This window comes from Armatimonas sp., from assembly GCF_043757465.1.
Classification (GTDB): domain Bacteria; phylum Armatimonadota; class Armatimonadia; order Armatimonadales; family Armatimonadaceae; genus Armatimonas.
Window position 1 is genome coordinate 1 of the sequence record NZ_JAYVPL010000121.1, and the last position, 49985, is coordinate 49985.

The window sequence follows — 49985 nt, forward strand, 5'->3', positions numbered from 1 at the left end:
GTCGAACACGGGGCAATGTAACTTGCCCTATAGACGGGACGTCAGGCTTGCCTCTCGTTACTGTCAAAGCCCTCGACTTTAGTCGTGGGATCAGTTACAGGGTTACTTACTGGAGAAGCGGCTCTAAAACGCCCGGCACGAAGTTCCCGGAGAGCTGCTCCTGCTCCTCCCAGGCGGAGCGCAGCTTGTCTTCCCACTGGCGCAGAAAGATCTGGCGACACCAGGCTTTACTCACACGCCAGGCTTTGTAGTAGGAGTTGTTCTCGGTATCGCCCGCCACAGCGGCGCGAGCACCGTCTTGGAAGCGCCGCTTGATCGAGACCGGCATCTCGATCCCCGTGACGTCCTTCACTCCGGAGGCAACCAATTCACCTTTTAGGCTGTAGAGCCGCTCCAGAGAGCCATTGAGAATTGCAGGAAAGGGAATGGCGACGGCGCGTGCCATCACGGAGCGCACCGTGAACGGGGAGAACGCCGTGAAGCCGTAGCGCTGGGCGGGTGCGAACGTACGAATGTAGGCGCGGGAGAGGCCACCGGAGTAGGTCGCGCTGTGCTTAATCGCATCTATCCCCCAGCCTTCCTGGTAGAGCAGTGGATTACGCAAAATAGAGCTCAGCGTGAGGTCGGAATCCTCCAGAGGGTAACTTTTCGCATTCTCATCGCCGCCGTCGCCATCCATGAAGTACAGAAGCTCCGGGTAGCGCTCGCGGACGGCCTTCAGCAAGGCGATTCCTGCGGCGGCACACTCCACATCGAGGGGATGGTAGTCCTCGATACACGTGATGGCCTCGCGGAGATTGTACTCAGAAGCCGCAACCGTGATGCGCTCCCACGTGTGCGCAATGCCCAGATCCGTGACGATCTTCTCGGCCTGCGCCGCGTCCGCGCCCTTGCCTTCGTGCAAATCCAGCGTAAAGGCGCGAAGAGTATCCGGGTTGCGGCCAAGATCCGTCAGGGCCTTGCGGGCGAGCAACAAAACGCTCGTGCTGTCAATGCCTCCGGAGAATGCGATCCCAATCTGCGCCTCGTGGGGTAGTGTCGCCAGCCAGCTTTTTGTTGCTTCAAAGGCCGCCCTCAGATACGCGCCCCCAAGCGCCTCGATATCTTCGCCGCCCTGCGCGACTTGCGGCTCCCAGAAGCGGGTGTAGAGCGGGGCCGGGTCAGGACAGCCGATCTGCTCGATCTCGGTGAGATAGTGCGCGGGCACCATACGGGTGTAGGTCGGGTCAAACTGCCAACCGATTTTCTGACTCACACACCAGTCATAGATAACGTCCATGCGATCAGCAGTGACGAGAAACGGGCCATGGAACATCTTGGCAACAAAGTAGCGCAGCGGAACACCAATCGTGCGTGCCATGCGAATGGTCTGACCGTCGCGCATCGTGCCAGCGAAATGCCCATCCGTGGCCACCAGAGCCGCCACATCGCGTGTTGCCAGGGCCGCAGCAATCCCAGCGTTATCCGTTCCCGTCAGGGCGCTGCTGCGAACCCCCACCAAGTCTACGAGTCTCTCAATTCCGTGTAACATGACGGATCATTCGGCGCAATGGTGGGGGATTCCTCCGCTGTGGAGAACCTAGAGCATCCAAACATCTCTCTGGGGGGTGGAGAGCCACTCAGCCCCCGCTTCAGTGACAACGACCATGTCCTCCAGGCTCCAGTAGCCGTAGCCCTCCACACGCACGCCCAGCTCCAGGGTGTAGACCTGCCCCACCTCCACGGGCCAGTACGGGGTCTGGCCGTAGCGAGCCCAGCACGGGCCGAGAATCCCGCCGCCATCGTGGGCGACGCGTCCGACTTGATGGCCCAGCGCATGCAGATACTCCGGATAGCCTGCCGCCACCAGGAAGCTCCGCGCCGCCGCGTCCACCTCCCAGCCAGAAACGCCGGGTTTCAGCGCCGCAAAGCCCGCCTCAATCGCGCCCAGCACGGCGGCGTGGGCACGTAAAACTGCCTCAGGAGGAGTATCGCCCACAAACCAGCAACGCTGCAAGTCTGATGCGTAGCCGTTCTGAACAACGCCCAGATCAATGTGGAGAATATGGCCGGGAGCTAGCGCAAGCTGACTAGGAGCGCTGTGCCCGACAGCGGAGTCCGGGCCGCAGTTGACAATCGGGTTTCCCTCTTGCTCCCAAGCATAACCCAGCCCACGCTCGGTAATTTTTGCATGCACAAAATCTGCGATCTGCCGCTCCGTGACACTGATTTTTGCAAACGCCGCGATCTCATCAAAGAGCCGGTCGGTCTCCACAATCGCCGCACGCATCGCCGAGAGCTCCGTGCTCGTCTTGCGCCCCCGCAGTGCCCGGATGATCGGCTCGGCGGAGACGAGGGCGTTGGCGAAGCGCGTGTGAGCGAGGTAGCTCTCCAGTAGCCGAAACATCCCATAGGTCAACCCGTCGCACTTATCGTCGTTCTCGGAGTAGTTCACCGCAATCTGCGGCGTGGCAACACTCACCGGGATCAGCTCCTCCAGCGCGTCGAGCAGAGGCTCGCGGATAGACTGGACATAGCCAATCAGCTCGTCCCAGTCGCCGGAATGCTGCAACCCAGCGGTGTCGAAGTTTCCCACCACCGCCACTTTCTTCCCCGACTTGCTCACCAGCAGCGCACCCTGCCAGGTCAGCCCGCCCTCCATCAGAAACGGCAAGCACGGGTCGAAAATTGCACTCGTCTCGCGTACAAATGTCAGCCACACCTCCACACCCGACTGCGCCACAATTGCAGCGGCCTGGTTTAGCTTCTCACGGGTCAAGTCACTCATGGCCAAAGGTTCGTGATGCAGGAGACAAATCCCTCTCTGCCGAATGTGTTCCCATGCAGCGCCAGCAGAGTAATCAAGAAAAGCTTGCCCCTCGTACGCCGAGTACGGGGGAGGCACTGCAACAAGTTGCAGAACGACTCGAACGATACACGCGCCGCAAGCCGTTTTTTGAGGGCCTGCTTGGAATCACCACGACTTTGTTTATTTGCCTGGCACTGATCGGCAGTCAGGCCCAAGGTTTCAGTATCACACTTATCGGGTTGGTTACTGTTTTGTTTGTTTTATTGGGACTATGTCTTGTCAAGTGCCAACCAGAGGACCGCCAGGCACTCCTCCAAACAACAACCATGCTACTTGAAGACCTACCTCGCACCGAGCTGCCCGGGCTCCTGCGGATTTTGCAGGCGCTGGAGCAGGGGCGTGAGAGTGCGGGTAAGCAAGAGAGACAGGTTCGCCGGGCGGCACTTAGCCTACTTGGCCACCACCTCGCCCGAGTCCCTCGCGATGAGCTCGATGCCCTCCCGCAGTCAGACCGCCACTATCTGATTCGAGAGCTAGAGCGCCGACTGAAGCGACTCAGGAACTCGAAGGGGGGCGAGATCGAGCTGCCGATCCGGCTCTTTCTTGTTCTGGGAGAGCTACAGGAACCCGGAGCAGAGCAGCTCGCACACAAGGGCAGTCGCCATCCGGACGAGCGCCTCCGAGCAGCAGCACACGAGTATCTAGGCGATAGGAAATAGAGGAGCAGGCGATATAATCTCCTCGTTTTCCGTCCACACGGGATCCGCCCACACGAACGTGGGCGTCTATGAGCCTTCGGCTGGGATGTCGCTCCGCGACTAACAAAACTCTCCGAGTCGCTTGCGACATTGTGGCGGCACGCCCGCAGACGCCCACGTTCGTGTGGGCGGGAAAGGATATAATCTCCTCGCATGAAACTCTCGCGGCGGACGCTGCTTTTTTTATCTTTGACGGCAGGTTGCTCAGGCAGTGGTGGGCCGTCCACTCCTACGGGCATTATCTTTACGCTAGACTGGCCCGATGCCTCGCGGGCACTGCCACTCGCCGCAAAAAGCGTTCGCGTTCAGATCAAGCAAGGCAGTAAAGTGCTCGCGACGCGCATTTTTCTAGCGGGGCCAGACAGCGAGGAGCAGCTCACCGATCTTCCCTTTGCCGTGGCGCTAACCCTGGAGGCGGTCGCGTACCCGACAGCGGAGGGCACAGGTGCGCCTCTGTCCACAGCGTCTGTGCCTTTCAGCTTGCTCCAGGGGAAGCTAGAGCGATTGACGCTCAGCCTAACCTCCGTGATTTCAACCGTCGTGCTAAGCTCCGTTACCGATGGCGCACAGACCACTCTAACCGCGACGGCGCGTGACAGTGCGGGCAGTGCGGTGCTGACGGCCCCGGCGCAGTGGGAGTGGAGCACGAGCGACAGCGCCCTGGGGTCGCTGGCTCCAACCGGCCCAACCGCCGTGTTTACCGAAGCGGGCTTTGGCGTTGCCACCCTGACCGCACGAGAGAAAGAGTCGGGCAAGTCGGCAAATCTGATCCGGCCAATCTGTAGCGGCGACCCGACCCCGACACAGCCACAAGTTGCATCGTTCCGACTCTCAGGAACTTTCGGCAATATTTTGGCCGTCGGCAATGGTCAGTTTGTGATCGCTCACGGTAGCATACTCAGTTGTGTGGAGAGTAGCGGTGCTCTGGTCTGGCAACGTGCTCTTCCCGCCAGGGTTCGCTACCTCATGGGCCACACTCTGGGCGGCTTTCTTGGTGTTTATCTTGAGTCTCAAGAGGGAATTCGCATTCACCGAATCTCAGACGGGGCTTTTTTCTGGCAGGCGACACAGAATTTCGGGCGCGAGGACATGCGCAGTGTCGGCGACACGCGCCTCTTTGGCTTCCCGTTCGGCACCGAGCCACCGCTCCTTCAGGGACGAGAGCTGGGCTCAGGAACGGTGCTCTGGAGCCAGCCCTTGAGCAGCGATGCCCAAATTGTCTGGGCCGATCCGACCCGTGTCCTCTGCTACAACTCCCTAAGTGGGGCGTATATTGCCTTCGATGCGGAGCGGGGCAGCCCTCTCTGGGAAGTACGCGTCCCCACGAACAGTATCTTTGCGGGTGCTCAGACAACGGGCAGTGGGTCGCTGTTTTATTCGATGACTGGGAGCGAGCTTCGGGCCCTCTACTTTTCCAATGGTGCCCGGATCTGGACAGTCGCATCAGGAGGCGAGCAAGGCTATCTGACGCAAGATCAGCGGCAGCTCATTGTCTACTCCAGCACTGCCTGTAGTGCCCACGATCCTGCAACGGGAAACACACTCTGGAGCCGTAGTGGTCTGAGCTGCGTGGTGGGGCCCCTCCCCAACGGCGAGCTTGTTGTGTTACCACAGCCCATGACTTCCGGATGCCTTCCCCTTCAAGTACTACGTCCGGCAGACGGCACTGTCCGCTGGAGCAACTACCTGCCCACAAGCCCCGTGCCGGGCGACAGCTTCGTCACCCGCGTGGCAGGCTCACTGATCTGCATCAACCTCTCGGGGAAAACACGGGAGGGGACGACGCCGCTCTTTGCCCTGGACAGCGCGACGGGTCAGTACGTGTGGGGAACCCGTCAGTACGGGCCTCATGCAGAGCAACCTCCGAGGGCACTAGATGTCTCAGACAAAACGCTGGCGCTGATGGCTGAGTCGAGTACACGGGTTGTTTTGCTGCACTGAAATTTAAAACAGCGCTGGCTGCTTTTTCCGCTCCTGAATCGCAGCGAGCAGCTTGGCCTGTGGCGACGAGAGCGGGTAGCGTGCCAGATCGCTTCTCGTTGCCCAGAGACAGCCCGGTGGCAGGGGGTCAGTATGCGGCCACGGCCTACGTGAACCTACTCAAATCCAAGGGAGTACTGGTTTCCATGGCCTCCGTTGGCTGCCCCGAAAAGAACGGCTATGCGGAACGCTGGATGCGTACCTTAAAGGCAGACCATGTCCAGATGAGCGAGTACACCGACTTCTGGGACGCTCAAGCTCAGATAGGTATCTTCATTGAGGAGGTCTATCAGAGGAAGCGTGTTCACTCCAAGCTGGGCTATCTGCCTCCTGCCGTCTTCGAGGAACGCTGGCGGGAAACACGGGCCTCGGAGGTGCTTTTAAGTGGTGGTAGCGATGCCTTGGTTGCGTGCCCGCCGCCCTTTCCTGTAGCGAAAATCGCCTTGCCAATCCAGGGAGAAAATGTTACAATCTCGTAGTCCTGAAACTGTTCAGTCAAACGTCAGGATTACAATGTACCGCAATTGTGCGGTACTACAGTAAAGAAATATGAGACAATTACGATGCGTAATTTTCAGTTCAAAATGTTCGCTGCTGTGTGTATGACATGTGCTGTTTCAGCACCAACTCTAGCTTTTCCTCCCACCCCAGCAATATGGCTAGAGGTGCTTAAGCCTTCGTGGAATCAAGAGTTTGTAGTTTATTCACATCCAGGTATCTATATGAAATATGTCGAAGTACCTCTATCTTGTAAATTTACTTTTAGTTACGAAAATGGCACTCCAAATACAACAATCAATATGGATTTATCGGGTAAAATGCTTTTAGATGATCTTGATACAGGTTATGATATAGTTACAACTTTTCCAAACTCCTATCCTATTCTTCTTGATGCTAATGGTAATGGATCTCTAAATCCAATAACTCTCAGCCATACTTTTAATATAAACAGTACGATTACACACTATGTTAGCGCAAGTGCGACGGCGAAGATTTATGGAAGTAGTGATACTCCTGTGGCAGAACTAACACCAACTTATTCTGGCTCTGGTGTACCAAGCCCAAATGTATTCAGAACACCGTTCATTGTAAAAAATTAAGGTAACAAACCAAAACTTTTATACCCTGCGCGAGTCTAAAATAGGAAATTCTTGCAGGGTATTTTTATTTTATACATCTTTAAAGAAAAATAATGTGTACAGAAATGATTAATAGGCGAGAATTGATTTCGTTAGGCGTTATAAGTACTTTTTATCCAGAGATAGCACAACCGCCTTCTCAAACTCGTCATTTGAAAGATTGGCAGGATGAAGACCCACGACTTCTTCAGAAATGTACCATAGACTTACTGTACTCACGATTATGGTACGTTTTTGATGAAATATATCGCCAGACAGGGATTTTAATTAATTCAAGTGATAGCGCTTATCTCGCAGGAGAAGAAATTTCTTTTTTTGCATTTGATGTACCTGTTATTAAGATTCTAGATTCGATATATTCTCTATTTAGTTTTCGTACTGCGGAATGTTTTTGGTTAAGGCAAAAAAAAGAAAATAATTTTATCTATTCTCTTGAAAGATCGAGCGCTTCTGTTCTTTATGCGAAGAACGTTTATTATTACATTCGCGGTGAGATGCTAAATGCTCTAGAAGAAAAAATAGCGAATTGCGATAAATCCGAAGAGGAACGGAAAAAGATAGCAGAAAAGTCAACGGAAAACGGTGGTTTTGACAAGGAGATGGATTTTCTAAAAATCAAAGCTTTTGGGAAATTAACGACTCCAGAATTACGAAAAGCACTTTTGTTTTCGGATGAGTACGCAAAAAAAGAATTTCCCGATCAATCGAAAATACCAGAAGAATGTTATCAATATTATAATTACTTGAAGCCAATCTATGAGAAGCTATCTCCTCAAAGACAATGGGGAAGTTTAGATAAAGTATCTATCTACAATAATCCAAAGGAATCAAATGCTTTGCCCATTATCTATATAATGTTGGAAGGGAAACCCGATGGTGGAGCGGGATACGGAGTCACAGGGGCAACTAAAACTTTAGAATCTCTCAAAAGTAAAATGAGAATTGACTGGGTTCTCGATTCAGATTCTCTCTCTTCGAAAGAAGAAAACATCGATATTTCATATAAAAATATAAAAACATTACCTATACCTATTGAGTATTACGACAGTCTTAAAAAGATTAATCAGAATCAATCATTTTCTGCTATAAGCTTTGAAACGATATGGCATACTATTGCAAAGGAATATAATATTCCGGTTTTAATGCGTTTACCAAAAGGATATTCGCCCTCTTCAATCCGTTTTCCTAATTCGGCTAAGCTAAAAGATTTCACGGGAATAATCGATGAATCGGCGCAACTTTTGTATAAATGGCACGACGAAAGCCTCTTGATTTGTCCAATTGCCTGGTATAAAATAGATCAGCCAGAAAAGAAACCAACAGGGTCTGCTATAAAAATTTTAGCAAATGCTCGCAGAAATAACAAAGATCGTAAAATGAATCTAGTTGATCTGTTTAAAATTATTAACACGTCTCCTAACTCTGTATTAGAACGTATGATTCTGAATGATTTGCTCGTCTGCAATGGCCTGGGCTACTGGAAGAGTCTTTTTCTTGCCATGGATAAAAATCTAACCTTAAGAAAAGCCATTTTGTCTAGTAATGGAGTAACTTTCGAATCGCTTGATAAGCAGACACAAGGAAGAATCCAAAATGAAACTCAACAAAAAATCAATCCCAATGCTTATGTCCGTTTTCGTAAAGAAATCGAGACGAAACGTCAACCTGAACCACGACGCGGTATTGGTGGCTTCGAGTTCACGTACTTAATTATCGAGTGTCGTTCTGACTTAAGTACTCCCTTTGTCAAAGTAGCTCAGATGATCATGGACTTTCAAGCTCTCCCTTTGGCGTGATCCGGGTCATGTTTTTATGCCTCCGTTTTCGGAGGTCATGTTATTTCTCCTGATTCTCCCACCGTGCTTTAATACGCTCGTTCCTGCGAATGACATGCTCTTGCGAACCAAATAGCTCACTCGGTGCCTCAGATAGTTGTTACAGCCCTCAGCCACATTGGTTGCTCCCGTTCCTTTCTCGGCAACTCAGTGCTGAGAGTAGGGAATCAGAGAATCGTAGATATTGAGTCTATCGGTGCGACTAGGTCTGCGAGTCTAACGGACCTCTAGGACACCCTACCGTCATTAAGCAGCTAGAGAATGTGTGGGCTATTATGTCGGGCAGGATCATGGATGCTCTCTCCGATGGTGCTAGATGTCTCAGACAAAACGCTGGCGCTGATGGCTGAGTCGAGCACACGGGTTGTTTTACTACACTAAAACTTAAAACAGCGCTGGCTGCTTTTTCCGCTCCTGAATCGCAGCGAGAAGCTTGGCCTGTGGCGACGAGAGCGGGTAGCGTGCCAGATCGGTTCTTGTTGCCCAGAGACAGCCTGGTGGCAGTGGGTCGGGCAAGCGGACATCCAACACGGCGATGGCATAGAGTGTGATCTTGCGTGTCGTGACGCCATGCCGCAGGCTGACCAAACGCTCTCCGACACTTCCCGTCGCTCCGACAAGCTGCTCCAGTGCCCGTGCCGCTGCCTGCTCAATGGTCTCGTCTGGGGTTGCCGTCACACGTGGAAGCTCATAAAGTCCCCCCCAGAGCCCCTCGTCGGGGCGCTTGATCAGCAGAAATTTCCCCTCGCGCTCGATCCAAAGACTCACATCGTTGTGGGACGTGAAGGCTTTCTTCGCGGCAAACGCTGGAAACTGCTCGGTCTGGCCTTGCTGAAACGCGGTGCAGACACTCTGCACGGGGCAGTTTGTGCAGCGCGGTGGCGTGAGGCAGTGTAGCGCCCCGAGCTCCATCAGCGCCTGGTTGAAGTCGCCGGACTGGCCGCTAGGAAGCAGCTCCTCCGCCTTCTTCCAGAGCACGTCCAGTGTCTTGGGGGATTTTGGATCGCCCGGAATCGCAAAGACACGACAGAGCACCCGGATCACGTTCGCATCCACAATCGGTGTGTCAAGCCCCAGCGCAATGGAGCAGATTGCTCCTGCGGTGTAGCGTCCGACACCTGGAAGCGCGAGAACCCCCTCGTAGGTAGTTGGAAAAGCCCCTCCCGGCTGCTCACAGATCAGCTTGGCGGCCTTATGAAGATTCCGTGCCCGGGCGTAGTAGCCCAGCCCCTGCCAGTGCTTAAGAACCTCGTCGAGCGGCGCTTCGGCCAGCGTATTTACCGTTGGGAAACGCGCCATCCACCGCTCGAAGTAGGGAGTGGCGGTCGCCACTTGGGTCTGCTGAAGCATCATCTCCGAGACCCAAATAGCATAGGGATCGTGGGTACGCCGCCACGGGAGTGCGCGCTTATGAACGGCGTACCAGGCTAAAAGATGCGAGATAAACGCAGTCAGATCTCAGCGACCCTCTCTTCGGCCTGGGGCTCCTTGAAGGTGAACCAGAACGCAATTGCACAGGCAGTGGTGAGTGCAGCGGGGATTAAGAAGATCATGGGCCAGTTGGTCTTTTCAGGCGTGGTGTAGTGGTCTTTTAGCCAGCCGGAGAACAGTGTCCCCAGCCAGTTGCCGATTCCCAGTGTCACCAACATAAAGAGGCTCTGGGCGCTGGCACGAATATCGCGCGGGGCGATGCGGTCCACAAAGAGATAGCTCGTCACAAAGACAAAGGCGAACCCAACACCGTGGAGCACATTAGACGCCAGCACGAGGCTGGTCGGCTGCCCGATCGCATACATAAAGTAGCGGATGGGCCAGGCCAGAGTACCCAGGACGAGGGTCTTGCGGAGGCCCAGCTTTTTAAGAGAGAGCGGGGTCAGTACGCCCAAACAGAGAATCTCCGCCCACTGCGCGATGCTTTTATAGAACGAGACCATACTATGGTCAATTCCAAGGCCACCTGTCGCCACCGAATCCTCCATAAACGGCCCGGAGAATGTGTAGTAGAACTGAAACTCGGTGGAGACAATCAGAGAGATGACGAGGAAGATCGAGAAGCCGGGTACGGTCTTGAAGAGCACAAAGGCTTTCTTAAAGGCCCAGGGGTCTTTTGTCTCTGTGGACGGCGGTGTGTTGGGCAGAAAAAACGCAATGATCGTCAGAATCACCCCAAATGCCGCCGTGAGCTGCATCTCCTCAAACGGGGCCCAGGTTCCTTTCGCGACGGGTCCACTCGATTTGAGCCAGATCGTCAGCACGATCGCGGAGATAATCCAGCCAATCGTCCCCGCCGTCCGCACTACGGAGAAAGAGCGCTCGACATCGGCGGGCTTGGACAGATCCTGAAAGACCAAAAAGAAGATAAACAGGATAGAGAGAACGCCCAGAGTCACCAGGGTCGGAACTCCCTCGAAGCTGAAGTTTCCTGTCGCAAAAAGCCCGACAATACTGCCAATAGCAACCACGGCCCAGGCAATGTTGAAGGTCTTGCTGATTCCCACAAAACGTTCGCGTGTGTTGTCGCCTTCCCTATCTACCTCCTTGCCCAAGTGGGACATTGCAATGGAGTTAGTAATCCCCAGGGTCGGGGCAAAAAAGAGCGCCCAGACCCACATCCAGAGCATGAAGCTGCCGTAGCTGTGCTGCTGTGACATCATCCAGGCCGCCCCAGCGCAGACCGCTGAGGAGATCCCTAGAAAGATCTGCGAGGGCATGAAGCGGTCCACAAGCTGCCCGCCAATAAAGGGCGAGATGATACAGGCAAGCCAGAGCACCCCATAAGCAGCCCCAATCTGCACGCCGGTCGCGCCCAGGCGATCTCCGAGCGTTGCTGCCATGATGGGAGTCCAGGCTCCCCACACAGCATAAAGACAAAACATCATGACGCTCAGGAGCAACCTGAGGCGTAGCTTATCTGACATAAATCATCACTTTCTGTTCGAGTTCGTTAGGTCGCATTGTAACAGAAATTTTGCACTCTACTCAGTGCCGCGTTCTCTGGCGTCGTCAGGGCGCTCACTTGCTCCATGCCCGGAGAATCTCACGCGCCGCAGGGCCAGCGGATTTTGCTCCGTAGCCGCCGTTCTCGATGAGCACGGCGAAGGCGATTTTAGGATTCTGCGCGGGAGCGAAGCCGATAAACCAGGAGTGACTTTGTTTGTCGCCGTTGCCGGTCTGAGCGGTGCCCGTCTTGCCCGCCACCGAGAATGGGAGGGCGCTAAAGATCCCGCGTGCGGTTCCGCGCCGCGTGACTTCTCCCAGCGCCCTGGCGACCACGGCAGCTTGCTCAGGTGTGATAGGGGTTGCGAGTGTCTCGGTTTTGTCAGTGAGTACAAAGTGGGGGCGACGGCGCACGCCGCCACTTGCGATCGTCTGCATAACTCCTGCAAGCTCCAGTGGCGTGGTGAGTAGGCTTCCCTGGCCGTAGGCAATGTCCGCGAGTTCCGCTTCCCACTTGGCAGTCACGGGGCCATGTGTGAGACCAAACTGCCCAGTCATGCTCTGGAGTGCCTCCGCCCCGACCACAACTCCGGCATGGGCGAAGAAGATATTGGAGGAGTGTACCAGCGCTTCTGTCAGGCTGAGTCTGCCGCCCAGCGCCTCACCGTCGTTGTTGGTGACACTGCGCGCGTAGCTCTGGCTGCCGACCTTCCAGGCTATTTTTTCACGCCCACCCGTTCCGCCCGAGAGCTTCGTGCCGCCTTGTCCGGCTTTCAGCAGCGCCGCCGCCGTCACGGGCTTAAACGCAGAGCCGGGCGGATAGAGGCCATTTGTCGCCCGATTGATCTGGGGAGAGCCCACCGTCTCCGTCACGGGCTTGGTCGGGTCGTAGGTCGGGGCGGTGACAGCAGCGAGAATACCTCCTGTCGCAATATCAATCACGACGGTGGCTCCGGCGCGCTTGGGCTTCCCGGTTGTTTTATCTTTCAGGCGACTCGCCGCTTTCACAATCGCCTTGAGTGCGGCTTCCTGAAGCGCACTGTCCAGCGTGAGTTTCACATCTTTTCCCTCAGGCAGCGAGAACCCAGGAAGGTCTTTTCCACGCCAGAGTGCCAGCGCTTGGCTCCCGTCCTCCATGCCCTGAAGCGGCGCGGAGAGTGCGTCCTCGAAGCCCGTCGGCCCACCGAGCGCGGGAGAGAGCACGCCAACCAGATGGGCGCCCGCCGGGCCCAGAGGATAGAGGCGCTTGCCATTAATTGTCTGTGCGAGCGGCTTGTCGTTGCGATCCAGCAAGCGTCCCCGGGGGATCTGTTTCGCGATAGCGAGTAGGCGCGGGTTCCGGTGCGTACGAATCACTCTATCCGCATCGGGGGTGCGAACCAGCAAGAGAGCATTACGATTGGCTAGAACCGTCTGCGCCGCAAGCGCCGTGATCATGCACAGGAGCAGTGGTAAAGTCAAGGCGAGCATCAATCGGCTCAGGCCTTTATGGACAAAAGGTGGCACAAGCTCTGGATCGTGCTGCGCCTTCTGCGAGATTCCCAGCAAGAGTCCGATACTCACCCAGATCATTACCACCGATGATTTCCCGTAGGCCACCAGCGGCAGCGAGATTCCTGTCAGTGGCAGCAGCCCCAGGCAGCCCGCTGTAATCACGAGCCCCTGCAAAGCAATCAGCGTTGTGAGTGCGGTGGCCAGATAGCGCTCGAACTCGGAGTGGGTCTTGGGAACCATGGCGAGGCCGCGCCAGAAAATCACCAGGAGGCAGAGTACAACGGCGAGCGGACCAAAGAGGCCCATGTCCTCTGCAAGTGCGCAGAACGCCAGATCCGAGCCACCACGGGGTATAAACTTCGTCCCCCCCAGCCCGAGCCCCGCACCACCCGCGCCGCCCGTGGCCATCCCCCAAAGCCCGAGTGCGAGCTGATCGCCTCCGATAGACGCATTATCCCAGGGATGAAGCCACATCTCGACACGGGTTCGAAAGACCCCAAAGTGCCGGACATACCCGATCCAGCCACCCAGCCCGAGTGCTGCCAGCCCCAACCAGACAAAGGCGCTACGGCTCGTGACCACATAGAGCAGCGCCACAAAGGTCCCGAAGAGCACCAGCACCGGCCCTAGATCTTTCAGCAAGGCAAAGAGTGCGAGCGGCAGAGCGTACATCGCGAGCAAGGGATAGAGATCGGCACGACGCGCCTGCGCGGAGTTGTCTGCCAGCGCCCTCCCTCGGTCGGCGAGATAGCTCGCCAGAAAGAAAGCGAGCAGGACTTTGATCAGCTCGACGGGCTGAAAACCAAAAAGATTGAGCTTCACGCCGCCCTGCCCGCCGCCAAAAACGCCCAGCAGGACGATCAGCAGCACCGACGTGAGCGCATAGACATAGCCGTAGCGGTGTAGCGGCAGGCTCCAGAAGCGCTTGATCGTGAGCAAAAACACAGCAAGCCCCCCCAGCCAGACGCCTTGCACCTGGGCAAAGAACGCGAGTCGATCGCGAATGGGATCTTTCAGTCCAAAGAGCAAGAGGACCCCGAGCACGGAGAGCAAGGCCGCGCAGGGCAGCAGATACGGATCGGCGCTAGGCCAGACACGGCGCAGGTGAAAGTGCAGCCCGACAAACATCACCAGAAGCCCAAGCGCGGAGAACCAGAGCGAGGCGCTCGCCGTTCCCCAGGTTCGGATGGCGAGCTCCGGCTCGAAAGTGCGTAGCTGCGCCGACGTGAGCACTTTACGCCGCGCCAGAGCATCCACATCCGAGTAGCCGCCGTTTTTGGTGCGATCTGCGACTATTTTTTGTGCCAGCGCCGCATCGCCACCCAGTGCCTTCGCCAGCTCTGGAGCCATCGCCACATTGAGCAACACAGGAGCCGTCGCGGGCGTTTTTGCAACCGAGACTAAAAGCGTCCCAAAGAACAACACCAGAGCCGTGCAAAAGAGCAAGAGCGCCTCGGTCAACCGAAAACGGCGCGGCTTCACTTAACTCGCCCCAATGACCGCCCCGATGAACGGGGCGAGATTCCTAAGAGTGATCAAACCAGCCCCTCAAGACGATCAACGTAGCTAGCCATTGTGGCGAAAGCGGCCTCGACGGGATCGGGGGAGGACAGATCCACGCCCGCGTTTTTTAGTGCATCGAGTGGGTAGAGCGAGCCGCCCGCTTTTAAGAACCCAAGATAGGCTTCGGCGGCGGGCGGGCCTTCGCGCAGCACGCGCTCGGCGAGTGCGTGGGCACCGGAGATTCCCGTGGCGTACTGGTACACGTAGAAATTTGAGTACAGGTGGGTAGAAAACTGCATCCAGGTGCTCCCCACGCGCTGCCAGTCCTCGCCTTCGAGCGCGACATCGGGGCCAAATGCCTCAGCGAAGAGCTCGGCCATGCGCTCGGTGAGAGACTTCGCCGTCAGTGCCTGCCCGTTCCAGACCCTCTCATGAATCTCCCGCTCAAAGCGCGCCAGGGTGGGCATGACCAGAAAATACCGGTGAAAATTACTCATCGCCTCCTCAATGACACCAATCAAAAGCTCTTTGTTATCCGCAAATTTCTCTAAGAGATAGGCCCGGGTGAGCGCCTGATTGAAGTTGCTCGCGACCTCGGCGACAAAGAGCCCGTAGCCCGCGTAGTGTGTCGGCTGCGACTTGCGGCTGTAGTAGCTGTGCATCGAGTGCCCCAGCTCATGCGCAAGTGTGGAGAGTGAGAAGACATCATCGTTGTAGCTCATCATGATGTAGGGATGCGTCCCGACGGTTCCGGACGAGAATGCTCCCATGCGCTTGCCTCTGTTCACCGCCCAGTCCACCCAGCGCTCCTGGGTTGCGCCTCTTACCATCGCGGCGACATACTCCTCGCCCAGCGGTGCCATCCCCTCCGCGATCCACTGAACAGACTGCGCATAGGGCACTTCGGTCTTGCCCTGAGTCAGCGGCGCTTTGATGTCCCAGGGTGCGAGTTTTTCCAGCCCCAGCACGCGCTTACGCAAGCCCCAGTAGCGATGCCATGTCGGAAGGTGCTTCTGGAAGGTCGCGATCAGGTTATCAAAAACACTCAAGGGGATAAAATTCGGGGTGAGCGATGCATGCAGCGCGGACTCATAGCCTCGGACGCGTGCGGTAAAAACATTTTGCTTGACTCCCGTGGCGAGGCACTGCGCCAGGCTATTTTTGTGCGCCAGATGCGCATCCGCATAGCCCTTCCATGCGGACTCCCGCACGGCTCGGTCAGCGTCTGTCAGCAGGCTTCCAATGGTGCTCTGCCCGATCTCATGTCCGCCTTCGGCAGGCGCAAAGGTCAGATCCGCATCACAGAGAATCCCATGCACACGCGCCGCACTCCGAAACGCATCGCCCGCCATGGTAAGAACTTGCTCGACCTCACCCGAGCGAATGTAGGGTGCCCGGCGGCTCAGGCGCTCAAAGTAGTGCGCGTAGGCTGCAAGCCTTGGGTGTGCCTCGGTTCTCTGTGCCCATGGGGTCAATGTTTCGACTCCAAGGGCAAGCAGCTCTGGCTCGGCAAAGGCAGTTGCGGCTCCAAAGCGTGTTGCAAGCCCCATTGCGCGGTCGGTGCGTGCGGCGGCATCGGTGTTGGAGGTATCGGTCGCGAATCCGAGGTGGGCATAGACCCCAATATGGCTGACCTGCACTTGAAGTTTTTCAGCGGCAGCAAAATAATCAGAGAGAGTTTCTGGGTCGCTCAGACCTCCAGCAAACGCAGCAATGGAGGGAATCGCGGCATCGGCGGCGGCGAGTGCGGCTTCCCAGCTCTCGGGTGTCGCAAAGATGCTTTCTAAATCCCAGGTACTCTCACGCGCAACTTCGGCGCGGGTAGGTAGTGAATGGCTCATGGCCAAGTGTACCTGAGAATTTAGATCTCGTAGCGGTCGTAGTCCTTGCAGGCAAAGAGTTCTAGGGTCTCCCCTGTCTTCAGCAGCGCCTGGCCTTCTGTCACGAGGGCGCTAACGCGGCCATCCGCAGAGTGAGGGTCGTGGTGGGTGAAGCCGATACGCTCAATCCCTGTGGCGCGGGCAAGGCGCACCGCGTACTCAGGGGTTCCATGGCCAAAACCGGCCTTCCCGCCACTTTCATACTCTTCCTGGGAGTACTGAACATCTTGAATCAGCAGGCTTGCTCCCGTCAGAAACTCGATAAGACTTGTGGGGATTCCCGCACGCACTTCCTCATCGGTGAGCAAGACAAAGACACGGCCCGTGGGTCTCTCTTCAAATCGGTACGTGATGGTGCGCTCGGGATGCTCCGTCCAGTGCATCAAAATGACTAAGCACTCACCGAGTGGGTAGGCGTGTCCGTGCCCAAAAGGAATCGGCTTCTTTCCTGTCTGCAAATGGAGGAAGCGCTCTTTCTCCAGGATATGCTGCCCTCCAATGGGATGAATAAGAATCACCCGGGTAGGAGGAACCTCGATAGCATGAAAGCAGATGTGCTGTGAGATTGCGCCAAACGAGACCGGGTGAAAAGGTGGCTCCAGAATCCGCTCGTAGACCTGCTTGGGGCCAAAGCTGCGATCTTTCGTCCCATAGATATGCATCCCCAGATGCTGCATGAAGATCGGAGGGGCAATCAAAACTCCCTGGGTGTGATCGTGGTGGTAGTGCGTGTGGAACAAATGCAGCTCTGTCATCTGCAAGCGCAGCGCTTCAGTGGCAAAGGGAAGAAACCCCGTGCCCCCATCAACCACCATGTGGACACCCGGTGGCAGACACGCGGAACGCACCTCATAGCAGGTCGTATTCCCTCCCGTCTGCACCATTTCGGAGTTTGCCACAGGAAGCGATCCCCGTGTCCCCCAGGCAATTACTTCCATCGCATCCGTCCTCCTCCTACTCCATTTAGGAGCCGTCCTTCATTGACCGTCTTCATTTATTACTTGCGAAACCTATTGGGGGCTATTGTACAACATTACATGGCGTACAATAGAGAAGTATGGATAACAACACAACAACCGTTTTAGAACGCCTCCACCGTCTTGCCCACTGGCTGGGCTCCCCAACCCATGACTTCTCGATCCTGGCTGAAGGAAATGTCTCCGCTGCCGTCAGCGACCGAAAGACCTTCTGGCTGAAAGCATCGGGCTGCATGATGGGGACAATGCGACAGGATCAGTTCGTCTTGATGGACACGGCCCGCTCTCTGGCGATTCTCGACCAGGCGACACTGACCGACAGTGAGATCAAGGACCTCCTGCGCGGCGCACGCGTCAATCCAGACGACCCATTGCACCCGAGTGTGGAGGCGGCTCTCCATGCAGTCTGCCTCACCGATGGCGGAGCAAATGTGGTCGGACACTGCCACCCCACACCGTGGCTCTCGATTCTTTGCTCCGAGAAAGCGGAGGAAGCAATCGCGGGACGTATCTTCCCCGATGAAGTCGTGGTGTGCGGCCCTGCAGTGTGCTTCGTGCCGTATGTTGACCCCGGCCCCCCACTCGCCAAAGCCTGTCGCGAGGCAATCGCGGCCTACAAGGCACAGTGGGGCGCACCTCCCAAAGTGCTCTTGCTCCGAAATCACGGGCTCTTCGCCCTCGGGAAAGACGCCGATGAGGTGGAGCGGATCACCGCGATGTCCGTGAAAGTTGCCCGCGCCCTGATCGGCGTGTACGCTCTGGGGGGGCCACGCTTCCTGACCCCAGAAAATGTCGCGCGTATCCACACGCGGCCCGACGAGCACTTCCGTCAGAAGATGCTGGAAAACAAAAGGTAAATTATGCGCTTAGTAAAACTAACAGAAGCAGAAGACATCGCGAATGCATTTGAGAAAATGTCCTCGACAATCATCCAACAAGGCGTCGCACGTGACATCACGATCGGCTACCAAGGGGGCAATGAAACCGTCACCGCCTACTGGCACCCTCAGCTCAATTTCTGGAGTAGGCTCGATAGTGCGGTAAATCCAGACAAAATTTTCTGTACTTTCGGAACCGGCGAAGCCCTTGTCGGACAAACCCACTCGATCACCATCGAGACAAATCTCTTCAAGGAGGGAGGATCCTGGGCGATTGGCGGAGCGTTTGCCAAAGACTTAGTCACGGGAAAAGTACATCTTGTCCATACAGGGAAAATCTCGGGAAGTAAAGGGATCAATATGAATAACTTCCTTGATCGGATTCCCAATGGAAAACGCTGGACCATTCATCGCATTAAAAAAGAAATCATCAAGATTGGTTCTATTGAGGACGATGATTTTGTACCCTGTCTCCATGATTTTATTTTGGATGTCGAAAAATTTAAAAAAGAGATGACAGGAAAATGACGCTCTCGCTTTTTAGTGGGTGGGTAGATGCCCACAAAGATCAGATTATTGCGGAGACGCAAGCCGTGCTGCGTATTCCTAGTGTCAATGACCCCGAGAGTATCGGGCCAGGTGCTCCGTTTGGAAAACCCTGTGCCGATGCTCTGGAGCATACCCTGGCGCTGTGTACGTCGCTGGGAATGCGGACGGAGAACTTCGGGGGCTATGCAGGCCATGCCGAGTTCGGGCCAGAAGATGCCCCGGAGATCGTCGCCATGCTCGGGCACCTAGACGTGGTTCCGCTGGGCTCTGGCTGGACCCGTGAGCCCTGGGGCGCAGAAATTGACGGCGACTGGGTCTATGCACGGGGCGCATCGGACGACAAAGGCCCGACATTTGCGGCGCTGTTTGGGGCCAAGGCGGTTTTAGATTCTGGCTTGCCGCTCACCCGAAAAGTCCGGTTGATTTTTGGCTGTGATGAGGAATCGGGCTGGGAGTGTATGCGCCACTACTTCGATGTTGCCAAGCAGGCCAGGCCCGATCTCGCCTTCACTCCCGATGCGGGTTTCCCTGTCTGCTACGCCGAGAAGGGCAGTTTCACGCTCACGGCGACCCGGCCCATCGGGGACTCCCTGGTGGCTGTCTTTAGTTCTGGCCTGCGCCCCAATATGGTGCCCGACGAGGCTGAAGTGGTGCTGATCGGCTCCGCTGACCGGCTGGGCTATATTGCCAAGACCCTCAAGCGCAAGCGCACGTTCAAAGTAACGGACGAAGGCGATAAGGCGCTCCGAATCTGGGCAAAGGGCAAGGCAAGCCACGGAGCGTCGCCGCAAAAGGGCATCAATGCGGCCAAGAAGCTCGCCGAGGCGCTGTTCGATCTCTTTCCTGAGCCGTGGCTCTCCGAGCTTGTGGAGCGCTGCGCCACCGACGGCTCCGGCATCGGGATTGCGGGTAAAGACGAGATCACAGGGCCGCTGACCTGCAATGTCGGGATTGTGAGCGTGCTCGATGGCACGCTCTCGATGACCTTCAATGTGCGCTACCCTGCCACCTGGGACGACTCGGTACTAGCACGCGCCCAAGCATCACTCACCGACACCGGCTGGACAATCGCGGAGTTGCACCACACGCCGCCACTCTACGTCCCTCAGGATGCGGAGCCGGTCAAGACCCTTCTTAAGGTCTATCGTGGACATACCGGAGATAGGACAAAGCCATACACCATGGGGGGGCGCACCTACGCCACGACGGTCGCGCCTAACGGAGTCGCCTTTGGGGCGGGTATGAAAGGCGATCCCGATGTGGCGCACCGCCCCGACGAGAAGTTCTCAATCGAGCGTCTACTGTTTTGTGCTAAGGTCTACGCCGACGCGCTCTACCAGCTCGCTATTGTTTAGCGGACGGAGGGAGTCCCAAGCTGCGTGAGCAAAAACGCATAGTCGAAGGCGGCTTCGTGGAGGGCATCGTAGCGGCCGCTGGCACCACCATGCCCCGCATCCATGTTGCAGTGCAGCAGAAACGGGTTGCTATCGGTCTTAAGGGTTCGCAGCTTAGCGACGTACTTAGCGGGCTCCCAGTACATCACCTGGGAGTCGTTAAGGCTCGTCTTAATCAGCATGGTCGGGTAGGGCTTGGCTTCGAGCTGATCGTAGGGGCTATAGGACATCATGTAGGCGTACGCCGTAGGGTCGTTCGGGTTGCCCCACTCAAGGTACTCCCCAACCGTCAGGGGTAGGGTATCGTCGAGCATCGTGTTGATCACATCCACAAACGGGACATAACTCAGGCAGACACTCGCTATATCAGGACGCATATTAACGACCGCCCCCATCAGCAAGCCGCCCGCGCTCCCGCCCGTGATGGCAAGTTTTTCGCGATCCACATGGCCCTGCTCCACGAGAAAGTCGGCACAGGAGATAAAGTCCGTGAACGTGTTTATCTTCACCATGAGCTTGGCCGCATCGTGCCAGGGTTTGCCGTACTCGCCGCCGCCACGCAGGTGCGCAATGGCATAGACCATCCCACGGTCTAATAGCGAGAAGATACTGGAGCGAAACACAGCGGGCATACTAATCCCATACGAACCGTAGCCGTAGAGCACCCCGGAGGCAGTCCCATTGCAAGGGGTGTCTTTGTGACGAACGAGCGAGATAGGAATCTTCGTACCGTCAGCCGCCGTGGCAAAGACACGCTCGGTGACATACAAAGAGCGATCCCAGCCGCCCAGCACTGGGGTTTCTTTCAGTAGTGTACGCTCGCGGGTACGCAGATAGTAGTCAAAAACCGATGGCGGGGTCACCAGTGAGGAGTAGCGAAAACGGAATGTCGCCGTATCGTACTCGCGGTTCGTGTCGCCGGAGACGGTGTAGGTAAGCTCCGGGAAAGTGATCGTGTGCTCGTCGCCCGTGGAGAACTCCAAGACGCGTAGCCGCGGTAGGCCGTCGGCCTGCTCCGTGGTCACGAGATGCCCCGAAAAGAGATCGAAGTCTTCCAGCCCGACCGTGGGGCGATAGGGCAGAACCTCGCTCCAGTGCAGCGACTCGGGCGCACTCACCGGCGTCGCGATGAGCTTAAATGTCGGTGCATCTTTGTTGGTGCGCAGGTAGAACAACCCGTCGCGGTGCTCAACATAGTACTCGTGGTTCTCTTCGCGGGGCAAGATCACCGTTAGCTCGCCCGCCGGGTTATCTCTTTCGAGATAATAGAACTCGGTCGTGGTCGACGATACGGAGCCCACAAACAGAAACTGTTTATCGCGTGACCGATAGGCAAATGCCCGGTAGAGCGCATCGGGCTCTTCGTAGACCAACACTCCAACCGAGCCAAGGGTGTACCGATAAATCTCGTGAGGCCGCTTAGTCTCGTCTTCCGTGGTGTAGAACAGCGTTTTATTGTCCGCCGCCCAGCTCACGCCGTCCACTTTCTCGATCACATCGGGCAAAAGCTCACCGGTTTGTAAGTTCTTGATGCGGAGCGTGTACTCGCGAAAACCTGTGTTATCGGTCGTGTAGGCCAGCAGATTCCCGTCATCGGAGATCGCATACGCCCCCACGGACATAAACTTCTCACCCTCGGCCAGCGCGTTCACATCGAGGGTAATCTCTTCCGTCGCATCCGTGCTTTTCTTGCGACAGTAGATCGGGTACTGCTTGCCTTCTTCGGTACGGACATAGTAGAGCCAGTCGCCGTATGTATACGGCACCGAGAGATCGGTCTCCTGAATGCGCCCGAGCATCTCGCAGTAGAGAGTTTTCTGAAGTGCCTCGGTCGGTTCCATCACGGTTTTGGTGTAGGCGTTCTCGGCATCGAGATACGCAATCACCTCGGCACTGGTCTTATCTTGCAGCCAGCGGTAGTTGTCGGTGCGGGTATCACCATGGATCGTATGAGTTGTCGGGACAATCATTGCCACCGGGGGCATCGGGTTCTGCATGGTAGCTATTGTACCCGCTGCGCGTGGCGTCGCGTTTACAGATTCGGGCGAATCAGCGGCAGCGGCGGAGGTACTCATGGCGGGGGAGATCTTCGATGTGGCCGCTGGCGTGGTAGTAGCGCACCCCTTGGCCGTCGGCGAGCGTGTCGGCGCGGGTGCGGCGCACCTCGGCGTGCTGCTCGGTAGCCTCAATGAAGTCCGTCAGAATCTGCTCCGCCGTGTCGAGATCCTCAAAGAAAAGCACGTAGTCCAGTTCCTCTTCTTCATCGCGGTGCACGGCCCAGCTTCCTTCGCGGGGTTCTTCTAAATAACGGTCAATGCCTCCGCCTTCCACAAAGAGTGCGTAGGGTTCATCGGGGAGCGGTGTGTCGTCGGCGGGCGGATCCTGTAGCGGGTGCAGCCAGACATTCTCTTCCGCGTCGAAGAACAGCGCGGCGGGAAATCGGTCGGCCAGCTCCTCGCGGCTTACTTCCGCGGCGTGCAGCTCCCCCGAGTCAGGCTCCTGTTCCAGCGCATCGGGGATCGCCGCTTCGGCGAGCGCATGTGAGGGGAAAGTCCAGACAAGCTCCTGCCCGATGGGGCCATACGAAAACGGGGCGCCGTAGTCGTAGCAAATCGTGTAGAGCGGTAGCGGCAGATCAGCGAGCAGAGGCAGAGGAAAAGAGAACTCAGGCTCAAGTCCAAGAGATTCTTCGTCGGGAGATTCGTCAGTCACGGAACGATTGTACCCGCCTCAAAACAAAATAGGCCACCGTCGAGCACGACGGTGGCCTATCTCTTTTGACTACTTCTTACCGCGCTCACGGCTGGAGGAGCCACTCTCACGCGACGACCCGGAGGAGGAGCCACGCGACTCACGTGATTCGCGCGGAGCCTCGACCGTGCGGCCTGTGGGGCGGGCGTCATAGGGCCGACCAACACTTGGCGGAGAACTCTGGCCCAGACCGGATCCACGCCCGTCTCGTGTCTCTCGCGACTCGCGGGAGAACGGTGGGTTTCCCGTCGAGGTGTTTCCTGGCCGGACAGGGGTCATGTTAGGAGCAGTGTAACCTGGTGCGGTACTGGACCGACCACTCTCACGCTCGCGAGAACTGCCGCTGGGAGCAGAGTATCCCCCACTCGGGCGTACCGGGGTCATGTTCGGAACAGTAGGCAGATTTGTCGGGCGAGTAAACTCTCGATCGCGGTTACCACTTGAGCCGAGGGATCCCCCCATAGTTGAGGAGTTCGTGCTATTGCCGGAACGTGGTGTCACAGGCTGGGTTCCACGGAACTCACGCTCACGACTCCCTCCCTCGGAGCGACTCAGGTCTCCACTTCGGGTGCCGTAGTTGAAGCGATCCGCGCCCCCTTGCCCTTGACCCTGAGCACGCTCTTCGCTATGCCGAGCAGGGGCCTGGAAACCAGGTCGGGAGGGTTCGCGGTAGGTGGGCCGATCACGATCCCAGCTTTTATCGTTGCCATTGCCACGGGAGCGGTCAAAACGATCACGCTGGTCAATGTAGAGAGGGCGTGTGTCTCGGAGGATGATAGGGCGCACACTGGTGTAGCCCTGCCCAAAGACGCAGTAATCATCCCAGGAGTTCCAGAGCCGAGTCCCCCAGGAAATGGTCAGGCAGGACATCGGAGAGTAGACAATCCCAGAACGCCAGGGCGAGTTCCCCCAGTAGCCGCCGTGAACCACCATTCCCGGGTACCAGCCCATGGCGCAGTAGTCATTCCAGCTCGGGGCCGGGCCAAGATAGACGGGACGGGTGTAGAAGTAGCGCTGAGGAAACGGAAACCAGCGCGCTCCAGAGACCGCAGCATTCTCGAGATAGCCATTGTCTGGAAGATAGAGCGTCGGCACTCCGTCACCGTCGTTGACAAAGTACATCGCGCCATTGGTCTTGCCAAACTGCATGGCGTAGAGATTGCCTGAAAACGGCACGGAGATTAGCTGACCATTGGCATCCGTGAGCAAGTAGCCACTAGAGTCAAAGACCGCACGGACGACCTCAATCTGCTGGCCACGGGGGGTCTCCCGCCAGTCAAAGACATCGGTTCGGGACTGCGCCAGCGGTGGTACAGCTGAGTAAGTCTGGGCAAATGCCGCTGGAGCCGCCATCAAAAGTACCGTCGCAAGAAATGCTTTCATTGAGATATTCTCCTCTTATGGTATTAGAGACGAAAGTATGCGCAGAGTTGTGACAATTATTTTTACCCGATCAGTTCCTTGATGACATTGCCCTGTACATCGGTGAGGCGGAAGTCGCGGCCCGCGAATCGGTAGGTGAGTTTCGTGTGGTCGAAGCCCAGGAGGTGCAGCACCGTGGCATGAAAATCGTGGATATGAACAGGGTCTTTCTCCGCCTTGAAGCCAAACTCATCCGTGGCTCCGTAGACCGTCCCTTTTTTCACTCCCCCGCCCGCCATCCAGTACGTGAAGCCCCAGTGGTTATGGTCGCGGCCGTTCATCTTGCCCGCGTTGGCACCCGGTGTGGGCAGCTCGACCACAGGCGTGCGTCCAAACTCGCCGCCCCAGATCACAAGAGTTTCGTCGAGCATTCCGCTCTGCTTCAGATCCGTGAGAAGCGCGGAGATCGCCTTATCGGCCTCGCCGCAGAGCCGCCGCATGCCATCGGCTAAGTCATCGTGAAGATCCCACGGCTGGCCTGCGCCGGTGTAGAGCTGAATGAAGCGCACACCGCGCTCCGCGAGCCGCCGCGCCATCAGGCAACCACGGGCGAAGTTACCATCACCGTAGCGCTCACGGGTGCTCTCCGACTCCAGATTGATATCAAATGCATCGGTGGCCTCGCTCTGCATCCGATAGGCGAGCTCCAGGCTCTGGATACGAGACTCTAGCTGCGCATCTTTGGCACGAGCGGCTTGGTGTTTTTTATTGAGCGACTGAATCAGATCAAGCTGCTCACGCTGCTGTGCACCCGAGGCATAGTGGCTACGAATGTGCTCGACAAGCTGCTCCACCTCGCGCTTACTGGGATCTATGTAGGTTCCCGCGAGCACGCCGGGCAGAAACCCCGCCTGCCAGTTCTGCGTCTCCTGGATCGGAAAGCCCCCCGGACACATGGCGATATAGCCGGGCAAGTTCTGGTTCATGGTTCCCAGACCGTAGCATGTCCACGAGCCAAACGACGGGCGAATCTGGCGGGCATCGCCACAGTTCATGAGAAGTAGCGACGGTTCGTGGTTGGGCACATCGGCGTGCATGGAGTTGATGACACACATCTCGTCCACAAACGCCGCTGTCTTGCTGAAAAGCTCACTGACCTCAATGCCGCTCTGACCGTATTTTTGAAACTTGAAAGGCGAGCCAAGTCCCGCGCCGGTCTTGCGCTCTGTGCCGTAGTTATTGATGGGCAGCGCCTTGCCGTGGTACTCCGTGAGCTTGGGCTTGGGATCCCAGGTGTCTACCTGGCTCGGGCCGCCATTCATAAACAGGAAGATCACACGCTTTGCTTTGGCGGGGAAATGGGGTTTCTTGGGCAACATCGGATTGTCACCGTCTGCCGCCTGCGCCTCTGCGCCAAGCACACCCGCCAGCCCGAGGCCCGCAAACCCCGCGCCCATGCGGCCCAGCAGCGCGCGCCGGGACATAAACAGCTCTTCCAATCGTCGTTGCATGCTCCTAGTATGGCGCAACTAGCCGCTGGATTGCAACTTAGTTTTTCTTCGTCGTAAAACAGGCAACAACCCCAGGAAGAAAGAGATAGCCAAGGATGCAAACGGGCAAGATGCAGGAGAGAACAGAGAAAAGCAGAGATGCGCCTTGAACCAGTAAGAGAACCACAGCGGCGGCGTACCAAAAGAGCGTCAGCCAGCGTCCCCACGCCTTCTGGAAGAAAAGCCCGACACCCGCCGTCACCCCAAAGATTGCAGCCAGAACACTAAGACTCCGGGCCTCTCCTCGCAGCAGCACGACCAGAGGGATGATCGCCGTTAGTGCTGCGATCAGCGTGATACCGAAGGGCTGTACGACCTCTTTGGGTTGTTGTTCTTGCATACTCATGGTGTTATCAACCTAGTTAAGCTTTTTACGCAAACCGACGATTTCAACGCTTTTAATCATCGGTTTGCGTGACATTCAATAAAAGAACTTGCTTGGCTCCCTCAGCAACACGCGTACTCTCCGCCTGAGCGATTCCTACCACCCAGAGAATCTGGCCTTCCCCCTCCACCACTGTCTGAGAGGTGCGCTTTGCAATCGGGATAGCTGCCTCACGAAGCAAGTCACGGACGAGGCGCGTCTTGCCATTCATTCCCAGCGGGGCGATTCGGTCGCCGTCACGGACACGCCGCACTGTTAATATTTCGGGGATTGTACCACAGTCTACACGAAGCGAACGACGACTGCGCTCGGCAGCAAGTAGAGGCGGCCCAAGAGTCGCCTTCAGAGTTCTGTTGTCGGGAATTTTGACTGCCCCGGGAACGGGAAGCTCACCACACCAGCCAGAGAGGTCTGGCACGGGCGTTCGTTTCGAAAAGACAAGATTCCCCAGACGAGCCGATGCTCCCCAGCCACCAGGTAGGTGCAGTGTCTCCTCCCCTTCCAAAAGCTGCTCCAGACGGATCACCCACGCCGCCGTCGCCAGTTCTTCGCGGAGTGCCTCGTCGCCGTCGCTTATCTCCCAGAGCAGGCGCAGAATCACACGCCGCCGAATGGGCCGCGCCAGTGTCCGAAGATCCGCAGCTCCGTGCGCTTGCTCCGCAAGCTGATCCAGGAGCGCCGCATCCTCGACGGCGTGCTGTGCCAGACGGCAAAGCGCTTCCGTGAGCCGTGGATTGAAGCTCGCCGCAAGCTCGGGAAGCAGCGTGCGGACTCTTTGCCGAGGGTAGCGTGGGTCGTCGTTAGTGGGATCGTGGCGAGGCGTAATGCCGCGACCAGCACAGTAGCTCTCGATCTGGCTACGACGGGCAAAAAGCAGGGGGCGGATGATATTTGCACGCCGCACGGGAATCCCCCCCAGCCCGGCCACACTCGTGCCACGAAAGACACGCATCAGAACCGTTTCTGCCTGGTCGTCGGCGTGGTGGGCGGTGGCGATTATCTGTGCGCCAAGCGCGACGGCGGCCTCTTGCAGAAAAGCATAGCGGGCCGTGCGGGCCTCGGCTTCGTTGGCCTGAGAAAGTGCGCCTAGCTCAATCAGACAGGGAACGCCGCAGCGAGTAGCCAAAGCGGCACAGAATCCTGCATCGGAGTCCGCATCGTGCCCCCGCATACCATGGTGAAAGTGCGCCACGCCTGCCGGCTGGGGAAGCAGGCCCGCGGCAGCCGCCTCACAGAGCAACAGCAGTAAGGCACACGAGTCCGCGCCTCCCGAGAGTGCCACCAGAGGACGCTCCCCTGGAAACAGCAAAGCCCGCTCCCGGACAAAAGTGACCAGGGAGCGGGCAAGCGGAGACAGCTCAGCGCTTGGCGGAGACGATGACACGGTTCTCGGCGCGGGTGACAGTCATTCCCAGAGGCCCTAAATGCCGCGTGAGAAGCTCCTCCAGAGTCTCGTTGCGGGCATCGAACTGCACCTTACGCTCGGAGCGCGGCACATCCACCAGAATGATCCCTTGCCCGAAACGACGTGCCAGCTCTTCGAGTGCCTGCGGTGTGAGCGGCATCTCTCCAAGACCAAACGAGAGACGTCCCGAAAGAAGCTCTAAGCGGAACAGCGGCTCGATCACCCACTGCTCACCCTGATGGCCATCCCCTGTCCAGGCAAGCTTAATGCTGGCAACCTTCATCTCCTCTGCAACAGGAACTTCCAACGGGCGAGTCTTGGCACCGGTGCCCCCCAAAGCCACTCCCGTTGGCTGCGGCGCACCTGGGACACTGGCCAGAACCATGCCATGATCCGCGTTTTCCAGGGTCAAGTCAAACTGTAAGGCTTTCTCTACATGCCGCAGATTCGTGAGCTTCAAGGCAGGCAATAGCCCTACGGGCTGCACTTTGTTTGTGGCATTGCGGGGGATATTGGGGCTAAAACCGGCCTCATTAATATTAGTCGGAGTCGCAGGGCCGAGCAGCTTCCAGGCAACGGCTGCCAAAATACCACCCATCGCCAAGGAACCGAGCGCCGTCCGTCCAAGGCTGGGAAGCCAGGCACGCCACCCACGCTGACTCGCTTCTTGCTGCTCACGCTGGATGCGGGAGAGAACATTGTCCGCAAAAAAGAGCGGCGGGTCCACGTCGGGCAGAGCCTTGAGATCCTGTGTGATCCCACGCAGTGCGCTCTCGTCGGCGCGGGCCTCGGGGCTCTGGGCCAGAAAAGCACGCACCTCCTTCACTTTTTCTCCGGGGAGGGTTCCTTCAATATAATCAGACGCTAGCTCGCGCCACTGTTTCCTATCCATAATCGTTAAACCTACTGAAGGCTAGGACTTTCATGAATTCCGAAAAGTTCCGCCACTTTTCCAAGCCGATCACGCAGAGCAAGTCGGGCACGATTCAGCCGAGACTTCACCGTGCCAATCGGAAGCTGCGTCAGCTCCGCAATCTCTTCATAGGCCAAACCCTGATTGTGGTACATCACAATCATCACCCGCTGGGCCTCGGGCAAGGTCAGGATGGCTTTCTCCAGGATCAGGCGACGTTCTTCCCCTTCCATCATCGCCTCCGGCCCGGGCGCACTGTCCTCAAACTGCCGCGTGATGCTATTTTCATCTAGCTCAACAGATTCATCCAGTGAGGTGGTCGGGCGGGAGCGTTTTTTCTTACGATCATCCAGAAAGACATTGGTAACAATCCGATGAATCCAGGTAGAGAACTGCGCCTCGCCTCGAAAAGACTTGAGGTTGTTCCAGGCACGCACAAAGGCCTCCTGCGCAATATCCGATGCATCATCCTGGGAGCCACTAAGCCGGTAAGCCACATTATAAACCGTGCGCTCGTAGCGGCGCACCAGCTTATCGAATGCAGCGACATCGCCTTTGCGGCTCCTTTCAATGAGCTGTTTCTCTTGGAGAGGAGTGAGGCTCAGGTTCATGCCCTCTCCGAGGGAAGGTGCGCCTCGGAGATCGCGCGCAGCTCTTCGGGTGTCAGAGCGATATCAGACGTCCCCCGCACAATAGGTTTCGCATAGACCCGCATCTCCTGGCGGGAGTAGAGGCCGCTGATAACTACCCCGTTTGCCCCATCATCGAGTAGTGCCAGCGAAAAGCTCTGGAGCCCCCCAACATTGGCAAAAGCATCGTAGCGGTGGAGCCCCAATCGGCGCAATGTCTGACGCAGACCGCTGGTATTGGCATCGCTGGTCGTCAGTGCTCTGTCCAGGTTCGCCCGAAATGCCGTCACATTTCCCGCGTAGTCTAGAAGTAGCTCTTCCAGGCTATCGCCACTCACTCCCCGAAGCATCCGTGCCTGCCGCACTGCCAACCTTCGGCCACGGAGCAACGCTAAAGTAGCGAGCACAATGGTCACAAGATGGACAGTCAGCAGGAGCAATAGCGCGATGCCAGGCTGCTGTTGAATCCAGCTAACTAGTGGGCGAAGCGCCACATTCAGGCCCTCCATAGAAAACCTCCAGTTTCAACGACCATCGTCCTACAATTGATGCAGAGAACCATTATGGCTACTGAAAACCTTTCCCTCGATAAGATTCGACCAAACGAGAATCAGCCGCGCCGAACATTTTACCAGGAATCCTTAGAAGAGCTCGCCGCATCCATCAAAGAACGCGGCGTACTCCAGCCTATTGTCGTGCGTCCAGCAGCAGGCAAGGAAAAGGGTCTCTTTGAGATTGTCATGGGCGAGCGGCGCTACCGTGCCTGCAAGATGCTAGGATTAGACTCAATTCCCGCTATTGTACGCGATCTTAATGACGAGGACGCGGCAACGGACGCTCTGCTGGAAAACTACCAGCGCGAGGACATGAACGTCATCGAAAAGGCGCGGGCAATCCAGGGTCTTCTCCAGCACATGAGCTACGAGAAGATCTCCAAAACGTTAGGTGTCTCTGAAACAACGGTTCGCCGGACACTGGAGCTCCTCGAGCTCCCCGTTTCCATTCAACAGGAGCTGGTTCAGAACCCCGCTAAAGGCGCACTGTTTCAAGAAGGCCATGCCCGTGTCTTACTAAGCATCAATGAGGACACAGCCAGCCAGCTTCGTCTGGTCGAGAAAATCAAGGCCGAGAAGCTCAATATCTCCGATATCGAAAAGATCATCAGCGCCATTCGCCAGTTCCCCAATAAAAAAGAAGCGTTTTTACGGGTTACTGTTAGTGTGACCGAGCAGATGCTGCGCAGCCTTGGGGCACGTGAGGAGCGCAAAAAGCCCTATAAATCCCAAACAGCCGAGCAGCACCTTAAGAGCATTGAGAAGCAAGCCTCTGTTCTGGGCGATATGCTCGATGAGCGCATTGGCGAGTTTCTGAGCGCGGAGCACATGAACCAGCTCCTAGCGACCACGGTGGAGCTCCAGCGCGATCTGGAAAGCTTTAACAGTAATATCCGAGAGTCACTGACCACAAAAGATTTTGGCTTCCGTGAGGTCTATATTCACTGCCCTCTCTGTGGCCGTGTGGAGCTGATCGGCTCGGTACGCTGCTCCGTGTGCTGGACCATTCTGAGGCGTTGCTACGACTGTGGCAACTACGACCGCAACTTTGAAAAATGCGGTGTCACCGGCGGGAAGATTTTCATTGCTGAGGCGGAGAGCCCCAAGGAGCACTCCAAGAGCTACCGCTGCCCCATGTACAAACCCAAGTTCGACACCCAGCCGACGCGGCTGAAGATGGCCGCATAACGCTTTCTTCCGTCTCCTAAAACCGCTAAAGTCCCTGACTCTTCACCAAGAGCCAGGGACTTTCTTGTTTCCTACGAACAAAAAAAACGGCCTGCGGGAGTCCCGCGGGCCGTTGTCAAGTTAGGTGGTAGAAAGGAGATGTTTTTATTCTTGGCCTAAGGCGGTATTATCTGTAGACTCGGAGTAAATTATTTTATGACTCTAAATTCTGTCACAAGTAACCTCATGATTGCCTGGTATCTAGGCTTCTCTCTCATTCTGACGGTGGTAATCATCGGTCTGACCGTACTTCTGCACCGCCTCAACACACGTCTTGAGGCACTCACGGCGCAGGTGGAGCCCCTGCTCCAAAAAACCGAGGCGACTCTGGTTCTAGCTAACGAGAAGCTGGCGAGTATCGGTAGCACCACGGAGAGCCTCCTCACTCATGGAGATGCCATCGCCGCGACCGTGGAGGCCAAGACGGAGGTCACGACGCGGCTAGTGCAGAGAACTATTCATGCTCCTTTTGTGAGCCTCAATGCCCTGCTGGCCGGGGTGGCAGCGGGAGCGAGGGCGCTGCGTGTGCGACCTAGCTCTCGTGTGCGACCTAGCTCTGGTGTGCGACCTAGCTCTGGTGTGTTACAATCTAGTAAATCTCAACAGTCTGTTTTGGAGGAAACCAACTATGACAAATAATAAAAGTGACTTTCTCGTCGGCCTACTAATCGGTGGGGCGCTGGGTGCTGCCCTCGCACTTCTCTATGCTCCCCAGAGTGGCGATGAAACGCGTGAGAAGCTCAAGCAAAAAGGTGATGAGCTCAAGGATAAAACCGCCGACACGTACGACAAGGCAAGAACCCGTGCAACCGAAGTGGGAGGAACCTTAAAAGAGAAAACCACAACACTTGCGTCTACGGTGAAGGAATCCGCCTCCAGCGTCGCAGCCCGGATTAACAAGCGCGGCGAGCAAAGTGAGCCAGGAGCAACCGGCGCTTAGTGGATCAGTGGAGCGAGTCTAAATAACGCGCAATGACATCGTTGACGTCGTGACTGTCCGCAGCGACCCGGGCCTGTGCAAGCCACACGGCCCGGGTCGCTACTTTTTTGACCGCCTCCATATCGTGGCTAACCACCACAATCGTGCGCCCCTCGCGCTGGAACTCGGCGATCTTAGCGAGGCACTTCTCCTGAAAAAGGGCGTCCCCCACCGAGAGAGTCTCATCCACGAGCACAATCTCAGGGTTTGTGTGGACGGCCACGGCAAACCCTAGACGTACAAACATCCCCGACGAGTAGGTTCGCACCGGCATGCCGTAGTACTTGGGCTCGGCAAAGTCTGCAAACGCTAGGATCGCCTCGCGACGCTCGTCCATTTCAGCGCGACTTAGCCCAAGAATCGAGCCATTGAACGTGATATTTTGCAGCCCCGTTAAATCGGGATGAAACCCAGCGCCCACTTCGAGAAGCGGCGCGAGTCGGGGATGAGTAGGGTCTGCCGATGCCGGAAAAGTCACGGTGCCGGAGTCAGGCTTCATCACATGGGCAATCAGCGAGAGCAGCGTGGACTTCCCCGAGCCATTGCGCCCCAGCAGCGCCAGCGTCTCGCCTTTCTGAATCGTGAGCGAGATGTCCTCCAGCGCGGAGACAATCTTGAACTTTGACTTGATCCCCTTCGTAAGCTGCCCGAGCTTGCCTTTGATCCCAGCATAGCCATCTTCCGGAAGTTTGAAGCGCTTGGAAACCGCCTCGATCTGGATGGCGGGAAGGCTCATGCCTGCTCCACGAAGCGCCATTTCCGGCTATTGAAGAACGCATAACCACCAATAAATGTGGCTAAACACACCAGACAGGCAAGTGCAAAATACGGCCACGGCACGGGTTGGTTCACGAGGAGTGCTTGTTTTAGTCCTAGTGCGCCGCTGGGCATTATTACGGGATGCAATAAGAACGCCCGGTAGCTCGTCACAATCACAACAATCGGATTGAGTAAGAACCCCTGGTAGACCAGACCGCGCAGGGTTTCGTCGAGCTGTTGCGCGTGCTGCACCTGCTCCAGGAAGTAGATGATCGGAACCGCATAGAACAACAGATCGAGTGCCACCGCCGTGAGAAACTTGATATCTTCGAAAAAGACATTAAGTGCGGAAAGAAAGAGCGCAATTCCCCCTATGAGTAGTGTTTGCATCACAACGAGGAGCGGCAGAAGAAGAATCTCTATTGGGGGCAATCTCACGGTGCCGTTGCGTACCCAGTTGCTCACGTAGAGCAAGAGCACAAGGGGCAGCACCACCACCACTAACGTGAGCAGAAAATGCCGCAGGTTAGCAATCGTGGTTGCCAAAGGCAAGAGCTCACGGGGGAAGTAGACCTTCCGAATCAGTGGGAGGTGCTTTGAAACCGAGTCGCCCGCATCCAAAATCCCGGTCAGAAAGTAGGTCCACGGAAAGAAAGTGGCCACGACGAAGGGAAAGTAGGAGCCGCCGCTGGTTTTGATGGGAACGATGTAGGTAAAGACCGCAGCCAGAATTAAAGCGCGAACAATAGGGTTTGCGAGTGACCAGGCCACACCGAGCTTGGAGTTTTTATAGCGGACATCTAGCTCCCGCCGGACGAGGTTACCGAGAAGTTCACGATAGCGCCAGGCTTCTCTGGCTTCTTGCAGGAGGCTCATGCCTCGCCATTACTCGGCTGCGGCGCGCGCAGGGTCTTCTTCGCGAGCGGGTTCAAGAAGTTTAAGCAGATCTTGACGGTGGATAAGCACTTTACGTTTCCCGGCGACGCGAAACGCTTTGAGTTTCCCCTGACGGATGTACGAACGGATGCTGGATTGAGACAGCTGCAGGTAGTTTGCTGCCTGTTCAACTGTCAAGAGTTCCCTGTTTTCCGCATCCATCGTCCTATTCGTTGCTCCTATCTGTGCACATGGATGACTGGCATCCTGTCCCGAAAGTATAACCCCTGCCCTTTGGAATGTCAAGCGTTTGGCAAGAAATATCAAGAGATGAAGAAGGCGCACAAAAAGAGCCAGAAAATCAGGTATAAAGTAGGCATGGCAACGGTCGGTATCTTTGGGGGGTCAGGTCTCTATCAGCTCCTGACGGGTGCGGTTGAGGAGCGGTGGATCGAGACACCCTACGGCCCTCCCTCCGATAAAGTAGTTCTTGGTGAGCTGGGAGGCAGGCCGGTCGCTTTTCTTCCTCGCCATGGACGTGGGCACACCATTCCTCCGCACAAAATCAACTACCGCGCAAATCTCTGGGTCATGAAGTCGCTAGGAGTGGACGCCGTGATCGGGCCGTGCGCCGTGGGATCGCTCCAGAAGCACATAGAACCCGGTCATGTCGTGCTCTGTGATCAGTTCGTGGACCGCACCAGTGGTCGTGAGGATACGTTCTATGAAGGGCCCATCGTCACCCACGTCTCGGCAGCGGAGCCCTACTGCCCCATTCTGCGTGCGCACGCCCTTGGCGTCTGCCAGCGCCGAGGTATGGCGGTGCATGGCACGGGAACGATGGTGGTGGTCAATGGCCCACGCTTCTCGACCAAAGCGGAGTCGCGCTGGTACACCCAGATGGGCTGGGATATTATCGGCATGACCCAGTACCCCGAAGCCTATCTCGCACGGGAGCTAGAGCTTCCCTATATCAACATCTCTCTGGTGACGGACTACGACGCGGGCCTGGTCAGCGAGGGGGCTGAGGCAGTTACCCACGAAGCGGTGCTCGAAGTCTTTGCGGCCAATATCGAGAACCTGCGCGGGCTTCTCGCCGAGCTGGTCGAGACGCTCCCCGAGACAAGCGCCAGCCCCGCAAAAACAGCGCTCACGGGGGCCCGACTTGCGTAAACAAACTCCCCAGGAGCTCTTTCAGGAGCAGATGTTTCCGCACCTAGACACTCTCTATCGTGCAGCGCATTCCATGACACGCAACTCCCAGGATGCGGACGATCTGGTACAGGATACCTTTGTGCGTGCTTTCCAGTTCATTGATAAATTTCATGTGGGAACTAATGCGCGGGCCTGGCTGTTCCGCATCATGACGAATCTGTTTATCAACCGCTACCGACGTGCAAAGCGTGAACCAGAGAAAACATCCTTTGACGAGATGGAAGATTTTTATCTTTATAATCGTCTACAAGATGCCTATATATCAGGGACATCCGAGTCTCCCGAAGCGGCGGTGATGGGCAAAGTTGAAGCGGAAGCCATTCAGGATGCCATCTCGCGCCTTCCCGAGGAGTACAGGGACACTGTGATCCTAGCGGACTTGAATGAGCTGTCGTACTTAGAGATCAGCGAGATTCTGGAGGTACCGATTGGAACGGTACGCTCCCGGCTCTCTCGCGGGCGGCGGCTAGTGCAGCGCGCACTTTGGGCTTTTACAGAAGAGAACCCGCGCTAGGAATCGTGAAATCTATGGATAAGACTCAGACAGAGTCACTCGAATTTAATCAGTGTCAGAAAGCCGTCCAGCAGCTCAACGACTTTCTCAGCCACGAGCTCCAGCCCGAGGAGGAGGAGCTTGTTAAAAAGCACTTGCTTGAATGCAACGGCTGTTTTGAGAAATTTCGATTTGAAGTAGCACTTCTACGGACACTTCGGGAGAAGGTCGGCCAGGTACAAGCCCCGGATGGCCTTCGTCAGCGCATCCTGGGGCTACTCTCTAAATCCAGCTAAGGCTTATTCGTGCCCTCGCGACCGTACGCGTCTTGGAGACGCACGACATCGTCCAGATGTGGGGTCGAGACCTCCAACACGTCGGAGTCCTCGATGGCCTCAATTGTGTGAATCTCCAGCGGACGGTTGCGCCACTGGTGCCCCTCAGCGATCTCCGTTACCGTGAGCGTGTCAATTGTCGCGCCTTTGGTGAGCTTCATCCGGCCTTTGAGTAAATAACTCGTCTCGTCTTTAAAGTCGTGGTACTGCAAGCTGAGCTTTTGCCCGGCATTGACATGAATGATCTTGCCCACGTAGATATCCGTCCAGGCGTACCAGATCTCGTAGCCCCAGGGTTTTTCGACCCGTACTGGGAGGTCTTCAGGTTTAATGTCCATACAACCCTATTGTACGGCAGGAAACACCTCGCTTCACAGAGAACCAGGTGCTGTGTTCTCTGATCGCATTATCACTCTGGGGCCGCTTGCCTTCCAAGGAGAAAACGCGACTGTGTACCGCGTGGTTACGCAGAGCGGCCGGCAGCTCATCCAAAAATTTGGAGCAGCCTCCCGTGAGGGGGAGATTGTGCGTGCGCTAGAAACCTACCAGCCGCTTGTTCCCGAGTTTCTCGGCGAAGCAGACGGCGCTCTGTACTTCTCCGAGCTGCCCGGCATCAATTTAGCGGAGATGTTCGAACAGGCTCCCGAGCGCCGCGTCGCACTGGCGGAGGCTTTTGGCAGAGCACTGAAAATGATTCACGCCTGGGAGCCGCCTCTGGAGAAGCCCGATAGGCCGTGGCTCTCCGAGGCTCTCGTACGCATCCGGGCGACGGCGGAGAAACACCCGTGGGAGAGTATCGCGCTGAGCTACACGCCCTTTGCGGGTGAGAGCTACGCGGATGTCGCCGACTGGATTGAGCACGAAAGCCCCTCGATTGCCCCGCAGCGTAGCTTCTGCCACGGCGATGCGTGCCTGCCGAATTTCATGGTCGAAGCGGGTACTATCACTGGGGTGGTGGACTGGGGCGACGGTGGCTGGGCGGATCCGCGCTACGATCTGGCGACGGCGCTCTGGAGCCTGCGGCGCAATAGTAACGGTGATCCCAAGACACCACGCTACCAGGAAGCATTTCTCAGTGGCTACGGCTGGCATCGCGGTGTGGCAGGCCTAAGGTTTTTCGAGGCGCTCTACACCCTTGGGGGATAATATCTTATGAGCTGGATAGACCAAGATTTTTTTGATGCCAATGGCTATGTCGTCGTAAAGAACGTCGTTCCCAAGGCACTCTGCGACGCCGTGATCGCAGCGGAGTATGCCTTTCTGGGCTTCTCTCCCGACACTCCCGAGAGCTGGTACCAGCTGCCTCTCCAGCGTGGGGGGATGATTGAGCTTTACCAGCACCAGGCGCTCTGGGACACGCGTCAGCACCCGAGCGTCCACGAAGTCTTCTCGGAGATTTACGGCACGGAGAAGCTCTGGGTGAGCATTGACCGCGCTAACTTCAACCCACCGGTTCACCCTGCCCACCCTGAGTATGATCATCCGGGCATGATCCACTGGGACATTGACCCGCAGGCGGCGCACACCGCGCCGTGTCGTGTTCAGGGTGTGCTCTACCTCTCGGACACGCCCGCGGAGCGCGGTGGATTTTGCTGCGCCCCGGGCCACCACAAGCTCATCGAGCGCTGGGCAGCCACGCGTGAGAAAATCCCCGGTGCACCTGAAGAGGGCAAGCGCACACCAAAAGACAAGGGCGAGATTACCGTGGTACCTATTGTAGCCGAGGCGGGAGATTTTGTGATCTGGAGCACACGCCTGCTGCACGGCAACGGTCGCAATCTCTCAGATCAGCCGCGCCTGGCACAGTACATCACGATGTCTCCGGAGCGTTATCATACGGACGAAGCGGAGCGTATGAGCCGTATTACCCGCTGGCAGGAGCGCCGCAACCCCGATGCCTTCTGGGCACCCGGCGACCCACGCGGCTGGGAGCAGGAACAGGGAACAACCGCAACACTCACGAAGCTAGGAAAAAAGCTCCTGGGCCTAGAGCCCTGGAATTAGCACCTTATGATAATAACCTCGGAGCGCCTGCCGCTCGAAAAAATCACGCCGCTGCGCATCAGCCGGGGCACCAGTAGTAGCAGTATCAATTTATTTGTCACTGTCGAGTACGAGGGCATTTATGGGTTTGGTGAGCTAGCCCCCAATAGTGTCAGCGGTGATACAGCGGAGACAGGCGAGGCTGACCTTGAGACACTGCGTCCCGTCCTGAACACTATGGCTCCCTGGGAGCTAGACAGGGTTGAGGGGGCGCTCCGTGCGTTGATCTCTTCGGCAAGTGGCATGGAGGGAGTCGGGAGCGGCGGTGCAGTGAAAGCCGCTATTGAGATGGCCTGCCACGACTGGCTGGGGAAAAAGTTAGGCGTGCCAATCTGGAAGCTACTGGGCCTAGATCGCTCGCGTATTGTCGAGACATCGGTGACCGTAGGAATCCAGTCCCCCACCGAAGCTGCCACGCAGACCCGCGACTGGCACACACGCACAGGCGCTCGGGTGCTGAAGATCAAGCTCGGCAGCACGAAAGGCATCGAGGCCGATCAGGCGATGTTTGTTGCGATCCAAGAGGCAGCGCAGACGTTTTCGAGACCGGCGATCTTTCGGGTGGATGCCAACGGCGGCTGGAGTGTCCCCGATGCCCAGAAAATGATCCCCTGGCTTGCCGCGCGGGGCGTCGAGTATGTCGAGCAGCCGCTGGAGCAAGGCAACGAGGACGGCCTCTCCGCGCTACGGCCCGCCACCATCCCCCTATTTTTAGACGAGACTATCCGCGTCGCCGCCGATGTTCCTAAAGTGGCAGGCATGATTGACGGGGTGAACGTGAAGCTCATGAAGTGCGGTGGTCTGCGCGAGGCACTTAGAATTATTGCGGTGGCAAAGGCGCACGGCCTCAAGACCATGCTCGGCTGCATGGGCGAGACCAGCCTCGCAATCACGGCGGGCGCACAGATCGGAGCCGCCTTCGATCACTTGGATTTAGACAGCCACTTAAACCTCAAGAACGACCCGTTTATCGGGGCCGACTGGCACGAGGGAAAAGTCATCCCCCGCGATAGCCCGGGGCTGGGAGTAGCACAACGGTGACGTAACAGTGCTCACACCTAGTAACAGTGCTCACACCTAGCAAAAATGCCGATACAGCAGTTCTTAAGCCCCCCCGAAAATTGCTGTTATGACACAGGAACAACAAGCCAGGCTCCAGCGACTTTTTTTATTGTTACTGCTTGCTCTCGCCTCCGCGACGGCTTGTCCCGCAGAGGAGGTAGAACCAGAGCCAATGGCACGTGCATGGAAAATCCTCAAGAAGCGGGATTGGTTTATCCAGCGCATGACTGCGACCCCCAGAACGGCACAGCTTTGTTGCGATAACCAGGGAGTTCCTCTGCGTGGTGCAAAGTCACCGCTTATCCTGGTAGCCCGCTCACACTTGATCCTTACTTTGCCCCAGTGTATCGCCTCCAATCTGCCCGAGGTCTCGGTGCAGATCGGTGATGGTGAACCGCTGCCAGCCGTGTGGCAAAAGACATCGAATATTCCCAGTCTGGAAGTCACTCTACCGGAGACGGTTCAGAGTGGTGCGCTTGTCGTGTCGGGGGCGGGCAAAGTTCTGTGGCAGCACTATGCCTATATCACCCACGCGCTGCCGCTCGCGCCGCAGGTTCCGGCCTGGCGCGGGGTGCTCGATGATGCCTGCCGCTGGGCAAAGGGAGCGTACACTCCCAAGGAGATTATTGCCAAGCTCACCCACGGGCTTTTTACAAGCGGTCGGTTCGTCTATCCAGCCAATGATCCGACGAAGAGGGCAACCTTTGTTAAGCGTAACACATTTGCCCTGAAGAATTTTTTGAGTGAGGAGGGGCCACGCGTCGGCAACTGCGTAGACATCTCCGACTATTTGGTGATCTGTGCCGCCGCCCTAGGAGTCCCGCTGCGGCTGGTTCAACTGACAGACTCCCAGAACCGCCTGCTGGTCACCAACCCGATCTGCCCCATCGGCTGGGACGCCTCCGACCCAGAGAGCTACCAAAGCGTGCGCTGCACGATGCACCAAGTCGCCTACCTCCCCGGGGAAAACCGCCTCTTCGACGCGTGTTTTTTCTCGCCTCGCACGGGCAGCTCCACACGCAACCCCGTTCCCACTTTTAGCTGGGATGCAGCCCAGATACAGAACTACTGGCAGTCTGAAGACACAACTCGAGGTTTCGTGAGCCGACCTCACCAGAGCGTCCCCCTCGCCCTGCTCTCCGCAAAAGTACCGGCGGTGGAGTAGCCGGGTGCTAGAGGTCTACGAGGGTAATATTTTGGAGAGATACGCCGAACCCACCGACCGTCACACTGGAGTACACGTGCCCCTTGGTCAGATTGGTGGGGCCGCTGTCGCTCATCACGCTCTTGCTCCCGGTGGGTGTCACCCGGACGCGGTAGTTGCCCTGGGGCAGATCGAGGTAGGCAGAGGCTCCCTTGAACGCGATATTGGTCAGGTTTGGAGACGCCGAGCTGATGCTTGCCGCCGGGTCAGTGACATAGACATCCACACCCGTGAGCTCGGAGGCGGCGTGAACAACACGCAGACGGGCATTTCCCGCTGTGGTTGATGGGGCGTTGTTATCGGGAACCAGCACGACATCCAGAGTGGACGAGGCCCCGATCACAAGTGCTGTGTAGTCGCTCCCGGCAAACTCCAGATTGCGGGAGACACGCGGTGCTCCGAGCGGCGTCGCTGCATCCACGAGGTGCAGCGTGTGCCCCCCCGAAAGTATATTCACGTACGGACTCGCGGACTTGTACGCCAGCGAGTTGACGGCCACCTCAACATTGAAGCGCACCGCCAGCGCACCGGTACTGGGCGCTGTATGAACCACACGGAAGCGGGCATTCTCCTGAGTGGCTCCACTACAGCCCATAAGCAATCCGAGAGCCCCTCCTGCCATTAGAATCAAAGCGCGACGATTTACTTTTATCACTAAACTACTCCTCTGTACACTATTCTGAATATTTTACCTTAGCTTATCTCGAAAAAACCTAGTAAAAAACACAGTTATACTATCTAATGCAAACACTCTATCTTCCTATTTGAAGACAATTCACCTTGTGGTAAGCTACCTCTATGCAGCTTTCATCGAATCGGAAACTCGCACTTCTGATGCACGATGCCGTTCTCGGCACCTCAGGGAAGATGGGCTTTGGTCTGCTTCGCTACTCCGATGCCCAGGTTACATGTGTGATTGATCAGGTGACGGCGGGCCAGGATCTCGCCGCGCTCACCGGCATCTGCCGTCCGACTCCCGTGCCGATTGTCGCCACGATCACCGAAGCGCTTGCCCTTGGGGCCGATACGCTGGTGCCCGCGATTGCGCCCGCAGGAGGAATACTCCCAGGCGACTGGCGACAGGAAGTGATCCAGGGCCTGCGCGGCGGAATGTCACTGGTCAATGGTCTGCACGAGCGCATGACAGAGGCGACAGACTTTCGAGAGGCACTGACACCCGACGCCTTTATCTGGGATGTCCGCCAGGAGCCGCCTGAGCTTCCCAATGGTCTCGGGCGGGCGCAGGAGCTTTCCGCAAGGCGCGTCCTCACGGTCGGCACGGACATGGCAATCGGCAAGATGACCACCAGCCTGGAGCTTCATAGAGCAGCACAGAGAAAGAATATCCCAAGTGCCTTTGTTGCCACGGGCCAGATCGGTATCTGCATCAGCGGCGCTGGCATTGCTCTGGATGCCGTGCGCGTGGATTTCGCGTCGGGTGGTGTCGAATGGGCAGTTCTGGAAGCCGCGAAAAGCCTCCCCCCTGCCCCCCGCCCGGCGGGGGAAATACTCTGGGTCGAGGGCCAGGGTTCTCTCCTGCACCCAGCCTCCACCGCGTGGCTGCCGCTGATCCGTGGCTCGATGCCGACACAGCTCATTCTCTGTCACCGAGCAGGTCAGGAGTCCGTGATGCGGGCGGCGTGGGTGAAGATTCCACCGCTACGCGCCGTCGCCGCGCTCTACGAGGCCGTCTGTGCAGGTGCAGGAGCACTCCCCGGGGCACGTGTGGTTGGGATTGCCCTCAACTGCGCCCACCTCACCGATGACCAGGCCCGCGCGGCCTGTGCACAGACCGAGGCGCAAACCGGCCTTCCCACACAAGATGTCGTGCGTTTCGGCGGCGATAAGCTCCTGGAGGCAGTTCTCTGCGATAAAATGCCTTCGTGACCATTGAAGAGCAAGTGCAACTACTCGCGCGCGGCGCGAGCCTTATCGTCCCTGAGAACGGCCTGAAGGCCAAGCTGGAGAAGTCCGCCAAGACCGGCAAGCCACTGGTCGTCAAGCTCGGCCTCGACCCAACGGCGCCGGATATTCACCTGGGCTTTGCCGTGGTCTTGCGAAAGATGCGTCAGTTCCAGGACCTGGGCCACCGCGTGACGATTATTATTGGCGACTACACCACGTTAATCGGTGACCCGTCGGGGCGCTCGGCGACGCGCCCGATGTTGACCAGCGAACAGATCGCTCAGAACGCGACCACCTACGTGGATCAGCTCGCCGTGATCCTAGACAAAGAGAAAACCGATGTTCGATTTAACTCGGAGTGGCTCGGGAAGCTCTCGTTTGCGGACTTAGTCAAGCTCACCAGCAAGATCACAGTCGCGCAGGTGCTCACCCGTGAGGATTTCAAGAAGCGCTGGGATGCCAATCAGCCTATCTCCCTACATGAGCTTCTCTACCCGCTGGCGCAGGGCTACGACTCGGTGGCGATCCAAGCCGATGTGGAGATGGGCGGGCTGGACCAGACCTTCAATATCCTCACAGGCCGCGAGCTCCAGAGCGACCCGGAGATCGCGCAGGATCCGCAGATCGGGTTCTTCATGCCACTTCTAGTCGGTCTCGATGGCATCAAGAAGATGAGCAAGAGCCTAGGCAACTACATCGCCATCGCCGAGCCTCCTCTCTCCCAGTACAGCAAGGTCATGAGCCTGGGCGATGCGCAGATGTCCATGTACTTCCTCCTGTGTACTGATGTCCCGCTCGCGGAGTTTGAGGAGATTCTGAAAGCGCCCAACCCGATGGAGTCCAAGCACCGGCTTGCCAAAGAGATTGTCACGATCTACCACGGCGCAGACGAAGCCGCTGCTGCCAGCGACGAGTGGAAGCGCATCCACTCCGCCCGCCAGTTCCCCAGCGACGCGCCCGAGCTTACTGCACCCGAAAACCCGATCAACATCGTCGCTCTCGTCCGGCACGCAGGCTTCGCTTCCAGCAACGGTGAGGCGAGGCGCTTAGTGGAGCAGGGCGGCGTCAAGATCAACGGTGAAAAGCTCTCCGACCCGGCGGCAACTATCACCATCAAGAACGGCGACGAGTTCCAGGTCGGCAAGAAAAACTTCGCATGCTTGCGACTTGGGTAGAATAGATTCAGGAGAAGAGTTATGAAGAAAATTGGGGTTTTGTATGGCAGAGAGAATACGTTTCCCGGCGCATTAGTGGCAAAGATCAACGAGCTGGGGGCAGGCAATTTTGAGGCGGAGAGCGTGAGTATCGGTGCGATCACGATGGAGCAGCTCTACGACTACCGGGTGATCATTGACCGGATCTCACAGGATGTTCCGTTCTACCGCGCCGTGCTTAAGCATGCGGTGATGCAGGGTGTCAATGTGATCAATAACCCGTTCTGGTGGACCGCGGACGATAAGTTTTTCAACTACGCGCTGGCTCATAAGATCGGCGTTGCTATCCCCAAGACGGCGCTCTTGCCCCACAAACAGCATCCACCGGATATTAATAGTCAGTCGCTGCGCAACCTGCTCTATCCGCTGAACTTTGACGAGATCTTTGAGTACATCGGCTTCCCGGCGTTTCTGAAGCCCTACTCCGGCGGTGGCTGGAAACATGTCTATAAGGTTCACTCACGCGAGGAGTTCTTCTCCGCGTACGACCAGACAGGCGATCTCTGCATGACACTTCAGGCCAATGTCGAGTTCACGGACTACTTCCGCTGCTACGTGATCGGCAAGAAAAACATCCATATCATGCGCTACGACCCGCGGCTTCCCCACGAGCGCCGCTATGTTCTGGATGGCCCCCCGCTTGACCCCGCGATGCAAGATCGCCTCACAAGCGACTGCCTCAAGATCTGCAACGCCTTAGGCTACGACATGAACACGGTGGAGTTCGCTGTTCAAGACGGCATTCCTTACGCCATTGACTTCCTCAACCCCGCCCCCGATGCCGACTACCACTCCGTTGGCCCGGAGAACTTCGCCTGGATTGTGAACGCGATGGCGGAGCTGGCTATTGAAGAGGCTGGGAAGAAAGTCAGCAAGCCCAAGGACTACCGCTGGTCCAAGTTTTTATAGGACGACTTTCACCAAGGTGTGGCGTTTATCGGGCATCGTAAATTACGATGTCCGATTACGCGAGGGTCGTACGGATAAAGTCCATGTCAGCGTCGCTCAGTTCACGGTCTACGGCGGCGAGGTTGCACCGAACCTGCCGCTCGTTACGAAAACCCGGGATCACACAGGCGACGTTCGCAAGATTCAAAATATAGCGCTGCGCCACGGCGGAAAGATCCTCCGTCGTCGCCCCGAAACGCGCTTTTAGCTGCTCCAGCTTGGGTTTGAGCGCCTCGATAGCTTCCGTGCCAAATGCCTTATTGCCAAGCCGATGATCGCCTGGTTCAAATGTCGGGGGCTTGGCCGGGTCGAACTTGTCGAGAAGCCGTCCCTGTGCCAGCGGCGAGAACGCAACAAAGGTGCAGCCGTATGTCTTCATCAGCTCCTGGAGCTTCGCACCCGGACGCACAAATTGATCGTCGAGCGCGTGTGCCCAGCTCTGGAGTGCATCGGGCTTCACCACAGGAATGGCTTTCTCGAAGTCGCCAGTGGAGTAGGCGCTCTGGCCCTTCACCCGCACTTTCCCCTCAGCGACCAGCGCATCGAGAGTCGCGGCGGCGGCTTCTAAGTGCGGCCCGAAGCTGCCATGATGAAAGTAATAAATGTCAATGTACTCGCGCTGCAAGTTGATCAAGCTCTGCTCACACTGATGCCGAATGTGCGCGGACTCGTAGGCATGCGCCGCCGTGCCGGGAAAGTGCCCAATCTTGGTGGCGATCACGACGCTCTCGCTCTTCACACCAAGCTTATTCAACGCCCGTGCCAACATCCGCTCGGCTTTGCCATTGCCGTAGACATCGGCGTTGTCGAAGTGGTTTACTCCGGCATCGAGCGCCGTCTTGATCCCCGCAATAATCTCGTCCTCGTCCACGTTGGCCCAGCCATTGGGGTTTCCATTGACCCAGTTCAGGCCCCCCATTGTCCAGCAGCCTAAGCTGACCTCAGAAACTTCGAGGTCGGTTTTTCCAATTTTTCTGTACTTCATAGGCTGAAATTCTACACGACTCTGAAGGTGAGGGCATACTATCCGTTTGGGCAGGATTGCACCCACTCATTCCAGAACTAAGCCACTATGCACCTACCTATTGCTGATACCCCTTACTGGCAAGACTGGCACGAAGCCGCGCCGCTGGCAAGTCCCGAGCAGAATGATGTTCGCGCCGTCGCTTTTGACCGTTCCGGACGGCTCTGGTGCGCAACAGGAGCAGGAGTTTTCTGGCGCGACGGCTCACAGTGGCGCTCGCCAAGCGTTAGTGAGGCACTCGGTTCATGTCACTGTCTTCTGGTAGAGCCTGGTGGCAACCTTTGGGTCGGAAGCTGGCGGGGCCTCTTCAAAATAGAGGGCGATCAGGTGACACCAAGTGGGCTCTCGAGCTCGCTGATCTGTGCGTTGGCACGGGGAAAAGACGGAACACTCTACGCTGCCGGGCCGCAGGGTGTCTGGCTGAAAAGGCAGAGCGGGAAGTGGCTGGCGGTGTCGGGCCGCTGGCATCAGGCAATCCGGGCGATTGCACCGCTGGATGCCGAGAACCTCTGGATCGGAACCGCGAGCGGGCTCTACTTGCAGAACACGCACTCTGGCAAACCTGCCCAGCGTCTTGGGACGCCGGATCAGCTCCTGAGTAGCAATATCTACTGCCTCACACACCTGCCCGACGGCACGCTGGCGATTGGCTCCACAGGCGGTGTAGATTTTTACCAGGGCGCAAAACGTGTCAAATCCATCGGTGTGGCGCAGGGGCTCCCCAACCGGCATGCACGGGCCATTGCCCAGGATAGCAAAGGTCGCCTCTGGATCGCAACTAAGCTCGGGGTCGCCCGATACGACACGAAGACACAAAAATTTAGCCTGCGCCATAGCCGCCGCTGGCTGGCAAGCGACGATGCCCGAGATGTGGCAATTGCTCCCGACGGTACGGCGTGGGTAGGTACGGCAGGCGGCGTGGATGCGATCCGGCGCAAGAAGCTCACGCTCGCCCAGAAGGCCGATTACTTCCTTGATATAGTACGCAAGCGTCACATCCGCCCCCCCGGATTGGTCGGGCCTGCCGTACTGAAAAAACCAGGCGATTTGTCTGAGAGTTTTATCGAGGACGACGACAACGACGGTGAGCACACGGGGATGTACATGGCCGTCGAGTCTCTGCGCTACGCTGTAACCAAGAACCCCGAGGCGCGTGCCAACGCTCGTGCTGCGTTTAATGCCATGGTGCTCTTGCAGGAAGTGACCGGCACGCCACACTTCATCGCCCGCTCCGTCTTTCCCGTCGGCACCGCACCGCTTCATGAAAGAGACCGCACGTTCACCCCACAGGAGCTGGCGGAGATGCGCCGAGATAATCCACGCGAGAAGCCGATCGAGAAGCGCTGGGTTATGAGTGCCGACGGAAAGTGGCTCTGGAAGCGCGACGCCAGCTCCGACGAGATTGACGGCCACCTCTACGGCTACGCGATGTACTACGACCTCGCCGCCGACGAGAGCGAGAAAAAACGGGTCGCGAACTTAGTCGACAAGATTGTCGGGGGAATTGTCGATCATGGCTTTGTACTCGCCGACATTGATGGCAAGTCAACGCAGTGGGGCAACTGGTCTCCCGAGAGCCTGAATGGCGACCCGAACTGGAACGAGGAGCGCTTCGGTAACTCCACCGAGATTCTGGCGCACCTAGGCGTGGCCTACCATGTCACCCAAAAACAAAAATATAGGGATGCGGCGCAGCTGCTCATCACCAAGCATGGCTACGCAAATAACATGCGTCAGCTTGCCTATAAAACGCCTTCAGAGCGGACACACATCAACGATGAGCTCCTCACGATGGTCTTCCAGAACCTGTTTAATCATCTTATTTTCCCCAGTCTGCGCGCCGATGCCCTGACGGCGATCCGTCAGTGGCACGTCACCTGCCGCCGAGATCACATCCCGTTTTATGACTTCGTCTTCAACCAGTTCTCCGGCCAGCATGTCCCGCTGGAACCCGCCGTGGAGACGCTCCGTGACTGGCCGCTTGACATGGTCGAGTGGACGGTGGACAACCGCAGCCGCGAGGACATTCAGATTGAGCGCACACCCGGCACCGACGATGACCGGCTCACTAAAATTCTGCCTAGAAGCGAGATGGGCCTCGTCATGTGGGATCAGGAGCCATATAAAACCGTGATCGGAAGAAACGGCGAACGCGAAGACAAACCCACCGACTGGCTCCTCGCCTACTGGATGGGCCGCTACGGGGGTCAGCTCGGGGGATAATGGGTGCAGGAATTACGTGCTATCACACCGAAAACGGTGGTATGTCAATGAGGATTACTGAGATCGAGCGAATCACGCTCACCGTGCCGTTTACGCCGCGCTGCGAAAAGTGGAATGCCCGCGAGGTCTGGCAGTGGAAAGTGGTAGAAATCTGCCGTGTGGAGACCGACGCAGGCTTTGTGGGCTGGGGCGAGACACTTCCCCACTACACCTGGAGCCGGGTCAGCGACGACGCGGTGGCGCGCGTGAAGGGCAAGAATCCGGCGGACTTTCTGGGCGATGATAGCCTCGGGGCGGGCTTGCAGATGGCGCTCTACGATGTCGTCGGGAAGGCGCTCGGGGTGCCGGTCTACAAGCTGCTCAACCAGCCGCTTGTACGGCCCTGGTGCCCCATCTCCTGGTGGACAATTGACTTCCCCCCGGAAGCCTTAGCCGAGGAAGCCAAAGACGCGCTGGCGGCGGGCTACGTGGCCTACAAGACCAAGGCGCGCCCGTGGTGGGATGTCTGGGCGCAGGTAGAGGCACTCAGCGCGGCGTCGCCTGAGTACTTCAAAATTGACCTCGACTGGAACGAGTTCCTCCTCAACGCCAGCAATGCCGCGCCCATCTTGCAGTCTCTCGACACCTACGAGCGCGTCGCGCTGTATGAGTCCCCCATTCCCCACCGGGACTTAGAGGGAAATCGCCTGTTGCGGCAAAAAACCAGCCGCCCGATTGCCCATCACTTCGGCGCCGTCCCGTTTTCTAGCGCCGCCCGCGAGGAAATCTGCGACGGCTTCGTGGTCGGAGGCGGCGTTTCGAGTATCTTGCGGCAAGGGGCACTTGCCGCCGCCTTTGAGAAACCGTTTTTTCTCCAGCTCGTGGGCACGGGCCTCACCACCGCGCTCTCGGCGCACCTCGGGGCGGTCTTGCCTTTTGCGCAGTGGCCCGCCGTGAACTGCCTCAACAACTTCGCTGATGATCTGTTAGTGACACCGCTAGAAATCTCCGGTGGCTTTGTGCGTGTCCCCGAAGCGCCCGGCCTGGGCATTGCGTTTGATGAGAGCACGCTCACAAAGTACAAGATGGAGCCGCCCTACGAGATCCCCAAGGAGCGCCATATTCTCTCGGTGGTCTGGCCCGGCGGACGGGTGGTGCACTACAACAACCTGCGCCAAGCCGCATGGAACGACGGCTGGGCGGGCAATATTCCCGTGCAGGAGCGTGGCGTCACCATGGAAACCCGCCTCTATGATGGCTCGAAAGATTTCGCGGAGCTGTTCGCCAAGACCGAGCTCGGACCGGTGCGGGATAGGCGCTCGTTTTAAAGGCCAATGCGCGGGGTGGTCATGACTAGCAAGTTCACCCGATGAATGTCCCATTAATGTAGGCTTGCGCTTTATCCCAGACGAGCCCACCAACAGTTCGCCCCATCTTGCGGCCTTCCGTATCGGCAGCTTCAAAGTGAATCCCACCGTAGCGACGAGAGGCTCCTGCCTGATCCGCAACCTCGGAAAATGTCGTCCAGGTAGTTACGAGCGACTCAACACGCGTCACCGCACTGCGTGAACTGGAGGGAGAATAGACGAATGTATCGCTACCGGTGAAACGCTTGAGCACCTCGGCGGCGGCGGCGCTAAACGTACTATGACCCGACGTGTACTCCGGGAACGGCGGCGTGAGAAAATCAGGAGCCTGCGCGGGAACCCAGCTCCCATTTCCTGTGGAAAGAGCACGAATGGTGGTAATCGGGCGCGATGTGTTATAGAAGCGCTTGCACTCCCAGCACCCGATACCCGCGTCCATTACCGCATTGCCAACGGTGAAGAAGAGTTTCACATCCCGATCCAGATCGTACTGATCCCGGTCGGAGACGGCGGTGGCGAAGAGCAGCCAGTGTCCTGGGGGCTGCACCGAGCGTGGCCCATCGGCCCAGTACTCTACCAGTGTCTTCTGTGCCGTGGTCAGATCAGCCGTGAGCTTAATGACATCGTTCATCTGTGCAATATAGAGTGCGGAGCCGAACTCGGGCGGTGCTGCCGGGCGCAGTGCCGAAGATGAGGAGAGCGCGAACGGTGTCACGAGGCCCCAGTGGGGCGCGATATAGGCCGGAGACTTCCCATTGGGAAAGCGAATCTGCTGCCAGAACTTTGGATTAACCACATTATCCGCAGTATTAACGGGAACATAGCCTGTCGTATCGGCGTAGCTCCCGAGCTGGTTGGCACCGTCGGCGTGGCGGAAGTCCAGAAGCGCCTGCGCACATCGATTTCCAATCCCCACCGCTGTGGTTGTATCCAGAGATGTATTGTTCGGGTCGTACCCCAAGCTCGCCATGAGCGTGTCGAAGGAGGTTTTCTGCGAGGGATAGAGATCCACCAGGGCACGGTAGGTGGCAAAGCTCACGGCCTGTTCTTTATTGCCCTGCGTTTGCTCCCCAGCAGGTCGCCGCAAGGTCGCTCCAAGGCGTGTGCCCAGTGCAACGGCATCGTAGCAGGCCCAAGCGTCGAAGGCGGCGGTGTGAACCATCGCAATTGCCCGCGCATTCATCGGTGGCCCCAGGGTCGTATTGCTGATGGCATTGAGCACTTTTTGTGCCCACCGCCCGGAGACCGACCGGTTCAGCGTCGTGCCGCCTCCCCCTCCGCCACAGCCGATGAGTGCAAGGGTGGGAGGGAGCGCCAGTGCCCCCGCCAAAAAACGACGACGAGACAGGGAAGCTGCCAAAAGAGAAGTGCGTGTTTCCATAATTAAACGACCGAGGGGACTGTCTGCTTTAGCTGACAGGGGAATCGGCAACCGCACGGCACAGGTGCGCTGCGCACCATGCCGCATAGA

The 49985-nt window shown here is 57.3% G+C and carries 46 protein-coding genes; 23 read left to right on the plus strand and 23 right to left on the minus strand.

Going from position 1 to position 49985, the window contains the following annotated elements; translation table 11 throughout:
• Positions 1 to 106: 106 nt before the first annotated feature.
• The gene (locus ACH2ED_RS16240) at positions 107 to 1531 is read right to left on the minus strand and encodes an asparagine synthase-related protein (RefSeq protein WP_395093326.1); all 1425 of its coding nucleotides are present in this window, start codon (positions 1529 to 1531) and stop codon (positions 107 to 109) included.
• Between the two features lie 48 nt (positions 1532 to 1579).
• Positions 1580 to 2767: a M24 family metallopeptidase gene (locus tag ACH2ED_RS16245; RefSeq protein ID WP_395093330.1), complete on the minus strand. Its 1188-nt coding sequence runs from the start codon at positions 2765 to 2767 to the stop codon at positions 1580 to 1582.
• Between the two features lie 53 nt (positions 2768 to 2820).
• Between ACH2ED_RS16245 and ACH2ED_RS16250 the strand changes: the two genes are divergently transcribed.
• The 5 genes from ACH2ED_RS16250 (at position 2821) to ACH2ED_RS16270 (ending at position 8461) form a co-directional block, all read left to right on the plus strand.
• The gene (locus ACH2ED_RS16250; RefSeq protein WP_395093333.1) at positions 2821 to 3507 is read left to right on the plus strand and encodes a hypothetical protein; all 687 of its coding nucleotides are present in this window, start codon (positions 2821 to 2823) and stop codon (positions 3505 to 3507) included.
• A 192-nt stretch (positions 3508 to 3699) separates the two neighbouring features.
• Positions 3700 to 5487 carry a PQQ-binding-like beta-propeller repeat protein gene (locus ACH2ED_RS16255; protein WP_395093336.1) on the plus strand — a complete coding sequence of 596 codons (1788 nt, stop codon included), beginning with the start codon at positions 3700 to 3702 and terminating at the stop codon, positions 5485 to 5487.
• 149 nt (positions 5488 to 5636) lie between these two features.
• The gene (locus ACH2ED_RS16260) at positions 5637 to 6005 is read left to right on the plus strand and encodes an integrase core domain-containing protein (RefSeq protein ID WP_395093443.1); all 369 of its coding nucleotides are present in this window, start codon (positions 5637 to 5639) and stop codon (positions 6003 to 6005) included.
• Positions 6006 to 6089: 84 nt separating this feature from the next.
• Complete coding sequence (locus ACH2ED_RS16265) at positions 6090 to 6626, plus strand: hypothetical protein (RefSeq protein WP_395093338.1); 537 nt, start codon at positions 6090 to 6092, stop codon at positions 6624 to 6626.
• A 104-nt stretch (positions 6627 to 6730) separates the two neighbouring features.
• Positions 6731 to 8461, plus strand: a complete 1731-nt coding sequence (locus ACH2ED_RS16270) for a hypothetical protein (RefSeq protein ID WP_395093340.1) — start codon at positions 6731 to 6733, stop codon at positions 8459 to 8461.
• A 423-nt stretch (positions 8462 to 8884) separates the two neighbouring features.
• On the opposite strand, the gene mutY is transcribed toward ACH2ED_RS16270, so the two are convergent.
• The 5 genes from mutY to ACH2ED_RS16295 form a co-directional block, all read right to left on the minus strand.
• On the minus strand, positions 8885 to 9955 hold the full coding sequence (mutY, locus tag ACH2ED_RS16275; protein ID WP_395093445.1) for an A/G-specific adenine glycosylase: 1071 nt from the start codon (positions 9953 to 9955) through the stop codon (positions 8885 to 8887).
• Positions 9952 to 11418: an MFS transporter gene (locus tag ACH2ED_RS16280; protein ID WP_395093342.1), complete on the minus strand. Its 1467-nt coding sequence runs from the start codon at positions 11416 to 11418 to the stop codon at positions 9952 to 9954. The genes mutY and ACH2ED_RS16280 overlap by 4 nt, the downstream gene beginning before the upstream one ends.
• Positions 11419 to 11512: 94 nt before the next feature.
• Positions 11513 to 14413, minus strand: a complete 2901-nt coding sequence (locus tag ACH2ED_RS16285; RefSeq protein WP_395093344.1) for a penicillin-binding transpeptidase domain-containing protein — start codon at positions 14411 to 14413, stop codon at positions 11513 to 11515.
• 53 nt (positions 14414 to 14466) lie between these two features.
• On the minus strand, positions 14467 to 16275 hold the full coding sequence (gene pepF / locus ACH2ED_RS16290; protein ID WP_395093346.1) for an oligoendopeptidase F: 1809 nt from the start codon (positions 16273 to 16275) through the stop codon (positions 14467 to 14469).
• A 20-nt stretch (positions 16276 to 16295) separates the two neighbouring features.
• Positions 16296 to 17252 (minus strand): hypothetical protein, encoded by a 957-nt coding sequence (locus ACH2ED_RS16295; protein ID WP_395093349.1) that lies wholly within the window; start codon positions 17250 to 17252, stop codon positions 16296 to 16298.
• Between the two features lie 119 nt (positions 17253 to 17371).
• Here ACH2ED_RS16295 and ACH2ED_RS16300 point away from each other — a divergent pair, with 119 nt between their 5' ends.
• From ACH2ED_RS16300 to ACH2ED_RS16310, 3 genes are read left to right on the plus strand one after another with little or no spacing between them, the layout of a single operon-like run.
• Positions 17372 to 18148, plus strand: a complete 777-nt coding sequence (locus ACH2ED_RS16300) for a class II aldolase/adducin family protein (RefSeq protein ID WP_395093352.1) — start codon at positions 17372 to 17374, stop codon at positions 18146 to 18148.
• Positions 18149 to 18151: 3 nt separating this feature from the next.
• The gene (locus ACH2ED_RS16305) at positions 18152 to 18697 is read left to right on the plus strand and encodes a hypothetical protein (RefSeq protein ID WP_395093355.1); all 546 of its coding nucleotides are present in this window, start codon (positions 18152 to 18154) and stop codon (positions 18695 to 18697) included.
• The gene (locus ACH2ED_RS16310; RefSeq protein WP_395093358.1) at positions 18694 to 20073 is read left to right on the plus strand and encodes a Sapep family Mn(2+)-dependent dipeptidase; all 1380 of its coding nucleotides are present in this window, start codon (positions 18694 to 18696) and stop codon (positions 20071 to 20073) included. The genes ACH2ED_RS16305 and ACH2ED_RS16310 overlap by 4 nt, the downstream gene beginning before the upstream one ends.
• On the opposite strand, the gene ACH2ED_RS16315 is transcribed toward ACH2ED_RS16310, so the two are convergent.
• The 9 genes from ACH2ED_RS16315 to ACH2ED_RS16355 form a co-directional block, all read right to left on the minus strand.
• Complete coding sequence (locus tag ACH2ED_RS16315) at positions 20070 to 22109, minus strand: S9 family peptidase (RefSeq protein ID WP_395093361.1); 2040 nt, start codon at positions 22107 to 22109, stop codon at positions 20070 to 20072. The genes ACH2ED_RS16310 and ACH2ED_RS16315 overlap by 4 nt on opposite strands.
• 52 nt (positions 22110 to 22161) lie before the next feature.
• The gene (locus ACH2ED_RS16320) at positions 22162 to 22824 is read right to left on the minus strand and encodes a hypothetical protein (protein WP_395093364.1); all 663 of its coding nucleotides are present in this window, start codon (positions 22822 to 22824) and stop codon (positions 22162 to 22164) included.
• A gap of 69 nt (positions 22825 to 22893) precedes the next feature.
• Positions 22894 to 24246, minus strand: a complete 1353-nt coding sequence (locus ACH2ED_RS16325) for a hypothetical protein (RefSeq protein ID WP_395093367.1) — start codon at positions 24244 to 24246, stop codon at positions 22894 to 22896.
• A gap of 62 nt (positions 24247 to 24308) precedes the next feature.
• Positions 24309 to 25736, minus strand: coding sequence for a DUF1501 domain-containing protein (locus tag ACH2ED_RS16330; RefSeq protein WP_395093370.1), 1428 nt, complete (start codon positions 25734 to 25736; stop codon positions 24309 to 24311).
• Between the two features lie 37 nt (positions 25737 to 25773).
• A complete protein-coding gene (locus tag ACH2ED_RS16335; protein ID WP_395093373.1) occupies positions 25774 to 26115 on the minus strand; it encodes a hypothetical protein in 342 nt (113 codons plus the stop codon).
• A gap of 58 nt (positions 26116 to 26173) precedes the next feature.
• Positions 26174 to 27544: a tRNA lysidine(34) synthetase TilS gene (tilS, locus tag ACH2ED_RS16340; RefSeq protein ID WP_395093376.1), complete on the minus strand. Its 1371-nt coding sequence runs from the start codon at positions 27542 to 27544 to the stop codon at positions 26174 to 26176.
• Positions 27519 to 28457, minus strand: a complete 939-nt coding sequence (locus ACH2ED_RS16345; protein WP_395093378.1) for an anti-sigma factor family protein — start codon at positions 28455 to 28457, stop codon at positions 27519 to 27521. The genes tilS and ACH2ED_RS16345 overlap by 26 nt, the downstream gene beginning before the upstream one ends.
• 11 nt (positions 28458 to 28468) lie before the next feature.
• Positions 28469 to 29089, minus strand: a complete 621-nt coding sequence (locus ACH2ED_RS16350) for a sigma-70 family RNA polymerase sigma factor (protein ID WP_395093381.1) — start codon at positions 29087 to 29089, stop codon at positions 28469 to 28471.
• Entirely contained in the window at positions 29086 to 29616 is a 531-nt protein-coding gene (locus ACH2ED_RS16355) for a DUF4446 family protein (RefSeq protein WP_395093383.1), read from the minus strand. Before ACH2ED_RS16355 ends, ACH2ED_RS16350 begins: the two co-directional genes overlap by 4 nt.
• 54 nt (positions 29617 to 29670) lie before the next feature.
• Here ACH2ED_RS16355 and ACH2ED_RS16360 point away from each other — a divergent pair, with 54 nt between their 5' ends.
• The 3 genes from ACH2ED_RS16360 to ACH2ED_RS16370 all read left to right on the plus strand — a co-directional run bounded on the left by ACH2ED_RS16360 (position 29671) and on the right by ACH2ED_RS16370 (position 31828).
• Positions 29671 to 30849, plus strand: coding sequence for a ParB/RepB/Spo0J family partition protein (locus ACH2ED_RS16360; RefSeq protein WP_395093385.1), 1179 nt, complete (start codon positions 29671 to 29673; stop codon positions 30847 to 30849).
• A gap of 195 nt (positions 30850 to 31044) precedes the next feature.
• Entirely contained in the window at positions 31045 to 31527 is a 483-nt protein-coding gene (locus ACH2ED_RS16365) for a hypothetical protein (RefSeq protein ID WP_395093388.1), read from the plus strand.
• Positions 31517 to 31828 (plus strand): YtxH domain-containing protein, encoded by a 312-nt coding sequence (locus tag ACH2ED_RS16370; RefSeq protein WP_395093391.1) that lies wholly within the window; start codon positions 31517 to 31519, stop codon positions 31826 to 31828. The genes ACH2ED_RS16365 and ACH2ED_RS16370 overlap by 11 nt, the downstream gene beginning before the upstream one ends.
• A 4-nt stretch (positions 31829 to 31832) precedes the next feature.
• Here the strand turns inward: ACH2ED_RS16370 and ACH2ED_RS16375 are convergent, their stop codons facing one another.
• The 3 genes from ACH2ED_RS16375 to ACH2ED_RS16385 are packed head-to-tail and all read right to left on the minus strand — an operon-like array spanning position 31833 to position 33724.
• Positions 31833 to 32624 (minus strand): ABC transporter ATP-binding protein, encoded by a 792-nt coding sequence (locus ACH2ED_RS16375; protein WP_395093394.1) that lies wholly within the window; start codon positions 32622 to 32624, stop codon positions 31833 to 31835.
• A complete protein-coding gene (locus ACH2ED_RS16380; RefSeq protein WP_395093397.1) occupies positions 32600 to 33502 on the minus strand; it encodes an ABC transporter permease in 903 nt (300 codons plus the stop codon). The genes ACH2ED_RS16375 and ACH2ED_RS16380 overlap by 25 nt, the downstream gene beginning before the upstream one ends.
• Before the next feature lie 9 nt (positions 33503 to 33511).
• Complete coding sequence (locus tag ACH2ED_RS16385) at positions 33512 to 33724, minus strand: helix-turn-helix domain-containing protein (protein ID WP_395093399.1); 213 nt, start codon at positions 33722 to 33724, stop codon at positions 33512 to 33514.
• 156 nt (positions 33725 to 33880) lie between these two features.
• Here ACH2ED_RS16385 and ACH2ED_RS16390 point away from each other — a divergent pair, with 156 nt between their 5' ends.
• From ACH2ED_RS16390 to ACH2ED_RS16400, 3 genes are read left to right on the plus strand one after another with little or no spacing between them, the layout of a single operon-like run.
• Entirely contained in the window at positions 33881 to 34675 is a 795-nt protein-coding gene (locus tag ACH2ED_RS16390; RefSeq protein ID WP_395093402.1) for an S-methyl-5'-thioadenosine phosphorylase, read from the plus strand.
• Positions 34668 to 35231, plus strand: a complete 564-nt coding sequence (locus tag ACH2ED_RS16395; RefSeq protein ID WP_395093405.1) for a sigma-70 family RNA polymerase sigma factor — start codon at positions 34668 to 34670, stop codon at positions 35229 to 35231. Before ACH2ED_RS16390 ends, ACH2ED_RS16395 begins: the two co-directional genes overlap by 8 nt.
• A gap of 14 nt (positions 35232 to 35245) precedes the next feature.
• Positions 35246 to 35506, plus strand: a complete 261-nt coding sequence (locus ACH2ED_RS16400; protein WP_395093407.1) for a zf-HC2 domain-containing protein — start codon at positions 35246 to 35248, stop codon at positions 35504 to 35506.
• On the opposite strand, the gene ACH2ED_RS16405 is transcribed toward ACH2ED_RS16400, so the two are convergent.
• Positions 35503 to 35883, minus strand: coding sequence for a cupin (locus tag ACH2ED_RS16405; protein WP_395093410.1), 381 nt, complete (start codon positions 35881 to 35883; stop codon positions 35503 to 35505). The two genes, ACH2ED_RS16400 and ACH2ED_RS16405, sit on opposite strands and share 4 nt — an antisense overlap.
• A gap of 52 nt (positions 35884 to 35935) precedes the next feature.
• On the opposite strand from ACH2ED_RS16405, the gene ACH2ED_RS16410 reads away from it, so the two are divergent.
• From ACH2ED_RS16410 to ACH2ED_RS16425, 4 genes are all read left to right on the plus strand, one after another.
• A complete protein-coding gene (locus ACH2ED_RS16410) occupies positions 35936 to 36691 on the plus strand; it encodes a phosphotransferase (protein WP_395093413.1) in 756 nt (251 codons plus the stop codon).
• A gap of 6 nt (positions 36692 to 36697) precedes the next feature.
• Positions 36698 to 37549, plus strand: coding sequence for a phytanoyl-CoA dioxygenase family protein (locus ACH2ED_RS16415; protein WP_395093416.1), 852 nt, complete (start codon positions 36698 to 36700; stop codon positions 37547 to 37549).
• 6 nt (positions 37550 to 37555) lie between these two features.
• Positions 37556 to 38629 carry a dipeptide epimerase gene (locus ACH2ED_RS16420; RefSeq protein WP_395093419.1) on the plus strand — a complete coding sequence of 358 codons (1074 nt, stop codon included), beginning with the start codon at positions 37556 to 37558 and terminating at the stop codon, positions 38627 to 38629.
• Positions 38630 to 38717: 88 nt separating this feature from the next.
• On the plus strand, positions 38718 to 39815 hold the full coding sequence (locus ACH2ED_RS16425; RefSeq protein WP_395093421.1) for a hypothetical protein: 1098 nt from the start codon (positions 38718 to 38720) through the stop codon (positions 39813 to 39815).
• A gap of 7 nt (positions 39816 to 39822) precedes the next feature.
• On the opposite strand, the gene ACH2ED_RS16430 is transcribed toward ACH2ED_RS16425, so the two are convergent.
• Positions 39823 to 40449, minus strand: coding sequence for a DUF4397 domain-containing protein (locus tag ACH2ED_RS16430; RefSeq protein ID WP_395093424.1), 627 nt, complete (start codon positions 40447 to 40449; stop codon positions 39823 to 39825).
• A gap of 203 nt (positions 40450 to 40652) precedes the next feature.
• On the opposite strand from ACH2ED_RS16430, the gene ACH2ED_RS16435 reads away from it, so the two are divergent.
• The 3 genes from ACH2ED_RS16435 to ACH2ED_RS16445 are packed head-to-tail and all read left to right on the plus strand — an operon-like array spanning position 40653 to position 43882.
• Positions 40653 to 41741: a DUF1611 domain-containing protein gene (locus ACH2ED_RS16435; protein WP_395093426.1), complete on the plus strand. Its 1089-nt coding sequence runs from the start codon at positions 40653 to 40655 to the stop codon at positions 41739 to 41741.
• On the plus strand, positions 41738 to 42934 hold the full coding sequence (gene tyrS, locus ACH2ED_RS16440; RefSeq protein ID WP_395093428.1) for a tyrosine--tRNA ligase: 1197 nt from the start codon (positions 41738 to 41740) through the stop codon (positions 42932 to 42934). Before ACH2ED_RS16435 ends, tyrS begins: the two co-directional genes overlap by 4 nt.
• A 21-nt stretch (positions 42935 to 42955) precedes the next feature.
• The gene (locus ACH2ED_RS16445) at positions 42956 to 43882 is read left to right on the plus strand and encodes a RimK family alpha-L-glutamate ligase (RefSeq protein WP_395093431.1); all 927 of its coding nucleotides are present in this window, start codon (positions 42956 to 42958) and stop codon (positions 43880 to 43882) included.
• A gap of 55 nt (positions 43883 to 43937) precedes the next feature.
• Here ACH2ED_RS16445 and ACH2ED_RS16450 read toward each other — a convergent pair whose 3' ends face one another.
• On the minus strand, positions 43938 to 44906 hold the full coding sequence (locus tag ACH2ED_RS16450; protein ID WP_395093433.1) for an aldo/keto reductase: 969 nt from the start codon (positions 44904 to 44906) through the stop codon (positions 43938 to 43940).
• 87 nt (positions 44907 to 44993) lie between these two features.
• Here ACH2ED_RS16450 and ACH2ED_RS16455 point away from each other — a divergent pair, with 87 nt between their 5' ends.
• Complete coding sequence (locus tag ACH2ED_RS16455) at positions 44994 to 47168, plus strand: two-component regulator propeller domain-containing protein (protein ID WP_395093436.1); 2175 nt, start codon at positions 44994 to 44996, stop codon at positions 47166 to 47168.
• Positions 47169 to 47215: 47 nt separating this feature from the next.
• Positions 47216 to 48475, plus strand: coding sequence for a mandelate racemase/muconate lactonizing enzyme family protein (locus ACH2ED_RS16460; protein ID WP_395093439.1), 1260 nt, complete (start codon positions 47216 to 47218; stop codon positions 48473 to 48475).
• Positions 48476 to 48509: 34 nt separating this feature from the next.
• Here ACH2ED_RS16460 and ACH2ED_RS16465 read toward each other — a convergent pair.
• Positions 48510 to 49985 (minus strand): vanadium-dependent haloperoxidase (locus tag ACH2ED_RS16465; RefSeq protein WP_395093441.1); only part of this gene is annotated, 1476 nt, incomplete at its 5' end.

Bases quoted from the DNA above. Each gene is read 5' to 3' on its own strand.
- ACH2ED_RS16240 (WP_395093326.1), bottom strand. From the start codon at position 1,531: ATGTTACACGGAATTGAGAGACTCGTAGACTTGGTGGGGGTTCGCAGC.
- ACH2ED_RS16245 (WP_395093330.1), bottom strand. From the start codon at position 2,767: ATGAGTGACTTGACCCGTGAGAAGCTAAACCAGGCCGCTGCAATTGTG.
- ACH2ED_RS16250 (WP_395093333.1), top strand. From the start codon at position 2,821: ATGCAGCGCCAGCAGAGTAATCAAGAAAAGCTTGCCCCTCGTACGCCG.
- ACH2ED_RS16255 (WP_395093336.1), top strand. From the start codon at position 3,700: ATGAAACTCTCGCGGCGGACGCTGCTTTTTTTATCTTTGACGGCAGGT.
- ACH2ED_RS16265 (WP_395093338.1), top strand. From the start codon at position 6,090: ATGCGTAATTTTCAGTTCAAAATGTTCGCTGCTGTGTGTATGACATGT.
- ACH2ED_RS16270 (WP_395093340.1), top strand. From the start codon at position 6,731: ATGATTAATAGGCGAGAATTGATTTCGTTAGGCGTTATAAGTACTTTT.
- ACH2ED_RS16280 (WP_395093342.1), bottom strand. From the start codon at position 11,418: ATGTCAGATAAGCTACGCCTCAGGTTGCTCCTGAGCGTCATGATGTTT.
- pepF (WP_395093346.1), bottom strand. From the start codon at position 16,275: ATGAGCCATTCACTACCTACCCGCGCCGAAGTTGCGCGTGAGAGTACC.
- ACH2ED_RS16295 (WP_395093349.1), bottom strand. From the start codon at position 17,252: ATGGAAGTAATTGCCTGGGGGACACGGGGATCGCTTCCTGTGGCAAAC.
- ACH2ED_RS16300 (WP_395093352.1), top strand. From the start codon at position 17,372: ATGGATAACAACACAACAACCGTTTTAGAACGCCTCCACCGTCTTGCC.
- ACH2ED_RS16305 (WP_395093355.1), top strand. From the start codon at position 18,152: ATGCGCTTAGTAAAACTAACAGAAGCAGAAGACATCGCGAATGCATTT.
- ACH2ED_RS16310 (WP_395093358.1), top strand. From the start codon at position 18,694: ATGACGCTCTCGCTTTTTAGTGGGTGGGTAGATGCCCACAAAGATCAG.
- ACH2ED_RS16315 (WP_395093361.1), bottom strand. From the start codon at position 22,109: ATGCAGAACCCGATGCCCCCGGTGGCAATGATTGTCCCGACAACTCAT.
- ACH2ED_RS16325 (WP_395093367.1), bottom strand. From the start codon at position 24,246: ATGAAAGCATTTCTTGCGACGGTACTTTTGATGGCGGCTCCAGCGGCA.
- ACH2ED_RS16330 (WP_395093370.1), bottom strand. From the start codon at position 25,736: ATGCAACGACGATTGGAAGAGCTGTTTATGTCCCGGCGCGCGCTGCTG.
- ACH2ED_RS16335 (WP_395093373.1), bottom strand. From the start codon at position 26,115: ATGCAAGAACAACAACCCAAAGAGGTCGTACAGCCCTTCGGTATCACG.
- ACH2ED_RS16345 (WP_395093378.1), bottom strand. From the start codon at position 28,457: ATGGATAGGAAACAGTGGCGCGAGCTAGCGTCTGATTATATTGAAGGA.
- ACH2ED_RS16350 (WP_395093381.1), bottom strand. From the start codon at position 29,089: ATGAACCTGAGCCTCACTCCTCTCCAAGAGAAACAGCTCATTGAAAGG.
- ACH2ED_RS16355 (WP_395093383.1), bottom strand. From the start codon at position 29,616: ATGGAGGGCCTGAATGTGGCGCTTCGCCCACTAGTTAGCTGGATTCAA.
- ACH2ED_RS16360 (WP_395093385.1), top strand. From the start codon at position 29,671: ATGGCTACTGAAAACCTTTCCCTCGATAAGATTCGACCAAACGAGAAT.
- ACH2ED_RS16365 (WP_395093388.1), top strand. From the start codon at position 31,045: ATGACTCTAAATTCTGTCACAAGTAACCTCATGATTGCCTGGTATCTA.
- ACH2ED_RS16370 (WP_395093391.1), top strand. From the start codon at position 31,517: ATGACAAATAATAAAAGTGACTTTCTCGTCGGCCTACTAATCGGTGGG.
- ACH2ED_RS16375 (WP_395093394.1), bottom strand. From the start codon at position 32,624: ATGGCGCTTCGTGGAGCAGGCATGAGCCTTCCCGCCATCCAGATCGAG.
- ACH2ED_RS16380 (WP_395093397.1), bottom strand. From the start codon at position 33,502: ATGAGCCTCCTGCAAGAAGCCAGAGAAGCCTGGCGCTATCGTGAACTT.
- ACH2ED_RS16385 (WP_395093399.1), bottom strand. From the start codon at position 33,724: ATGGATGCGGAAAACAGGGAACTCTTGACAGTTGAACAGGCAGCAAAC.
- ACH2ED_RS16390 (WP_395093402.1), top strand. From the start codon at position 33,881: ATGGCAACGGTCGGTATCTTTGGGGGGTCAGGTCTCTATCAGCTCCTG.
- ACH2ED_RS16400 (WP_395093407.1), top strand. From the start codon at position 35,246: ATGGATAAGACTCAGACAGAGTCACTCGAATTTAATCAGTGTCAGAAA.
- ACH2ED_RS16405 (WP_395093410.1), bottom strand. From the start codon at position 35,883: ATGGACATTAAACCTGAAGACCTCCCAGTACGGGTCGAAAAACCCTGG.
- ACH2ED_RS16415 (WP_395093416.1), top strand. From the start codon at position 36,698: ATGAGCTGGATAGACCAAGATTTTTTTGATGCCAATGGCTATGTCGTC.
- ACH2ED_RS16420 (WP_395093419.1), top strand. From the start codon at position 37,556: ATGATAATAACCTCGGAGCGCCTGCCGCTCGAAAAAATCACGCCGCTG.
- ACH2ED_RS16425 (WP_395093421.1), top strand. From the start codon at position 38,718: ATGACACAGGAACAACAAGCCAGGCTCCAGCGACTTTTTTTATTGTTA.
- ACH2ED_RS16430 (WP_395093424.1), bottom strand. From the start codon at position 40,449: ATGGGCTGTAGTGGAGCCACTCAGGAGAATGCCCGCTTCCGTGTGGTT.
- ACH2ED_RS16435 (WP_395093426.1), top strand. From the start codon at position 40,653: ATGCAGCTTTCATCGAATCGGAAACTCGCACTTCTGATGCACGATGCC.
- ACH2ED_RS16445 (WP_395093431.1), top strand. From the start codon at position 42,956: ATGAAGAAAATTGGGGTTTTGTATGGCAGAGAGAATACGTTTCCCGGC.
- ACH2ED_RS16450 (WP_395093433.1), bottom strand. From the start codon at position 44,906: ATGAAGTACAGAAAAATTGGAAAAACCGACCTCGAAGTTTCTGAGGTC.
- ACH2ED_RS16455 (WP_395093436.1), top strand. From the start codon at position 44,994: ATGCACCTACCTATTGCTGATACCCCTTACTGGCAAGACTGGCACGAA.
- ACH2ED_RS16460 (WP_395093439.1), top strand. From the start codon at position 47,216: ATGAGGATTACTGAGATCGAGCGAATCACGCTCACCGTGCCGTTTACG.